The 56,076-nt window shown below is 73.6% G+C and carries 49 protein-coding genes and 3 pseudogenes (1 of these 52 only partly in view); 18 read left to right on the forward strand and 34 right to left on the reverse strand.

All coding sequences use genetic code 11. The annotated features are described in order from the left end of the window. Both ACIQVT_RS33845 and ACIQVT_RS33850 read left to right on the forward strand, forming a co-directional pair. Nucleotides 1–317: pseudogene (locus ACIQVT_RS33845) on the forward strand (hypothetical protein); the annotation flags it as partial. Nucleotides 318–384: 67 nt separating this feature from the next. After that, nucleotides 385–657: a hypothetical protein gene (locus ACIQVT_RS33850; RefSeq protein WP_403763280.1), complete on the forward strand. Its 273-nt coding sequence runs from the start codon at nt 385–387 to the stop codon at nt 655–657. Nucleotides 658–663: 6 nt separating this feature from the next. Here the strand turns inward: ACIQVT_RS33850 and ACIQVT_RS33855 are convergent, their stop codons facing one another. Beyond that, nucleotides 664–2,172 (reverse strand): protein kinase, encoded by a 1,509-nt coding sequence (locus ACIQVT_RS33855; RefSeq protein WP_403763283.1) that lies wholly within the window; start codon nt 2,170–2,172, stop codon nt 664–666. 314 nt (nt 2,173–2,486) lie between these two features. On the opposite strand from ACIQVT_RS33855, the gene ACIQVT_RS33860 reads away from it, so the two are divergent. From ACIQVT_RS33860 to rbsD, 5 genes are all read left to right on the forward strand, one after another. Beyond that, nucleotides 2,487–3,566: a LacI family DNA-binding transcriptional regulator gene (locus ACIQVT_RS33860; RefSeq protein ID WP_403763286.1), complete on the forward strand. Its 1,080-nt coding sequence runs from the start codon at nt 2,487–2,489 to the stop codon at nt 3,564–3,566. Next, entirely contained in the window at nt 3,563–5,134 is a 1,572-nt protein-coding gene (locus ACIQVT_RS33865; protein ID WP_403763289.1) for a sugar ABC transporter ATP-binding protein, read from the forward strand. The genes ACIQVT_RS33860 and ACIQVT_RS33865 overlap by 4 nt, the downstream gene beginning before the upstream one ends. Continuing rightward, nucleotides 5,124–7,073, forward strand: a complete 1,950-nt coding sequence (locus ACIQVT_RS33870) for a substrate-binding domain-containing protein (RefSeq protein ID WP_403763292.1) — start codon at nt 5,124–5,126, stop codon at nt 7,071–7,073. Before ACIQVT_RS33865 ends, ACIQVT_RS33870 begins: the two co-directional genes overlap by 11 nt. 85 nt (nt 7,074–7,158) lie before the next feature. Beyond that, entirely contained in the window at nt 7,159–8,061 is a 903-nt protein-coding gene (locus tag ACIQVT_RS33875) for a ribokinase (RefSeq protein ID WP_403763295.1), read from the forward strand. Continuing rightward, nucleotides 8,058–8,450, forward strand: a complete 393-nt coding sequence (gene rbsD / locus ACIQVT_RS33880; RefSeq protein ID WP_403763298.1) for a D-ribose pyranase — start codon at nt 8,058–8,060, stop codon at nt 8,448–8,450. Before ACIQVT_RS33875 ends, rbsD begins: the two co-directional genes overlap by 4 nt. 25 nt (nt 8,451–8,475) lie before the next feature. On the opposite strand, the gene ACIQVT_RS33885 is transcribed toward rbsD, so the two are convergent. Continuing rightward, nucleotides 8,476–8,778, reverse strand: a complete 303-nt coding sequence (locus ACIQVT_RS33885; protein WP_403763301.1) for a hypothetical protein — start codon at nt 8,776–8,778, stop codon at nt 8,476–8,478. Beyond that, nucleotides 8,775–9,005 carry a hypothetical protein gene (locus tag ACIQVT_RS33890; RefSeq protein WP_403763304.1) on the reverse strand — a complete coding sequence of 77 codons (231 nt, stop codon included), beginning with the start codon at nt 9,003–9,005 and terminating at the stop codon, nt 8,775–8,777. Before ACIQVT_RS33890 ends, ACIQVT_RS33885 begins: the two co-directional genes overlap by 4 nt. A gap of 127 nt (nt 9,006–9,132) precedes the next feature. Here ACIQVT_RS33890 and ACIQVT_RS33895 point away from each other — a divergent pair, with 127 nt between their 5' ends. After that, nucleotides 9,133–9,957, forward strand: coding sequence for a Scr1 family TA system antitoxin-like transcriptional regulator (locus tag ACIQVT_RS33895; RefSeq protein ID WP_403763307.1), 825 nt, complete (start codon nt 9,133–9,135; stop codon nt 9,955–9,957). Continuing rightward, complete coding sequence (locus tag ACIQVT_RS33900) at nt 9,944–10,171, forward strand: DUF397 domain-containing protein (RefSeq protein WP_403763310.1); 228 nt, start codon at nt 9,944–9,946, stop codon at nt 10,169–10,171. The genes ACIQVT_RS33895 and ACIQVT_RS33900 overlap by 14 nt, the downstream gene beginning before the upstream one ends. A gap of 20 nt (nt 10,172–10,191) precedes the next feature. On the opposite strand, the gene ACIQVT_RS33905 is transcribed toward ACIQVT_RS33900, so the two are convergent. From ACIQVT_RS33905 to ACIQVT_RS33915, 3 genes are read right to left on the reverse strand one after another with little or no spacing between them, the layout of a single operon-like run. Then, nucleotides 10,192–11,031 carry a sugar phosphate isomerase/epimerase family protein gene (locus tag ACIQVT_RS33905; RefSeq protein WP_403763312.1) on the reverse strand — a complete coding sequence of 280 codons (840 nt, stop codon included), beginning with the start codon at nt 11,029–11,031 and terminating at the stop codon, nt 10,192–10,194. After that, entirely contained in the window at nt 11,028–12,179 is a 1,152-nt protein-coding gene (locus ACIQVT_RS33910; RefSeq protein WP_403763315.1) for a dihydrodipicolinate synthase family protein, read from the reverse strand. The genes ACIQVT_RS33905 and ACIQVT_RS33910 overlap by 4 nt, the downstream gene beginning before the upstream one ends. After that, nucleotides 12,176–13,327, reverse strand: coding sequence for a Gfo/Idh/MocA family protein (locus ACIQVT_RS33915; RefSeq protein WP_403763319.1), 1,152 nt, complete (start codon nt 13,325–13,327; stop codon nt 12,176–12,178). The genes ACIQVT_RS33910 and ACIQVT_RS33915 overlap by 4 nt, the downstream gene beginning before the upstream one ends. Before the next feature lie 247 nt (nt 13,328–13,574). On the opposite strand from ACIQVT_RS33915, the gene ACIQVT_RS33920 reads away from it, so the two are divergent. Both ACIQVT_RS33920 and ACIQVT_RS33925 read left to right on the forward strand, forming a co-directional pair. Beyond that, nucleotides 13,575–14,624: a LacI family DNA-binding transcriptional regulator gene (locus ACIQVT_RS33920; protein WP_403763509.1), complete on the forward strand. Its 1,050-nt coding sequence runs from the start codon at nt 13,575–13,577 to the stop codon at nt 14,622–14,624. 115 nt (nt 14,625–14,739) lie between these two features. Next, on the forward strand, nt 14,740–15,342 hold the full coding sequence (locus ACIQVT_RS33925) for a dihydrofolate reductase family protein (protein WP_403763322.1): 603 nt from the start codon (nt 14,740–14,742) through the stop codon (nt 15,340–15,342). A 17-nt stretch (nt 15,343–15,359) separates the two neighbouring features. On the opposite strand, the pseudogene ACIQVT_RS33930 reads toward ACIQVT_RS33925, so the two are convergent. Further along, nucleotides 15,360–16,649: pseudogene (locus ACIQVT_RS33930) on the reverse strand (alkaline phosphatase family protein). Nucleotides 16,650–16,948: 299 nt separating this feature from the next. Between ACIQVT_RS33930 and ACIQVT_RS33935 the strand changes: the two are divergent. Next, nucleotides 16,949–17,749, forward strand: a complete 801-nt coding sequence (locus tag ACIQVT_RS33935; RefSeq protein ID WP_403763512.1) for a sugar phosphate isomerase/epimerase family protein — start codon at nt 16,949–16,951, stop codon at nt 17,747–17,749. Between the two features lie 8 nt (nt 17,750–17,757). On the opposite strand, the gene aroA is transcribed toward ACIQVT_RS33935, so the two are convergent. Next, entirely contained in the window at nt 17,758–18,993 is a 1,236-nt protein-coding gene (gene aroA / locus ACIQVT_RS33940; protein WP_403763325.1) for a 3-phosphoshikimate 1-carboxyvinyltransferase, read from the reverse strand. A 187-nt stretch (nt 18,994–19,180) separates the two neighbouring features. On the opposite strand from aroA, the gene ACIQVT_RS33945 reads away from it, so the two are divergent. Beyond that, a complete protein-coding gene (locus ACIQVT_RS33945) occupies nt 19,181–21,046 on the forward strand; it encodes a glycoside hydrolase family 3 protein (RefSeq protein WP_403763328.1) in 1,866 nt (621 codons plus the stop codon). Nucleotides 21,047–21,058: 12 nt separating this feature from the next. Here ACIQVT_RS33945 and ACIQVT_RS33950 read toward each other — a convergent pair whose 3' ends face one another. The 16 genes from ACIQVT_RS33950 to ACIQVT_RS34025 form a co-directional block, all read right to left on the reverse strand. After that, nucleotides 21,059–22,474 (reverse strand): S28 family serine protease, encoded by a 1,416-nt coding sequence (locus ACIQVT_RS33950; protein ID WP_403763331.1) that lies wholly within the window; start codon nt 22,472–22,474, stop codon nt 21,059–21,061. A 104-nt stretch (nt 22,475–22,578) separates the two neighbouring features. Beyond that, nucleotides 22,579–22,974: a hypothetical protein gene (locus ACIQVT_RS33955; protein WP_403763334.1), complete on the reverse strand. Its 396-nt coding sequence runs from the start codon at nt 22,972–22,974 to the stop codon at nt 22,579–22,581. A 109-nt stretch (nt 22,975–23,083) separates the two neighbouring features. Then, nucleotides 23,084–26,803, reverse strand: a complete 3,720-nt coding sequence (locus ACIQVT_RS33960; RefSeq protein WP_403763337.1) for an ABC transporter ATP-binding protein — start codon at nt 26,801–26,803, stop codon at nt 23,084–23,086. Nucleotides 26,804–26,863: 60 nt separating this feature from the next. Beyond that, nucleotides 26,864–27,169: a putative quinol monooxygenase gene (locus tag ACIQVT_RS33965; RefSeq protein ID WP_403763340.1), complete on the reverse strand. Its 306-nt coding sequence runs from the start codon at nt 27,167–27,169 to the stop codon at nt 26,864–26,866. Further along, nucleotides 27,169–28,134: an NAD-dependent epimerase/dehydratase family protein gene (locus ACIQVT_RS33970; protein ID WP_403763343.1), complete on the reverse strand. Its 966-nt coding sequence runs from the start codon at nt 28,132–28,134 to the stop codon at nt 27,169–27,171. Before ACIQVT_RS33970 ends, ACIQVT_RS33965 begins: the two co-directional genes overlap by 1 nt. After that, entirely contained in the window at nt 28,127–29,368 is a 1,242-nt protein-coding gene (locus ACIQVT_RS33975) for an MFS transporter (protein ID WP_403763346.1), read from the reverse strand. The genes ACIQVT_RS33970 and ACIQVT_RS33975 overlap by 8 nt, the downstream gene beginning before the upstream one ends. Continuing rightward, on the reverse strand, nt 29,365–30,666 hold the full coding sequence (locus tag ACIQVT_RS33980) for a hydrolase (RefSeq protein WP_403763349.1): 1,302 nt from the start codon (nt 30,664–30,666) through the stop codon (nt 29,365–29,367). Before ACIQVT_RS33980 ends, ACIQVT_RS33975 begins: the two co-directional genes overlap by 4 nt. Beyond that, a complete protein-coding gene (locus tag ACIQVT_RS33985) occupies nt 30,663–31,925 on the reverse strand; it encodes an ATP-grasp domain-containing protein (protein ID WP_403763352.1) in 1,263 nt (420 codons plus the stop codon). The genes ACIQVT_RS33980 and ACIQVT_RS33985 overlap by 4 nt, the downstream gene beginning before the upstream one ends. Next, nucleotides 31,913–32,893, reverse strand: coding sequence for a transketolase family protein (locus tag ACIQVT_RS33990; RefSeq protein WP_403763356.1), 981 nt, complete (start codon nt 32,891–32,893; stop codon nt 31,913–31,915). Before ACIQVT_RS33990 ends, ACIQVT_RS33985 begins: the two co-directional genes overlap by 13 nt. Continuing rightward, a complete protein-coding gene (locus ACIQVT_RS33995; protein ID WP_403763359.1) occupies nt 32,890–33,708 on the reverse strand; it encodes a thiamine pyrophosphate-dependent enzyme in 819 nt (272 codons plus the stop codon). The genes ACIQVT_RS33990 and ACIQVT_RS33995 overlap by 4 nt, the downstream gene beginning before the upstream one ends. Further along, nucleotides 33,705–35,561 carry a M20/M25/M40 family metallo-hydrolase gene (locus tag ACIQVT_RS34000; protein ID WP_403763362.1) on the reverse strand — a complete coding sequence of 619 codons (1,857 nt, stop codon included), beginning with the start codon at nt 35,559–35,561 and terminating at the stop codon, nt 33,705–33,707. The genes ACIQVT_RS33995 and ACIQVT_RS34000 overlap by 4 nt, the downstream gene beginning before the upstream one ends. Beyond that, complete coding sequence (gene argC / locus ACIQVT_RS34005; RefSeq protein WP_403763364.1) at nt 35,558–36,628, reverse strand: N-acetyl-gamma-glutamyl-phosphate reductase; 1,071 nt, start codon at nt 36,626–36,628, stop codon at nt 35,558–35,560. Before argC ends, ACIQVT_RS34000 begins: the two co-directional genes overlap by 4 nt. Next, nucleotides 36,621–37,940, reverse strand: coding sequence for a DegT/DnrJ/EryC1/StrS family aminotransferase (locus tag ACIQVT_RS34010; protein WP_403763367.1), 1,320 nt, complete (start codon nt 37,938–37,940; stop codon nt 36,621–36,623). The genes argC and ACIQVT_RS34010 overlap by 8 nt, the downstream gene beginning before the upstream one ends. After that, the gene (locus tag ACIQVT_RS34015) at nt 37,940–38,566 is read right to left on the reverse strand and encodes a degT/DnrJ/EryC1/StrS aminotransferase (protein WP_403763369.1); all 627 of its coding nucleotides are present in this window, start codon (nt 38,564–38,566) and stop codon (nt 37,940–37,942) included. Before ACIQVT_RS34015 ends, ACIQVT_RS34010 begins: the two co-directional genes overlap by 1 nt. Before the next feature lie 41 nt (nt 38,567–38,607). Next, nucleotides 38,608–39,477 (reverse strand): RimK family alpha-L-glutamate ligase, encoded by an 870-nt coding sequence (locus tag ACIQVT_RS34020; protein ID WP_403763372.1) that lies wholly within the window; start codon nt 39,475–39,477, stop codon nt 38,608–38,610. Then, a complete protein-coding gene (locus tag ACIQVT_RS34025; RefSeq protein ID WP_403763375.1) occupies nt 39,474–39,662 on the reverse strand; it encodes a lysine biosynthesis protein LysW in 189 nt (62 codons plus the stop codon). Before ACIQVT_RS34025 ends, ACIQVT_RS34020 begins: the two co-directional genes overlap by 4 nt. 460 nt (nt 39,663–40,122) lie before the next feature. Here ACIQVT_RS34025 and ACIQVT_RS34030 point away from each other — a divergent pair, with 460 nt between their 5' ends. Beyond that, nucleotides 40,123–41,136 (forward strand): LuxR C-terminal-related transcriptional regulator, encoded by a 1,014-nt coding sequence (locus ACIQVT_RS34030; RefSeq protein WP_403763378.1) that lies wholly within the window; start codon nt 40,123–40,125, stop codon nt 41,134–41,136. 19 nt (nt 41,137–41,155) lie between these two features. On the opposite strand, the gene ACIQVT_RS34035 is transcribed toward ACIQVT_RS34030, so the two are convergent. Further along, the gene (locus ACIQVT_RS34035) at nt 41,156–42,184 is read right to left on the reverse strand and encodes an esterase-like activity of phytase family protein (RefSeq protein WP_403763381.1); all 1,029 of its coding nucleotides are present in this window, start codon (nt 42,182–42,184) and stop codon (nt 41,156–41,158) included. Nucleotides 42,185–42,248: 64 nt separating this feature from the next. Further along, nucleotides 42,249–43,169, reverse strand: a complete 921-nt coding sequence (locus ACIQVT_RS34040; RefSeq protein ID WP_403763384.1) for a serine hydrolase — start codon at nt 43,167–43,169, stop codon at nt 42,249–42,251. Between the two features lie 325 nt (nt 43,170–43,494). Between ACIQVT_RS34040 and ACIQVT_RS34045 the strand changes: the two genes are divergently transcribed. Further along, nucleotides 43,495–43,875 carry a hypothetical protein gene (locus ACIQVT_RS34045; protein WP_403763388.1) on the forward strand — a complete coding sequence of 127 codons (381 nt, stop codon included), beginning with the start codon at nt 43,495–43,497 and terminating at the stop codon, nt 43,873–43,875. A 51-nt stretch (nt 43,876–43,926) separates the two neighbouring features. Here the strand turns inward: ACIQVT_RS34045 and ACIQVT_RS34050 are convergent, their stop codons facing one another. The 4 genes and pseudogenes from ACIQVT_RS34050 to speB form a co-directional block, all read right to left on the reverse strand. After that, entirely contained in the window at nt 43,927–44,850 is a 924-nt protein-coding gene (locus ACIQVT_RS34050) for a serine hydrolase (protein WP_403763391.1), read from the reverse strand. A gap of 181 nt (nt 44,851–45,031) precedes the next feature. Continuing rightward, nucleotides 45,032–45,692, reverse strand: a pseudogene (locus ACIQVT_RS34055) (GntR family transcriptional regulator); the annotation flags it as partial. 374 nt (nt 45,693–46,066) lie between these two features. Beyond that, nucleotides 46,067–47,752: a thiamine pyrophosphate-binding protein gene (locus ACIQVT_RS34060; RefSeq protein ID WP_403763394.1), complete on the reverse strand. Its 1,686-nt coding sequence runs from the start codon at nt 47,750–47,752 to the stop codon at nt 46,067–46,069. Beyond that, nucleotides 47,749–48,729, reverse strand: a complete 981-nt coding sequence (gene speB / locus ACIQVT_RS34065; protein ID WP_403763396.1) for an agmatinase — start codon at nt 48,727–48,729, stop codon at nt 47,749–47,751. The genes ACIQVT_RS34060 and speB overlap by 4 nt, the downstream gene beginning before the upstream one ends. A 212-nt stretch (nt 48,730–48,941) precedes the next feature. Here speB and ACIQVT_RS34070 point away from each other — a divergent pair, with 212 nt between their 5' ends. Both ACIQVT_RS34070 and ACIQVT_RS34075 read left to right on the forward strand, forming a co-directional pair. Then, a complete protein-coding gene (locus ACIQVT_RS34070) occupies nt 48,942–50,465 on the forward strand; it encodes a PucR family transcriptional regulator ligand-binding domain-containing protein (RefSeq protein ID WP_403763398.1) in 1,524 nt (507 codons plus the stop codon). Between the two features lie 78 nt (nt 50,466–50,543). Beyond that, nucleotides 50,544–51,335 (forward strand): phosphatase, encoded by a 792-nt coding sequence (locus tag ACIQVT_RS34075; protein ID WP_403763401.1) that lies wholly within the window; start codon nt 50,544–50,546, stop codon nt 51,333–51,335. An 82-nt stretch (nt 51,336–51,417) separates the two neighbouring features. Here ACIQVT_RS34075 and ACIQVT_RS34080 read toward each other — a convergent pair whose 3' ends face one another. The 4 genes from ACIQVT_RS34080 to ACIQVT_RS34095 all read right to left on the reverse strand — a co-directional run bounded on the left by ACIQVT_RS34080 (nt 51,418) and on the right by ACIQVT_RS34095 (nt 55,145). Next, a complete protein-coding gene (locus ACIQVT_RS34080; protein ID WP_403763404.1) occupies nt 51,418–51,852 on the reverse strand; it encodes a hypothetical protein in 435 nt (144 codons plus the stop codon). A gap of 434 nt (nt 51,853–52,286) precedes the next feature. Next, nucleotides 52,287–53,153: an acyl-CoA thioesterase II gene (gene tesB / locus ACIQVT_RS34085; RefSeq protein WP_403763407.1), complete on the reverse strand. Its 867-nt coding sequence runs from the start codon at nt 53,151–53,153 to the stop codon at nt 52,287–52,289. 36 nt (nt 53,154–53,189) lie between these two features. Continuing rightward, nucleotides 53,190–54,347, reverse strand: coding sequence for an acyl-CoA dehydrogenase family protein (locus tag ACIQVT_RS34090; protein WP_403763515.1), 1,158 nt, complete (start codon nt 54,345–54,347; stop codon nt 53,190–53,192). A gap of 201 nt (nt 54,348–54,548) precedes the next feature. Further along, nucleotides 54,549–55,145 (reverse strand): TetR/AcrR family transcriptional regulator, encoded by a 597-nt coding sequence (locus ACIQVT_RS34095; RefSeq protein ID WP_403763410.1) that lies wholly within the window; start codon nt 55,143–55,145, stop codon nt 54,549–54,551. Between the two features lie 98 nt (nt 55,146–55,243). Between ACIQVT_RS34095 and ACIQVT_RS34100 the strand changes: the two genes are divergently transcribed. Next, a protein-coding gene (locus ACIQVT_RS34100) for a carboxyl transferase domain-containing protein (RefSeq protein WP_403763413.1) crosses the window boundary here: on the forward strand, nt 55,244–56,076 show its 5' portion. 784 nt of this gene lie beyond the right edge of the window; the window shows 833 of its 1,617 coding nt (coding positions 1–833); its start codon is at nt 55,244–55,246; its stop codon lies beyond the right edge, outside the window.

Genomic DNA, 56,076 nt, shown 5'->3' on the forward strand with positions numbered 1-56,076 from the left:
GGCAGTCGGGCCGTGACTCAGTCCGGCCACGGCCCTCCGAACGCGCCGACGCGGAGGCTCCGACAATGGCAATCCAGTACTTCTGGCGCCACCCGGCCGAACAGGTGCGCGAGGAAGGACGGGAGCAGGGCCGGGAAGAGGGGCGCATCGAGAGCAGGCAGCAGATGATTTTCCGCATTCTCGAAAAGCGCGGCATCCCAGCACCCGGCCCTGTCCGCGAGCGAGTGAACGCCTGCACGGACCTTGACCAGCTTGAGACCTGGATCGATCGTGCGTGGGAAGCCACCGACGTGGCGGAGCTGTTCAACGGAGAGTGAAGGGCAGTCGGGCCGTGACTCAGTCCGGCCACGGCCCTCCGAACGCGCCGACGCGGAGGCTCCGACAATGGCAATCCAGTACTTCTGGCGCCACCCGCTGGCCGAACAGGTGCGCGAGGAAGGACGGGAGCAGGGCCGGGAAGAGGGGGGGAGCTCGGCCGGGAATTGGGGAGCATCACCGAACGTCGGCAGGCGGTCCACCCTCGAATGGCGCGACATCCCGGTACCCCACCCCGTCCGCGAACGGGTGAACTCCTGCACGGACCTCGACCAGCTCAAGGTCTGGGCCCAGCGCGCCGTACGAGCCACCGACGCGGGGGAGTTGTTCGCCGAGCGGTGAGGGGCGTTACTTCTTCTTCCTCTTCCCCGCCTTCTTCCCCGCCTTCTTCCCCGCCTTCTTCCCGGCCTCCTTCTCAGCCTTCTTCTCCGCCTTCTCCTGGGCCTTCTCCTGCGCCTTCTCCGCCTTGCCGGGCTTATCGGGCTTGCCGGGCCCGCCGAGGTGTTCGCCGGGGGTTCGCGCCGTCTTCGTGACCGGCGGGCCACCCGCGGTGGTGTGTGACGGCGGGATCGGTGAACGGGGCCCGGTCGGGGTGGCGGTCCGCTCGTGGGTCGGCGTCGGCGTGGGGCTCCCGGTGCGCTCGAGCGCGGCGGAGCGGAGCCGTACGGGGGAGGCGTCGCCGGTGGGGGACGTCGGAGTCGTGGGGCCGGGCTCGTCCCGGGCGGGGGAAGTGTCCGGGTGCCCGGTGTCCGTGGCAGGGGTGCCGGCGGCCCGGGTCGTCGCGGGGCCGCCTCCCCGGTGGGTGGAGCCGTCGGAGACGGTGAACGCGGCGGCCATGACGGCGGCGAGCGCGGCCGCGCCACCTGCGACCGCGATCCGCCCCCGCGCGGGCACGGTTCTCCGCCCGGACGCGCCGCCGGACGCGCTCCCGACGAACGGCGCGTGCGGGTGCGTGCGGTCGGATGCTGCCGGTGCCTCCCGGGGGACCATGCTCGTGACGTCGGCCGGGGGCGGCACCGGCCGTGACCCGGCCGTGCCGGCGAGCGCGGCCAGTGTCCTGGCGCAGTCGTCCGCCGTGGGCCGGTCGGGTGCCTCCATCGCGGTCATGTCGCGGAGCAGCGCGGCGAATTCGTCCGGCAGGCGGTCGGGCAGTTCGGGGCTGCGGTGGAGGCGGGCGATGGCGGCCTCCAGGGGGCCTCCGTCGTACTCGAGCCTGCCGGTGACGCATTCGAGGAGGACCAGTCCGAGGGCGTAGACGTCGGCGGGCGGGCCGACGGACCGGCCGAGCACCTGCTCGGGGGAGAGGTAGGCGGCGGTGCCGATGAGGGTGCCGGTGGCGGTGCGGGTGGTGGAGTCGAGCAGCCGGGAGATGCCGAAGTCGGTCAGGTGGGGGTGTCCGTCGGCGTCCAGGATGATGTTCGAGGGTTTCACGTCGCGGTGGACGACCCCCGCCTCGTGCGCGTGGGACAGGGCCCGGGCGAGGCCGGCGCCGAGCGCGGCGGTCTCGTCGGGGGCCAGGGGTCCGGCGGCGATGCGGCCCTTCAGCGTGGGGCCCTCGATCAGCTGCATGACCAGGTAGGGGCGGCCGTTGTGCCGGCCGGCGTCGTAGACGGTGACCAGGCCGGGGTGGTGCAGCCGGGCCAGGATCACCGCCTCGTTGTCGAGGCGGTCCTCCATGTCGAGGTCGGCGTCGGCGCGGAAGACCTTGACCGCGACCGGCCGTTTCAGGCGCAGGTCGAGACCCCGGTGGACGTCGCCCGCGCCACCGGAGCCGATGACCGTGTCCAGGCGGTACCGCCCGGCCAGCACTTCCGCGGAGCACCGGGACAGTGCCAGGGCCGGCTGGCGGAGCCGCATGTCTTCTCCCATTGCTTCGTCGCGTGTCGGGGCGGGCGTCCTCACCGGGAGGACCGGGAGGACGCCGAGCACGCGTACCCACGGGGGACGGGCCTACCCCTGTGACGGTTCTCCGGCCGTCGGCCACGACCAGTGTGCGGGACTCCGCGGGCCGCCCGGTACCGCTGCGCCGGTGACGCTCCGGGGTCCGGAGCGGGACGGGTCACGATTGGGTCTCGGCCGACCCGGGCCCCTTGCCGTCCCGTCGTGTAATCGATTCCAATGCTCCCCGGAGCAGTCGTGTAAACGATTCCACAAGGAGGTGGAGGCGGCTCATGGCGAGCATCAAGGACGTCGCCGCCGCGGCCGGGGTCTCCGTGGCCACGGTGTCGCGGGTGCTGAACGCGCATCCGTCGGTCAGCGCCGACGCACGGGCGCGGGTGCTGGCCGCCGTCGACGCCCTCGGCTACCGGCCCAACGCCGTCGCCCGGTCCCTGCGGACCGACCAGACCCACACCCTCGGGCTGGTGATCAGCGACGTACTGAACCCGTACTTCACCGAGCTGGCCCGGTCCGTCGAGGAGGAGGCCCGCGCCCTCGGCTACAGCGTGATCATCGGCAACGCCGACGAGCGGCCCGACCTCCAGGACCACCACGTGCGCAACCTGCTGGACCGGCGCATCGACGGCCTGCTCGTGTCGCCGACCGACGGCGGCTCGCCGCTGATGCTGGACGCCGTGCGCGCCGGGACCCCGATGGTCTTCGTCGACCGCTGGATCCCGGGCGTGGACGTGCCGGTCGTGCGGGCCGACGGGCGGACGGCCGTACGCGATCTCGTGGCGCACCTGTACGGGCTCGGGCACCGCCGACTCGCGATCATCGCGGGTCCGGCGGCCACCACGACCGGCAGTGAGCGCGTCGAGGCCTTCCGGGCGGCCCTCGCCGAGTACGGCGTCCCGCTCCCGGACGCCTACATCGGTCAGGGCGACTTCCAGGCGGAGAGCGGGCGGCGGGTGACCGAGGGGTTCCTGGACCTCCCCCGGCCGCCGGAGGTGGTGTTCGCCGCCGACAACCTGATGGCGCTCGGCGCGCTGGACGCCGTCCGCGCGCGCGGGCTGCGCGTGCCGGACGACATCGCGCTGGCCGCGTTCGACGACATCCCGTGGTTCGTGCACACCGATCCGCCGGTGACCGCGATCGCGCAGCCGACCGGCGAGCTGGGGCGTGCCGCCGTGCGCGCGCTGGCCGACCGGATCGAGGGGCGCGCCCCGCGCTCCGTCACCCTGCCCGCCCGGCTCGTCGTGCGCCGCTCGTGCGGCGCGCCGGCCCGGCCCCCGCGGTCCCCCGCCCCCTCCTCTACCCCAGTCCCTTCCTCTTCCCCAGTCCCCTCCCCAGTGCGAAGGAGCACGCCGTGAGCGACCCGGACGAGTTGCTGCGCATCGAGGGCATACGCAAGACCTTCCCCGGCGTGGTCGCGCTCGACGGCGTCGACTTCGACCTGCGCCGGGGCGAGGTCCACGTGCTGCTCGGTGAGAACGGCGCCGGCAAGAGCACCCTCATCAAGACGCTCTCCGGTGCCTACACGCCCGACGCGGGACGGATCCACGTCGGCGGCCGGGAGGTGCGCATCCAGGGCGCCCAGGACGCCGAGCGGCTCGGGATCGCCACCATCTACCAGGAGTTCAACCTGGTGCCCGACCTGACCGTCGCGGAGAACATCTTCCTGGGACGGCAGCCGCGCCGCTTCGGGATGATCGACCGCAAGCGGATGGAGGCGGAGGCGGCCGAACTGCTGGAGCGGGTGGGCGTCGACGTCCCGCCCCGGGCGCGCGTGCGGGACCTCGGGGTCGCCCGGCTCCAGATGGTGGAGATCGCCAAGGCGCTCAGCGTCGAGGCGCGGGTCCTGGTCATGGACGAGCCGACCGCCGTACTCACCTCCGAGGAGGTGGAGAAGCTGTTCGCCATCGTGCGCTCGCTGCGCGCGGACGGCGTCGGCATCGTCTTCATCACCCACCACCTGGAGGAGATCGCCGCCCTCGGGGACCGGGTCACCGTGATCCGGGACGGCAGGAGCGTCGGGCAGGTGCCCGCCTCGACGCCCGAGGACGAACTCGTACGGCTGATGGTGGGGCGGTCCATCGAGCAGCAGTACCCGCGGGAGCGGCCCGAGCGGGGCGCCCCGCTGCTGTCGGTCGAGCAACTCACCCGGGACGGCGTCTTCCACGACGTGAGCTTCGAGGTGCGCGCCGGTGAGGTCGTCGGCATCGCCGGACTCGTGGGCGCCGGGCGGACGGAGGTGGCGCGGGCCGTGTTCGGCGCCGATCCGTACGACCACGGGGCGGTCCGGGTGTCGGGCGGCCGGCTCAGGCGGCACGACGTGAACGCGGCGATGGCGGCCGGGATCGGGCTGGTGCCGGAGGACCGCAAGGGCCAGGGGCTGGTGCTGGACGCCTCCGTGGAGGAGAACCTCGGGCTGGTGACGCTGCGCTCAGCGACCCGCGCCGGACTGGTGGACCGGGGGGCGCAGCGCGCGGCGGCCGGGCGGATCGCCGGACAGCTGGGCGTGCGCATGGCCGGGCTCGGTCAGCAGGTGCGCACCCTGTCCGGCGGCAACCAGCAGAAGGTCGTCATCGGCAAGTGGCTGCTGGCCGACACCCGGGTGCTGATCCTCGACGAGCCGACCCGCGGCATCGACGTCGGCGCGAAGGTCGAGATCTACCAGCTGATCAACGAACTGACGGCCGCCGGGGCCGCCGTCCTGATGATCTCCAGCGATCTGCCGGAGGTGCTCGGCATGAGCGACCGGGTGCTGGTCATGGCCCAGGGCCGGATCGCCGGTGAACTCGCGGCCGGTGAGGCCACGCAGGACGCCGTCATGGCGCTCGCCGTCTCCTCCCCCGCCACCGGGACCGGGGCCGCCGGTCCCGGGCCCGTCACCACCCCGAACACCGAGACCCAGAAGGAGGCCACCCGTGGCCACTGACACGCTCAGAAGCACGACGGGCGCGGGTGACGCCCCGGGCGGCCTGCGCCGGCTGCTCCTCGACAACGGCGCCCTGACCGCGCTCATCGTCCTGGTCGTCGCCCTGTCGGCGCTGTCCGGCGACTTCCTGACGACGGACAACCTGCTGAACATCGGTGTCCAGGCGGCCGTGACGGCGATCCTCGCCTTCGGTGTCACCTTCGTGATCGTCTCGGCGGGCATCGACCTCTCCGTCGGCTCGGTCGCCGCGCTGTCGGCGACCGTGCTGGCGTGGAGCGCGACGCAACACGGCGTACCGGTGGTGCTCGCCGTCGTCCTCGCCGTCGCCACCGGTGTCGTCGCCGGACTGGTGAACGGTTTCCTCATCGCCTACGGCAAGCTGCCGCCGTTCATCGCGACGCTGGCCATGCTGTCGGTGGGCCGCGGTCTCGCCCTGGTGATCTCGCAGGGCTCCCCCATCCCCTTCCCCGGCTCGGTGTCCCACCTCGGCGACACGCTCGGCGGCTGGCTGCCGGTGCCGGTACTGGTCATGGTGGTGATGGGGCTGATCGCCGCGCTGGTGCTCGGGCGGACCTACATCGGCCGGTCGATGTACGCGATCGGCGGCAACGAGGAGGCCGCGCGGCTGTCGGGGCTGCGGGTGCGGCGGCAGAAGCTCGCCATCTACGCCCTGTCGGGAGTGTTCGCCGCGGTCGCCGGTGTCGTCCTGGCCTCCCGGCTGTCCTCGGCGCAGCCGCAGGCCGCCGACGGCTACGAACTGGACGCCATCGCCGCCGTCGTCATCGGCGGCGCCTCCCTGGCGGGCGGCACCGGCAAGGCGTCCGGCACGCTGATCGGCGCGCTGATCCTCGCGGTGCTGCGCAACGGCCTGAACCTGCTGTCGGTGTCGGCGTTCTGGCAACAGGTGGTGATCGGTGTCGTCATCGCGCTGGCGGTGCTGCTGGACACCGTGCGCCGCAAGGCCGGGGCGACCCCGGTGGCGGCCGGCACGGGCGGGCCGAAGGGCAGGCAGGCGGCGACGTACGGGCTCGCGGCCGTGGTGACGGTGGCGGTGGTCGGCGCGACCTCCTTCCTGCACGGCGGCTCCTCGCCCTCGACGGCGCCCAGGATGGGCCTGTCGCTGTCGACGCTCAACAACCCCTTCTTCGTGCAGATCCGGACGGGCGCCCAGGCCGAGGCGAAGAAGCTGGGCATCGACCTCACCGTCACCGACGCCCAGAACGACGCCTCCCAACAGGCCAACCAGGTGCAGAACTTCACCAGTTCCCGGCTGGGGGCGGTCATCGTCAACCCGGTGGACTCCGACGCCGCCGGCAACTCGGTGAAGGCCGCCGGCCGCGCGGGCATCCCGGTGATCGCCGTCGACCGGGGCGTCAACAAGGCGTCCGTCGACGCCCTGGTGGCCTCCGACAACGTCGCCGGCGGCGAGCTGGCCGCGAAGACGATCGCCGAGAAGCTCGGCGGCAAGGGCCGGATCGTGATCCTCCAGGGCCAGGCGGGCACCTCCGCGGCCCGGGAGCGCGCGCAGGGCTTCGCCAACGGGCTCAAGGCCTACCCCGGCATCCGGGTGCTGGCCCAGCAGCCCGCCGACTTCGACCGCACCAAGGGCCTGGACGTGATGTCCAACCTGCTCCAGGCCCACCCCGACGTGCAGGGCGTCGTCGCCGCCAACGACGAGATGGCCCTCGGCGCGATCAGGGCGCTCGGCTCCAGGGCCGGCCGGTCCGTGCAGGTCGTCGGCTTCGACGGCACCCCGGACGGGCTGACCGCGGTCAAGGACGGCACGCTGTACGCGTCGGTCGCCCAGCAGCCCGCCCAGCTGGGCCGGACCGCCGTGGACAACGCGCTCCGGGCGGTCCAGGGCAAGAAGGTCCGGCCGATGGTGAAGGTGCCGGTGAAGGTGGTCACCAAGGACAACGTGGCCGGCTTCGGCGGCTGACAAGACGTCGGGGGCGGACGGCGGTACCGGACAGCGCGTCCGGTACCGCCGTCCGCCCGGAGTCATCTCTCAGGGGAGTCCACAGATGTACGACTACGACCTCCTGGTCGTGGGATCGGCCAACGCCGACCTGGTGATCGGTGTCGAGCGGCGGCCGGCCGCCGGCGAGACGGTGCTCGGCGGCGACCTGAGCGTCCACCCGGGCGGCAAGGGCGCCAACCAGGCGGTCGCCGCCGCCCGGCTCGGCGCCGCCACCGCCCTGCTGGCCCGGGTCGGTGACGACGCGCACGGCCGGCTGCTGCTCGACTCCCTGCGCACCGCCGGGGCCGACACGGTGGGTGTCCTGGTGGGCGGCGCGCCGACCGGCGTCGCGCTCATCACCGTCGACCCGTCCGGGGACAACAGCATCGTGGTGTCGCCCGGCGCGAACTCCCGGCTCACGCCGGCGGACGTCCGGGCGGCCACCAGCCTCTTCCACGCGTCACGGGTGGTGTCGGCGCAGCTGGAGATCCCGCTGGAGACGGTCGTGGAGGTGGTGCGCGACCTCGCTCCCGGCAGCCGTTTCGTCCTGAACCCCTCTCCCCCGCGCGCGCTGCCCACGGAGGTACTCGCGGCCTGCGACCCGCTGATCGTCAACGAGCACGAGGCGCGGGTGGTCCTCGGGGACGCCTGCGTGAGCGAGGACCCCGCGGACTGGGCGCGGCTGCTGCTGGCCAAGGGCCCGCGCTCGGTGGTGGTGACGCTGGGCGCGGACGGGGCGCTGGTGTGCGACCGCTCCGGGGTGACACGGGTGCCGTCGGTACGGGTGGACGCCGTGGACACCACCGGCGCGGGCGACGCCTTCACCGCGGCCCTGGCCTGGCGGCTCGGCACCGGGGCCGACCTGGCCGAGGCGGCTGCCTACGCGGCCCGGGTCGGCGCGGCGGCCGTGACCCGGCGGGGCGCGCAGGAGTCGTACCCCACGGCGGCGGAGGTCGAGGCGCTGTGAAGAAGGCGGGCATCCTCAACCGCGGGCTGTCCGGGGCCCTCGCCGAGCTGGGGCACGGGCACGGGGTGCTGGTCTGCGACGCGGGCCTGCCGATCCCGGACGGCCCCCGGGTGGTGGACCTCGCCTTCCGCGCCGGCGTGCCCTCGTTCGCCGAGGTGCTGGACGGCCTGCTGGCCGAGCTGGTGGTGGAGGGCGCGACGGCGGCCCGCGAGACGGAGGCGGCCAACCCGGCGGTGACGCGGCTGCTGGAGTCGCGCTTCCCCGGCGGCCTCACCCTGGTCCCGCACGAACGGCTGAAGGAACTGTCGGCGGACGCCCGGCTGATCGTCCGCACCGGGGAGGCCCGGCCGTACGCCAACGTGCTGCTGCGGTGCGGGGTGTTCTTCTGAAGGGGCTCCCTCCGGACCGCGCCGTTCAGTCCGCCGGGCCCAGGCGCGCGCCCCTGCTCTCCGCGACGCGCTTGACGTCACGCAGGGACTCGCTGAGCCGCCGGGCCAGGTAGCGCAGCTCCTCCCCGGTCAGCCGGTGCTCGGCGAGGAGTGCGGCCGCGTGTTCCAGCAGGGCGCCCGCCATGCCGAGCTGCACGCTCTCGGTCCGGTCCGCGAGCCGGGAGACGTACCCGGTGCCGTCGCCCAGGAGGTAGCAGGGCTTGCCCTCCGCGCCGGTCCAGGGAAGCAGGCGCCCGCTCGCCGAGGGGTCGGGCATCGGGTCGTTCATGCGTAGGTCTCCGCGTGATCGAGGTAGGGGCGGACCAGCGGGCTGTCCTCGCCGCGCAACGGGGCCTCACCCCTGCGGTACGCGGTGGGGCCGCCGACGTACCGGCACGAGTACGGGTACGCGTAACCGCCCGGGGGCGGTGCGGTCGGCCCGCGGCGCCGTCGCCCGCGGGCGGGCAGCAGCGACCGCAACAGCGGCTCCACCAGCCGGGCCAGGAAATGCGTCATGACGCCTGCCTTCTCACCTGTGACGACTGCGTTCTGTCGCCAATCGCTCACAGCGTGGGGTCGGCGGTGGCTACGCTGCCAGGGGCGGGGAGTTGACATCGCGCCCGTCAACAAGGGAGTTGGCCGCATGAGCGAGGACCACAGGCCGCGTACGCCGCGCGAGAAGTACGGGGAGGAGTTGCGGCTGCGCCGGACGGCGGCCCGGCTCACGCAGGAGAAACTGGGCGACCAGGTGGTCTGCTCACCCACGCTGATCAGTCACTACGAGGCGGGCAGACGCCTGCCCAAGCCCGACGACGCCCGACGGATCGACCAGGCACTGGGGACGGACGGGTTCTTCGCCCGGTGGCTGGAGGATCTGGAGACGAAGTACACCGACCACTTCGCGGTCGTTGCCGAACTGGAGCGACAGGCCTCGATCATCCAGCAGTTCGCCCTCACGCTGGTTCCGGGGATCTTGCAGACCGACGACTACGCGAGCGCCCTCTTCCGCGCCTACAGGCCGAACTACACGGCCGCGGAACTTGACGAGTTCATCGTCATCCGAACGAACCGCCGCCGCGTTCTGGACGGACCCGCACGGCCCGTCGTCTGGACGCTGCTGGACGAGGGCGTCCTCCGACGCCGTGTCGGCGGACCGCAGGTCATGGCGGAACAGCTCCGGCGCATCGCCGACATGGCCGAGGCGGGGCAGTTGCGCCTGCACGTCCTGCCGTACGAGGTCGGCGCGCACGCCCTCTTGCAGAGCCTGCTCACGCTGATGGCCTTCGAGGACTCGGCGCCGGTGGCCTACGTCGAGGGCTTCGTGACGGGGAACCTGCTGGACGATCCGGCCCTGGTGACCGCCGGCCAGACGGCCTACGCTCTGGCCCTGAGCGACGCTTCGTCGCAGCGGGAGTCACTGGCCCTGGTCAGGGCAGCAGCGGAGGAACACGCACATGGTCAGCAGTGAGGACACCGTCGTCGACTCGGCCACGCTCACCGGGTGGTACAAGTCGAGCCACAGCGGCGGCGACCAAGGGGAGTGCCTCGAAGTCGCCCGTGGTCATGCCACCGTGCCCGTCCGCGACAGCAAGGCGGGGCCCGCCGGTCCCGCCCTGCTCTTCTCCCCGGACGGCTGGGCGTGCTTCGTGACCGCCGTGAAGCGAGGTCGGTTCCAGGCCTGACGTCTGGCGCGTCCCGGGTCTCAGCCGACGTGGGTGGCGAACCGGGCCGCCGTCTCCGCCAGTACCTCCCGGCCGTCCCGGGCCCACAGGCCGTCGTTGAAGAGTTCGACCTCGACGGGGCCGGTGTAGCCGGCGGCGTCCACGTGGCGCAGCCATGCGCGCAGGTCGATCGCGCCGTCACCGAGCTGGCCCCGGCCGTCGAGGACGCCCTCGGGGAGCGGGGTGGTCCAGTCGGCGAGCTGGAAGGCGTGGATGCGGCCCGCCGCGCCCGCGCGGGCGATCTGCGCGGGGGCCTGGTCGTCCCACCACACGTGGTACGTGTCCACGGTGACGCCGACCTGGTGCGCGGGGAAGCGTTCGGCGAGGTCGAGGGCCTGGGCGAGGGTGGAGACGACACAGCGGTCGGCGGCGTACATCGGGTGCAGGGGCTCGATGGCGAGCCGCACCCCGTGGTCCTCGGCGTACGGGCCGAGGACCGCCAGGGCGTCGGCGATCCGCTCCCGGGCGCCGGGCAGGTCCCGGGAGCCCGGCGGCAGTCCGCCGCAGACCAGCACCAGGGTGTCGGTGCCGAGGGTGGCGGCCTCCTCCACCGCCCGGCGGTTGTCGGCCAGGGCCGTCGCGCGGGCCGTCGGATCGGTCGCGGTGAGGAAGCCGCCCCGGCACAGGGTGGTCACCGTCAGGCCGGCGTCGCGCACCAGCCGGGCCGCCGCCTCGACGCCGTACGCCTGGACGGGTTCGCGCCACAGGCCCACCTGGGTGATGCCCGACTCCGCGCAGGCGGCGGCGAGTTCGGGGAGGGAAAGCTGCTTCACGGTCATCTGGTTGATCGAGAGGCGCGCCGGGGCGTGCGTCGTGCTCATTGGTCCACCCCGTAGAGGGAGAGGAGGGTCTTCATGCGTTCCTCGGCGAGGTCCGGGTCGGGGAACAGGCCGAGTCGGTCGGCGAGTTCGTAGGCGCGGGCCAGGTGCGGGAGGGAGCGGGCCGACTGGAGGCCGCCGACCATGGTGAAGTGGGACTGGTGGCCGGCGAGCCAGGCCAGGAGGACGACGCCCGTCTTGTAGAAGCGGGTGGGGGGTTCGAACAGGTGCCGGGAGAGGGCGACCGTGGGGTCGAGCAGGGCGCGGAAGCCGGCCACGTCCCCGGTGTCCAGGACCCGGAGCGCCCGCGCCGCCAGCGGGCCCAGCGGGTCGAAGACGCCCAGCAGGGCGTGGCTGAAGCCCAGGTCGTCGCCCGCGATCAGCTCGGGGTAGTGGAAGTCGTCGCCGGTGTAGCAGCGCACCCCCCGCGGCAGCCTGCGCCTGAGGTCGGTCTCGCGTGCCGCGTCGAGCAGGGACACCTTGACGCCGTCGACCTTGTCGGGGTGGGCCGCGATCACCGCCAGGAAGGTGTCGGTGGCCGCGTCGAGGTCCGTCGTGCCCCAGTAGCCCTCCAGTGCCGGGTCGAACATCGGGCCCAGCCAGTGCAGGACGACGGGTTCGGTGGCCTGGCGCAGCAGGTGGCCGTAGACCTCCAGGTAGTCCTCGGGGCCGGTGGCGGTCGCGGCCAGTGCCCTGGACGCCATGAGGACGGCCCGGGCGCCCGCGTCCTCGACGACGGCGAGCTGTTCCTCGTACGCCGCGCGGACGCCGGCGAGGGTGCCGCCGGTGATCTGGTCGGTGCCGGCACCGCAGGCGATGCGGCCGCCGACCGCCTTCGCCTCCGCCGCCGACCGGCGGATCAGCTCGGCCGCGCCCGCCCAGTCCAGGCCCATGCCGCGCTGGGCGGTGTCCATGGCCTCGGCGACACCGAGGCCGTGGGACCACAGGTGGCGGCGGAAGGCGAGGGTGGCGTCCCAGTCGACGGCGGCGGGCGCGCCGGGCGAGACGTCCGCGTACGGGTCGGCGACGACGTGGGCCGCGGAGAAGACCGTACGGGAGGTGAAGGGGGTGCCGGGGGTGACGGCGAGGGGCTCGGCGCGCGGCTCGTAGGCCCGGGGGCGGCCCTGGGCGCCGGGGAGGCGGATGGTCACAGGGAGATCTCCGGTACCTCGATGCGGCGGCCCTCGGCGGACGACCTCAGGCCCAGTTCGGCGAGCTGGACGCCGCGGGCGCCGGCCAGCAGGTCCCAGCGGTAGGGGGCGTCGGCGTAGACGTGCCGGAGGAACAGCTCCCACTGGGCTTTGAAGCCGTTGTCGAACACGGTGTTGTCGGGGACCTCCTGCCACTGGTCGCGGAAGGCCTCGGTGGTGGGGACGTCCGGGTCCCAGACGGGTTTGGGGGTGGCGCCGCGGTGCTGCGCGCGGCAGGTGCGCAGGCCGGCCACGGCCGAGCCCTCGGTGCCGTCGACCTGGAACTCGACCAGTTCGTCGCGGTGGACGCGGACCGCCCAGGAGGAGTTGATCTGGGCGACGGCGCCGCCCTCCAGCTCGAAGACGCCGTAGGCGGCGTCGTCGGCGGTGGCGTCGTACGGCTTGCCCCGTTCGTCCCAGCGCTGCGGGATGTGGGTGGTGGCGAGGGCCTGGACGGACCGCACGCGGCCGAACAGCTCGTGCAGGACGTACTCCCAGTGCGGGAACATGTCGACGACGATGCCGCCGCCGTCCTCGGCGCGGTAGTTCCAGGAGGGGCGCTGGGCGGGCTGCCAGTCGCCCTCGAAGACCCAGTAGCCGAACTCGCCGCGCACGGAGAGGATCCGGCCGAAGAAGCCGCCGTCGACGAGCCGCTTCAGTTTCCGCAGGCCCGGCAGGAAGATCTTGTCCTGGACGACGCCGTGCCGGACGCCCCGGGCGTGGGCGAGGCGGGCGAGGGCGAGGGCGCCGTCCAGGCCGGTGGCGGTGGGCTTCTCGGTGTAGACGTGCTTGCCCGCGGTGATCGCCTTCCCGAGGGCCTCCTCGCGGGCGGAGGTGACCTGGGCGTCGAAGTAGAGGTCGACGGAGGGGTCGGCGAGGACGGCGTCGACGTCGGTGGAGACCTCGGTGAGGCCGTGCCGGTCGGCGATCTCCCGCAGGGCGTGCTCGCGGCGGCCGACCAGGACGGGCTCGGGCCAGAGCACGGTGCCGTCGCCGAGGTCGAGGCCGCCCTGTTCGCGCAGGGCGAGGATCGACCGGACGAGGTGCTGGCGGTAACCCATGCGTCCGGTGACGCCGTTCATGGCGATACGCACCGTCTTGCGTGTCACGTCGGTCCCCTCCGTGGGCGTCGTACGCCCCGTCCAGTTCGGCGAACGCCTGCCCACCCGCCCAGCAAGCGCTTTCTACACAGCGAAGCTAGCTCCCTGGGCGGGGTCCGTACAAGACCGTGTCCGCTTCGAGTTGTTCGAGGAGGCGAACAAACGGTGCGCTGGGCCTTAGGGTCTGCTCGGAACCAGGACATCCGGCTGGATGTCTACGAGGGCGTACGACGACATGCGCGACCGGAGGACGACGATGACGGTGACCCTGGCGGACGTGGCGGCCCGCGCCCAGGTCTCCCCAGCGACGGTGTCGCGCGTGCTGAACGGCAACTACCCGGTGGCCGCCTCCACGCGCGAGCGGGTGCTGCGAGCCGTGGACGAGCTGGACTACGTCCTCAACGGCCCCGCCAGCGCGCTCGCCGCCGCCACCTCCGACCTCGTCGGCATCCTCGTCAACGACATCGCCGACCCCTTCTTCGGGATCATGGCCGGCGCGATCCAGGCCGAGATCGGCGGACCCGGCGGGCGGGCCGGCGGCGAGCGGCTCGCCGTCGTCTGCAACACGGGCGGCTCCCCGGAACGCGAACTCACCTACCTCACCCTGCTCCAGCGCCAGCGCGCCGCGGCCGTCGTGCTGACCGGCGGCGCCGTGGAGAAGGCGCCGCACGCCGCGGCGGTCGCGGCGAAACTGCGCAAGCTGGCGGACGCCGGGACCCGGGTGGTGCTCTGCGGGCGCCCGCCGGCACCCGACACCCGGACCGTCGCGCTGACCTTCGACAACCGGGGCGGCGCCCGCGCGCTCACCGACCACCTCGTCGGCCTGGGCCACCGCCGGCTCGGCTACATCGCCGGCCCCGCCGAGCGCACCACCACCCGGCACCGTCTGGAGGGCCACCGCGCGGCCCTCGCGGCGGCCGGCATCGAGGACGACCCGCGGTGGACGGTGCACGGCCGCTACGACCGCCGGTCCGGGTACGAGGCCACGCTGGAGCTGCTGCGCCGCGACCCGTCCCTGACTGCCGTCGTGGCCGCGAACGACTCCGTCGCCCTCGGCGCGTGCGCCGCCCTGCGCGAGTCGGGCCTGCGCATCCCCGGGGACGTCTCGGTCGCCGGCTTCGACGACCTGCCGTTCAGCGTCGACACGCTGCCCTCCCTGACCACGGTCCGCCTCCCGCTCGCCGAGGCGGGCGCCCGGGCGGGCCGTATCGCCACGGGCCGCGAGGAACCCCCGCCCGGCGGGATCGCCTCGGTACGGGGCGAACTGATGGTCCGGGGGTCGACGGGGGTGCCCCGGACGACGTGAGCGGCACGCGCCGCGGTGGCGTCGCCGGTGACGGCGGCCCGCGCGACGATGAGTTTCGGGGGCAGGGCCGGTCTGCACCCATGTACCGACCGGAGAACAGGAACGGGAGCATCCCATGCGTATCGTCGTCACCGAGTTCATCAGCCTGGACGGGGTCGTGCAGGCCCCCGGCGGGCCGCAGGAGGACACCGACGGGGGGTTCGCGCACGGCGGCTGGTCGCACCCGTTCTTCGACCCGGAGGTGCTCGGCGGGACCTTCGCCGCGGGCCTGGAGAAGGCCGAGGCGCTGCTGTACGGGCGGCGGACCTATCTGACGATGGCCGCCGCCTGGCCGGAGCGGGCCGGGGACCCCTTCGCCGACCGGCTGAACTCCCTGCGCAAGTACGTCGTCTCGGACACCCTCGGCGACGAGGAGCTGACCTGGGAGAACACCGTGCGCGTGCCGGGTGCGCGGGCGCTGGACCAGGTGCGGGAGCTGCGGGCCGCCGACGGCGGTGACGTGGCGATGATGGGCAGTCCGACGCTGGTGCGGGCGCTGGTCCAGGCCGATCTGGTGGACGAGCTCCAGCTCGTGGTCATGCCGGTGATGCTCGGCGGCGGCAAGTCGGTCTTCCCGGCGGACGGGGCGCTGCGGACCTGGGAGCTGGTGTCGTCGGTCACCGCGAAGACCGGCGCCCAGGTCAACGTGTTGCGGCCGGTGCGGGGGCCGCGGGACTGAGCCGCGGCCCCCGGGCCTCACACCTGGGGCCGGCGGCCGTGTTCCTGGCGCGGGAAGGTCTGGTCGGCGCCGGGCAGCACCGGCTTGGGCAGCGTGGCCACCTCGTCCTTCGCCCGCTCCAACTGCTCGGCCGTGTCGGCCGGCAGGCGGGGCGGGCGCGGGCGGGCGTGGGAGAAGGGGAAGGCGCTGGTGAGGTCGCCGAAGGTGGCGCGCCGCCAGTCGCTGACGTTGGGCTCGGCGACGCCCGTGAAGCGCTCCAGGAACTGGAGGGCGGAGGTGTGGTCGAAGGTCTCCGTGGCGACCCAGCCGCCGACGGTCCAGGGCGAGACGATGATCGCGGGGACCCGGAAGCCGGCGCCGACCGGGAGGCCGCCGATGAACTCGTCCTTCGTCCCGGCGGGGGGCGTGGGCGGCGGCACGTGGTCGAACAGGCCGTCGTTCTCGTCGTAGTCGAGGATGAACGCCGTCTTGCGCCACACCTTCGGGTCGGCGGCGATCGCCTCGATCTTGGAGGCGACGAAGTCGGCGCCGGCGGCGGGCAGGTAGTCGGGGTGCTCCGACTGGTGGCTGGTCGGCATAAGCCGTGGTCGTCGTCCTGCTGGTACACCTCCCAGCTGACCCCGGCCGCCTGGAGGCGCTCCGCGTACGTCGTCCAGCGGTACGGCCGCGGGGCCTTGTTGCTGATGACGGGGCCGCCCAGGGTGCCGCCCGGGTCGACGGAACCGGTCGTCCACATCAGGCGGTTGGGCCAGGTGGGGCCGAACACCGAGCAGAAGTAGTGGTCGCAGACGGTGAAGGTCTCGGCGAGCGCGAACCGGAACGGGATGTCCTCGCGCGTGTAGTAGCCCATGACGTACGGCCCGTCGGCGCCGTCCGCCTTGCGGTGGGCCGGCAGCCAGCGGTCCATCCGGCCGCCGTTCCACGCCTCGTGCTGCACCGACCAGGCGTGGCTGGTGGACGGGATGGCCTGGGCGCTGGAGGTGTGGGTATCAAGGTGGAAGGGCAGCAGGTAGCCCCTCGGGTTCTGGGGGTCGGGCCTAGAAGACGCTGCGGCCGTCGTCGAGCGTCAGGGCCTCCGGGTCGGCGAAGCCGCGCACCCCGGAGAGCGTGCCGAAGTAGTGGTCGAAGGACCGGTTCTCCTGCATGAGCAGGACGACGTGTTCGATGTCGCGCAGGGAGCTGTGCTGCCGGGGCGGCCCGGCGGCGACCGCCTTCTGCACGCTCGGCGGGAGGAGGGAGAGGGCCGCGGCGCCGCCCAGCGTGCCGGCGGCCGATCCCAGGAGTCCGCGTCGCGTCAACTCGGCCATGAATGGCCCTTCTTGAGCGCTCTCACGGAGTGGACCGCTGGCCACTGCGCGACTGGGGCGGTCCGCCGCGGCAGGGGGCGTGGGTGAACACGGGAACAACAGGCACCCCGGCACTTGGCCAAGTCGTGACCGGCGCGCCGGGGATGCCACCGGCCCGTCGCCGGGCCGTCACCGGCGGCGCGGTCCCTTCACGGGGCGCGGCCGGACGGGGTCAGGACACGCCCGTGGCGGCGGTCCGGGCCGCCCCGAACGGTGGCGTGAAGCATGAGCCGGGGGGCTGGGGGGTACGTTCCGTGACCATGAAGCTGGCGTTCTCCACTCTCGGTGTCCCCGGTCTGCCCGTCCCCGAAGTCCTGGCGCTCGCGGGCGCCCACGGCTACCACGGGGTCGAACTGCGCGCCCATCCGGAGGAACCGGTCCACCCGGGTCTCTCCCCGGCTGCCCGCGCCGAGGTGGCGGCCCTGTTCCGGGACGCCGGGATCGAGGTGCTGGGCATCGCCGGGTACGCCCGCGTGGCCGCGCCCGGCGACGACGGGCCCGTGCTGGAGGAGATCCGCGGGCTGCTGCACCTGGCCCACGACCTCGGCGCGCCCTACGTCCGCGTCCTGCCCGGCGCCGACCCGGAGCAGCCCGCCGAGGAGGCCGACGCGGTCGCCGCCCGGCGGCTCGGCACCGCCGCGGAGGACGCCGCCGCGCTCGGCGTCCGCATCCTGCTGGAGACCCACGACTCGCACCCCACCGGGGCCGACGCGATCCGGATCCTCGGGCCGGTCGGGCACCGGCAGGTGGGCGCGGTGTGGGACGTGCTGCACACCTGGCTGGGCGGTGAGGAGCCGGCCGAGACCTACGCGGCACTCGCCCCGCACCTGGGGTACGTGCAGGTGAAGGACGTCGCCTCGGCCGAGGACACCGCCCCGCTGCCGCTCGGCGCGGGCGTGCTGCCGCTCACCGAGTGCCTGGACGTCCTCGCCCGGCAGGGCTGGGACGGCTGGCTGTGCTGGGAGTACGAGAAGCGCTGGTACGAGGAGGCAGCCCCGCTCGCCGGTCTGCTCGACGCGGGCCGCGACCACCTGACCCGGCTGCTCGGCGAGGCGGTGTAGGGCGGGGCTCAGCCGGCGGCGGGCAGCGCCGCGAACGCGTCGTGGAAGCCGGGGAACGTCTTGCGCACGCAGCCGGGGTCGTCGAACGTCAGGCCCGGGGTGCGCAGGGCGGTCACGGCGAACGACATGACGACGCGGTGGTCGCCGAAGGACCTGATCCGGACGCCGGACGCGGGCGTGCCGGGCCGGATCTCGATGTGGCCGGGCCCGGTCGTCACACCGATACCGAGCCGCCGCAGGTTGTCCGCGCAGGCCTCCAGGCGGTCGCACTCCTTCACCCGGGTGTTGGCGACGTCCTCGATGCGGACCGGTCCCGACGCGAACGGCGCGACGGCGGCCAGCGTCGGCATGGTGTCGGAGATGTCCCGCATGTTCACCGTGATCCCGCGCAGCTCCCCCGTGCCGCGGACGGTCGTGCTTCCCTTCGCCACCCGCACGTCGGCGCCCATCCGGCGCAGCACCTCCACGAAGCGCAGGTCCCCCTGGAGCGCGTCCGTGCCGAGGCCGGGCACGGTGATCTCGCGTCCCGGGGTGACGGCCGCCGCGGCGAAGAAGTAGCTCGCGGTGGAGGCGTCGGGTTCGACGGCGTAGGTGGTGGCCCGATAGCCGCCGGGCCCGACGTCGTACACCGTGCCGTCCCGGACGATGTCGGCGCCGAACGCCCGCATCATCGCGAGGGTGATCTCCACGTACGGCGCGGACACCAGGTCGGTCACCCGGATGCGCAGGCCGGTGCGGGTCAGCGGGCCCAGCAGGAGCAGCGCGGTGAGGTACTGCGAGGACTGCCCGGCGTCCAACGCGACCTCGCCGCCCTCCACGCCGGCCGCGTGCACGGTGAGCGGGTGGTGGCCCTCGGCGCCCTCGTGCCGTACGTCGACGCCGAGGTCGCGCAGGGCGCGGGTGAGCGGGCCGAGGGGGCGGCGGCGCATCTGCGGGGAGGCGTCGAAGCGGTAGGTGCCGTGTCCGGCGGCGGCCAGGACCGGCAGGAAACGGGCGGTGGTGGCGCCGTCGCGGCAGAAGACGTCGGCCTCGGCGCGCGCCGGTCCCTGCGGGCGGCCGTCGATCTGCCAGCTGTCGGGGGTGCGTCCGACGCGGTAGCCGAGCCGGGTCAGGCCTTCGGAGAAGCCCTCGGTGTCGTCGGAGCGCAGCGGCCGGACCAGTGTGCTGACGCCGTCGGCGGCCGCGGCGAGGAAGAGCGCGCGTGCGGTGATGGACTTGGAACCGGGGATGTCGACTGCGGGCATGGCCGCATGATGACGGCTCGCCCGGGGCCGGGTCACGTGATGTCCAGGAGCTGGACGCGCCCGCCGGAATGCGGCGGCGACGGCCCCGCCGTGGTTACTGTGCAGTCCCTTGACGGAAAGAAACTTCCCGGATATTGCTGACTCCTCGGAAGTTTCCTTCAGCGGTTCTCCTTCGGAGGGAGCGCACGTGCACGACATCAGCACGGGAAGCACGGGAAGCACCGGAAGCGGCGGCGCACGGCCGTCCAGACGCGCCGTCCTCGCCGCCACCGCGGGAGTCACCGCCGGTCTCACCGCGGGCCGCACCCTCCCGGCGGCCGCCCGGGACGCCGCCCCCGCCGCCGTGAGCGACCGCCGGCTGCGTGCCCTGATCTCCCGGATGACGCTTGAGGAGAAGGTCGGCCAGCTGTTCGTGATGCGGGTCTACGGCCACTCCGCCACCGCCCCCGACAAGGCCGACGTCGACGCCAACCTCCAGGAGATCGGCGTCCGCACCGCCGCCGAGCTGATCGCCGCCTACCGCGTCGGCGGCATCATCTACTTCACCTGGGCCCACAACACCCGTGACCCGCACCAGATCGCGGACCTGTCCGACGGCATCCAGCGGGCCTGTCTGGCGCAGCCGCGCGGAGTGCCGGCGCTCATCGCCACCGACCAGGAGCACGGCGCGGTCTGCCGGATCGGCGCCCCGGCCACCCTGTTCCCGGGCGCGATGGCGGTCGGCGCGGGCGGCTCCCGCGCCGACGCCCGGGCGCTCGGCCGGATCTCCGGCGCCGAGCTGCGCGCGATGGGCGTCAACCAGGACTACTCCCCCGACGCCGACGTGAACGTCAACCCGGCCAACCCGGTCATCGGCGTGCGTTCCTTCGGCGCCGACCCGGAGGCGGTGGCCGCCCTGGTCGCCGCCGAGGTGAGCGGTTATCAGGCGGCCGGGGTCGCGGCGACCGCCAAGCACTTCCCGGGCCACGGGGACACGGCCGTCGACAGCCACTACGGCTTCCCGGTCATCACGCACAGCCGGGAGCTGTGGGAGCGGCTGGACGCGGTGCCGTTCCGGGCCGCGGTCCGGGCGGGCATCGACTCGGTCATGACCGCGCACATCCAGTTCCCGGCCCTGGACGACTCCGGGGACCCGGCGACGCTGTCCCGGCCGATCGTCACCGGCATCCTGCGCGGCGAACTCGGTTACGACGGCGTGGTGATCACCGACTCGCTGGGCATGGAGGGCGTGCGCACCAAGTACGGCGACGACCGGGTGCCGGTGCTCGCGCTGAAGGCCGGCGTCGACCAGCTGCTCAACCCGCCGTCGCTGGACGTGGCGTGGCACGCGGTGCTGGCGGCCGTGCGCGGCGGCGAGCTGACCGAGGCCCGCCTGGACGAATCGATCCTGCGCATCCTGCGCCTGAAGGCCCGGCTCGGGCTGTTCGAGAACCCCTACGCCGACCCGGCCGGTGTCGGCCGCACGGTGGGCACCCGCGCGCACCTCGCCGCCGCCGACCGCATCGCCGAGCGCACCACCACGCTGCTGGTCAACGAGGGCGGCACCCTGCCGTTCGACCGGCGCCGGGAGCACCGCGTGCTGGTCGTCGGCGCCGACCCGGCCTCCCCGACCGGGACCACCGGCCCGCCCACCGGCGTCCTGGCGACCGCCCTGACCGGGCTGGGCTTCGCCGCGACGGCCCTGTCCACCGGCACCACGCCCTCCGCCGACACCGTCACCGCGGCGGTCACGGCCGCGCGGGACGCGGACGCCGTGGTGGTGTGCACCTACAACGTGACGGCGTCCAGCGCCCAGCGCACCCTGGTGGACCGGCTGCTGGCGACCGGGCGGCCGGTGGCCGTGGTGGCGGTCCGCAACCCGTACGACGTCGCGCAGTTCCCGTCCGTCCGGGCCTGCCTGGCCACGTACTGCTGGACGGACGTCGAACTGCGCGCCGCCGCACGGGTCATCGCCGGCCGGGTGGCACCGCGCGGGAGGCTGCCGGTGCCCGTGCAGCGGGCCGACGACCCGGCCCGGGTGCTGTACCCGGTCGGGCACGGGCTGACGTACTGACGGCGGGGCCGCTCACAGCCGCGGCGCGGGCTCGCGCTCCGGGTCCCGGGCGTCGAGCCGGGCGTCGTACCGGGCGAGCGGCCTGGCCCGGTCCACGGCGGCCGGCGGGAGGCCCGCCCAGTCCAGGACGCGGGCGGTGGCCAGCTCCTTCTCGGCGGGGACGAGGCCGGCCACGTTCGCGCCGTGGTTCAGGCCGGGCGCGGTGAGGACGTACGCGTCGCGGGCGCCCCTGCCGAGCCGGAACCGCTCCGCGCCCCAGGGGTCGTTCTCGCCGTAGACGAAGAGCATGTGCGTGGCGTGGTGCCGGACCCAGGTGTCCACGTCGCGCATCGCCCGCGGCCGGAAGCGCATCGGGATCGAACGGGGCACGAGGTTGCGCGGCGGCTGGTAGCCGTAGCGGACCAGGTGCTTGCCGAGGTACGGGAAGTGGATGGTCGGCGCGCCGAGCTGGGTGCCCGCCTGGTAGTAGTACGGCGTGTACGTCTCGAGGCCCTGGTCGGTGTAGGCGGAGAACCCGGAGATGGTGTCGACGGAGTCCCAGATCGCGTCGTCGCTCGCGGTGGCCGCGTCGGCGGGGACGGTGGCGCAGTCCTTCAGCAGGCTGTACTGCCAGAAGCCCCACACGTAGTCCAGGACGACGGCCTCGTACGCCCGGTCCAGGCTGCCGATGGTGGTGAAGGTGTAGCCGTGGTCGGCGGCGTACCGGGCGTACCGGCGCTCCAGCGGCTCGCGGCGCACCAGCGCCTCCCGCTGGACGGCGTCCAGCCGGTCCCGGCACTCCTCGGTGCCGACGTGGGCGAAGAAGCGGTCGTACGCCGAGTCCTCGTCGTTCACCACGTCGTTCGGGGCGACGTACGCCACGACGCCGTCCATGTCGCGCGGGTAGAACCGCTCGTAGTAGGTGGCCGTCATGCCACCCTTGGAGCCGCCCGTGGCCAGCCAGTTGGCGGAGTAGACCGGCTTGAGCGCCTGGTACAGGCGGTGCTGGTCGCTCGCCGCCTGCCAGATGTCGAGCTTGGACCAGTCGGCCGGCTCGGGCCGGGACGGCGTGAAGAAGCGGTACTCCAGCGAGACCTGGTTGCCGTCGACGATCTGGGTGGGCTCGCGGCGCGAGGGGGTCGTGGAGACGTTGTAGCCGCTGGTGTAGAAGACCGTGGGACGGCTGGTGTCCCGGTGCAGGACGGTGATCCGCTGTTGGAAGGTGCCCCGGTCCGGGTGGCGGTGGTCGACCGGCTGGGTGTACTCCAGGACGAAGTAGCGGTAGCCGGGGTACGGCTTCTCCTGGACCAGGCTCATGCCGGGTATCGACAGCAGCCGGTCCTTGATGTCGGTGGGCACGGGCTCGGCGGCGGTGGCCGCCCCGGCCGCTGTGCTCAGGGTGCCCAGGAGCACCGTGAGCGCCAGCAGCCATCTGAGCGCCTTGCGCATGCGTACTCTCCCCTGTGAGACAGCTGTGCGCCGGAAGCTATCCCAGCAACTGCGGTCGCACCAGAGGGGCTTGCGCCGGCCGGCTCAGGCGGCCGGCGAGGCGGTCAGCACAGGATCCAGCCGGAGCTGATGGTGTACCGGTCCACCGAGCCCTTGATCCGGACGCAGCGGTGGCCGGCGTGCACGGTCACCGGACCGGCGTGCTCGCGGTAGCGGCCCCGGTCGACGACCGGCAGGTTGCCGCGCGCCTGCACGCTGACCGACATCGTCCGGGGGGAGCCGGTGCGTCTGGGGACGGTGACGGCGCAGACGTAGCCGTCCCCCCGGTAGATGTGGGTGACGCCGGTCCGGAACGGCAGGGTCCGCACCTCGTGCCCGGCGCAGCCACCGGTGGCCGAGGCCGCCTGCGCGGCCCCCGTCACCGAGAGGGTGAGCGCCGCCGACACGGCCAGCAAGGCCGCGCCGGACGCCAGTCGCCGGCGTATCGCACCACTTTCCACTCGTCGTCCTCCCCGTACCGCGGTTCACACTCCCGCCTCCGTACTGATGTACGGACGCACAGGTGTGCTGGATGGTTGCACGACCGTCAGCGGGACGCGTGGCCGGGGCTCAGCGCGCCACGCCGACCGGCTCCTCCGGCTCCGACCGGCCGACGAAGGTCCGCCACAGCTCGGCGTACCGGCCTCCGCGGGCCAGCAGCTCCTCGTGGGTGCCGTCCTCGGCGACCCGGCCGCGGTCCATCACCACCACCCGGTCGGCGCGGGCCGCGGTGGTCAGGCGGTGGGCGACGACCAGGGTGGTACGGCGGCCGGCGACGCGGTCGGTGGCGCGGTTGACCTGCGCCTCGGTGGCCAGGTCGAGGGCGGCCGTGGCCTCGTCCAGGAGCAGGACGTCGGGGTCGACCAGTTCGGCGCGGGCCAGGGCGATCAGCTGGCGCTGGCCCGCGGAGAGGTTCCGGCCGCGTTCGGCCACCTCGTGCAGGTAACCGCCCTCCAGGGTGGCGATCATCTCGTGGGCGCCGACCGCGCGGGCCGCGGCCTCCACCTCGGCGTCGGTGGCGCCGGGCCGGCCGTAGGCGATGGCGTCGCGGACGGTGCCCGGGAAGAGGTAGGCCTCCTGCGGGACGACGCCCAGCCGGTGCCGGTACGAGGTCAGATCCAGGTCGCGCAGGTCCGTGCCGTCGGCCGTGACCCGGCCGGCGGTCGGGTCGTAGAACCGCGCGACCAGCTTGACCACGGTCGACTTGCCGGCACCGGTCTCGCCGACGAACGCGACGGTCTGCCCGGCCGGGATGCGCAGGTCGATGCCGGACAGCGCCTCCTCGTCGTCGCCGTACGCGAAGTGGACGCCCTCGAAGACGATCTCGCCGCGCAGCGACAGCACCTCCAGCGGCTCGCCGGCGGCCTCGGTGGACGTCGGCTCGCGCAGCAGTTCCTGGATGCGGCCGAGGGAGACCGTGGCCTGCTGGTAGCCGTCGAAGACCTGGGACAGCTGCTGGACGGGGGTGAAGAACAGGTCGATGTAGAGCAGGTAGGCGACCAGGGCTCCGGTGGTGAGGGTTGCCTCCTCGATCCGGCCGGCGCCCGCGATCAGCACGGCCGCCGCGGCGACGGAGGACAGCAGCTGCACGAACGGGAAGTAGACGGAGATCAGCCGCTGGCCGCGGACGCGGGCGCGCCGGTAGTCGTCGCTGCGCGCGGCGAACCGGCGGGCGCCGTCCCGCTCCCGCCGGAAGGCCTGCACGATCCGCAGCCCGGCCACGGTCTCCTGGAGGTCGGCGTTGACCGTCGAGACACGCTCGCGGGCCAGTTCGTACGCCTTCACGCTCGCCCGGCGGAAGAAGAAGGTGGCCACGAGCAGCGGGGGCAGGGTCGCGAAGACGACCAGGGCGAGGCGCACGTCGAGGACCAGCAGGGCGACCATGATGCCGAAGAAGGTGACGACCGAGACGAACGCGGTCACCAGGCCGGTCTGGAGGAACGTCGACAGGGCGTCCACGTCGGTCGTCATCCGGGTCATGATCCGGCCGGTCAGCTCGCGCTCGTAGTAGTCCAGGCCGAGCCGCTGGAGCTGCGCGAAGATCTTCAGCCGCAGGGTGTACAGCACCCGCTCGCCGGTGCGGCCGGTCATCCGGATCTCGCCGGTCTGCGCGAACCACTGGACGAGCACCGTCAGCAGGCCGAGCAGGGCCGCCGACCAGACCGCGCCGAGCGCCGCCTTCGTCACGCCCGAGTCGATGCCGTGCCGGATCAGCACCGGAAGCAGCAGGCCCGCGCCCGCGTCCACGGCGACCAGCAGCAGGCTGGCCAGCAGCGGCAGCCGGAAACCGCGCAGCAGGCGGCGCAGCCCGTAGGAGTCCTCGGGCAGGACGGCGCGGCCCTCGTCGATGTCGGGGGTGTCGGTGGCCGGGGGCAGCGCCTCGACCTGGGCGATGAGCTCAGGGGTGGCCGGGGTGCCGGACAGGGCGTGGTCGCGGGGCGCCCGGTCGCCGGTCCACAGCCGGGGGGTGACGCCCCGCTCGGCGTCGAACTCGGCGTCCAGCTCGTCGCGGACGGAGGTGTCCTCGCGCGGCCCGGCCGGCACGGCGTGGCCCGGGGAGACCTGGCCCAGCTCGTCGGGGTCGGTGAGCAGGCGGCGGTAGAGCGCCGAGCGCCGCTGGAGCTCCTCGTGGGTGCCGAGGTCGGCGAGCCGGCCGCCGTCGAGGACGGCGATGCGGTCGGCGAGGTTGAGGGTGGAGCGGCGGTGGGCGATCAGCAGGGTGGTCCGGCCCTCCATCACCTGCGCCAGCGCCTCGTGGATCTCGTGCTCCACGCGGGCGTCGACGGCGGAGGTGGCGTCGTCGAGGACGAGCAGGCGGGGGTCGCTGAGCAGGGCGCGGGCGAGGGCGACGCGCTGGCGCTGGCCGCCGGAGAGGGTGAGGCCGTGCTCGCCGACGGTCGTCTCGTAGCCGTCGGGCAGCTCGGCGATGAAACGATCCGCCTGGGCGGCGCGGGCGGCGGCCTCGACCTCCTCCCGGGTGGCGTCCGGACGGCCGTACGCGATGTTGTTCCGGACCGTGTCGGAGAAGAGGAACGAATCCTCCGGGACCAGGCCGATCGCGGCCCGCAGCGAGTCCAGGGTCAGCTCGCGGACGTCGTGGCCGCCGATCAGGACCGCGCCGTGGGTGACGTCGTAGAACCGCGGCAGGAGCAGGGAGAGGGTGGACTTGCCGGAGCCGGAGGAGCCGACGACGGCCAGGGTCTCGCCGGGGCGTATCTCGAAGCTGAGCCCCTTCAGGACGGGCGCTCCGGTGCCGTACGCGAAGGACACGTCGTCGAACTCGACGGCGGCCGGCGCGTCGGCGGGCAGCGTCCGGGTGCCGTCCTTCATGCCGGGCTCGGTGTCGATCAGCTCCAGGACGCGCTCGGTGCCGGCGCGGGCCTGCTGGCCGACCGTGAGGACCATCGCGAGCATGCGGACCGGGCCGACGAGCTGGGCGAGGTAGGTGGAGAAGGCGACGAACGTGCCGAGCGTGATGTGGCCGCGCACGGCGAGCCAGCCGCCGAGGGCCAGCATGGCGACCTGGCCGAGCGCCGGGACGGCCTGGAGCGCGGGGGTGTACCTGCTGTTCAGGCGGATGGTGCGCAGCCGTCCGGCGAACAGCCGCCGGCCGACCTCGCGCAGCTTGCCGGTCTCCTGCTCCTCCTGCCCGAAACCCTTCACGACCCGCACGCCGCTCACCGAGCCGTCGACGACGCCCGCCACCGCGGCTGCCTGCGCCTGCGCGTACCAGGTGGCCGGGTGCAGCCTGCTGCGGCTGCGCCGGGCGATCCAGCCGAGGGCCGGGGCGACGGCCAGGGCGATCAGGGTCAGCGGCAGCGACAGCCACGCCATGATCACCAGGGACATCAGGAAGAGCAGGACGTTCCCGATGGTCATCGGGAGCATGAAGAGCAGGCCCTGGATCAGCTGGAGGTCGCTGGTGGCGCGGCCGACGACCTGCCCGGTGGACAGCTCGTCCTGGCGGCGGCCGTCCAGCCGGGTGATCGTGGCGTACATCTCGGTGCGCAGGTCGTGCTGGACGTCCAGGGCGAGCCGGCCGCCGTAGAAGCGGCGCACGTAGGTGAGGGCGTACACGAGCACGGCCGCGCCGACCAGGGCGCCGGCCCAGGGGGCCATGTCCCGGGTGTGGTCGCCGATCACGTCGTCGATGATGACCTTGGTGACCAGCGGGACGAGGGCCATGACGGCCATGCCGGCGAGGGAGGAGCCGAGGGCCAGGACGACGTCCTTCGGATACCGCCAGGCATAGCCCGCCAGCCTTCGTGCCCATCCCCGTCGCGGTGCCACACCGGTGCCTTCCGTCGGACCTGATCTACCGCAAGGCTGCAACGCCGGCGGATGCGGATTTCATCCCTCCGCAACAATCGGGGGCACCGGACGGACGGGGTGCACCTCGCGTTCGACGCGCGGCAGCAGCTCCGGGACGTAGATCTCCCGGATGGCCTCGCCGGAGCCGTGCGCCTCCCAGTGGGCGCGGTCCGCCCACCGCTCCACCAGCACGAACCGGGCCGGGTCCGCCTGGGACGCGTACGCCTCCCAGGCGACGCAGCCGGCCTCGGCCAGGCACAGCGGGCGCATCCGGGCCAGCGCGCCGGCGACCGCCGGTATGTCGCCGGCCTCGCGGACCCGCACGATCACCACCAGGTCGAACATCAGCGCCCCCCGGTGGCGCCGGCGCCGGACCGCTCCGCCACGGTCCGGGCCAGCTCGGGCAGCCACTCGGCGGCCGGCGTGAACCGGTGGCCCAGCGCCGCCGCGCGGCCGGTCGCCATGCCGAAGTCGGCCGGGCAGGAGAACGGGGACAGGTCCGGGTCACCGGCCGCGTCCGCCTTCTCCACCACCCGGGCCGTGCGCCCGGTGACCGCCTCCACCGCACGGCACACGTCGTGGACGTCGACGGGATCGGGCGAGGCCACGTTGACCGCGCCGGTGACACCGGAGACGGCCGCGGAGGCGAGGAAGGCGGCCACCTCCCCGGCGAGGGCCAGGGAGGTACGGCCGGGGCGGGCGTGGGCCACGACGGGCCGCCCCTCCCGGATGCGGTCCACGTGGAAGCGGAACCGGCCGGTGAAGTCGTCCTCGGCGGCCAGCACGTGCGCCACCCGGGCCAGCACCACCGGCACCCGCGCCCGGTCCACGAGCACGGCCTCGGCCTGCCGCTTGCCCTCGCCGTAGTTGGCGTCCAGGTAGGCGGGGTCGGCCCAGGGCAGCGCGGTGTCGTAGGCGTAGCGCGCCGGGTCCAGCTCCTCCTCGCGGGCGAAGGCACTCATGGGCGGGGCGGGCGGCCGCCAGCGGAAGGTGTCCGCGTTGTACACCTCCATGCTGCTGGTCAGCACGATCTTCCCGGCGCGGCCGGCGAAGGCCGCGCAGGTCTCGGCGGCGGCCAGGGGCGTGTAGCACATCTGGTGCACGACGGCGTCGAACCGCTCCCCGGCGACGGCGGCGGTCAGCGCGCCGGGGCTGTTCACGTCGGCGCGCAGCCGCCGCACCGCGTCCCCGAAGGGGTCGGGGGTACGGCCGCGGTTGACCACCGTGACCCGGTGCCCCGCGTCCAGCAGCCGCCGCACCAGCAGCTTGCCCACGAACCGGGTGCCGCCGACGACGCAGACGTCAGGCATCCGCCGCCACCGCCTCCAGCGGGTCCGGCGCGGCGGGGACGTCCCGGCCGCCGGCGGGCTCCCGGTCGGCCAGGCACACCAGCGCGCAGCCGGCCGCCACCACGGCGGCGACGTACCAGTTCGCGCCGGGCACGCCGAGCGAGCGGGACAGGTCGAACAGGACGCCTGCGAGCAACGAGCCGGCCATGTTCCCGGCGCTGCGGAAGAAGTGCATGGCGCCCATGGCCTTGGCGAGCCGGTCCTCGGGGACCTTGTGGGCGACCCACATGTCGAACGACGGCACGAACAGGATGTCACCGAGCACGACGGTCAGGCAGCCGGCGAACACCCAGCCGGCGCCGCGCCCGGCACCGAAGGCCAGGAAGGCCAGGGTCATGCCGGTCAGGCCGATCGCCATGACCGTGCCGGGGTTCAGCCGCTTGATGAGGGTCTTGAACAGCGGGTACTGGAGCACGAGCACGGTCAGGCCGGTGACCCAGAACGGCGCGGAGGGCGCCCAGCCGGGCACGTAGGTCTCCATGTGCAGCGGGATGCCGACGATGAAGCCGATCGACAGGAACCAGAACACGGCCGACAGCAGGAAGTAGCGGGTGGCGCCGCGCACCTCGATGCCCTTGAACACCGCCGTGCTGAACAGCGGGGGACGTTCGGCCGCGGCCGCCGCGGTGCCGGCCGGGGGCCGGAACCCGTCACGCGGGATGAACGCCGAGGAGGCGAGGCAGAAGCCGATGAAGATCGCGAACACCACGGAGAACAGGACGCGCAGGTCGACCCCGGCCAGCGCGCCGCCGAGCAGCGCGCCGCCGAGCAGGCCGACCTGCGCGGCCATCTGGAACGTCGACAGCGCCTTGGGCCGCTCGTCGTCCGGGTAGGACACGAGGACGTTCTTCAGGCCGGGGAAGGCGGTGCCGGAGCCGAAGCCGATGAACAGCGCGAGCACGCTGTAGGCGACCACGCCGCTGCCGAAGCCCATCAGGAACAGGGCCGTCGCCTCCAGGGCGGTGCCGGCGAACACGGCGCCGCGGATGCCGACGCGGGCGGCGACACCCTCGTAGAAGAAGGTGGCGAGGAGGCGTCCCACATAGGTCATGCACATCACCACACCGGCCCACAGGCCGCTGTCGGTGTCCCCGAGGGAGGCGACGAAGAGGGGGAACCAGATGTAGTTGCCGATGTGGGCGAGGAAGATGCCGGCGTTGATGCCGATCAACGCCCGCCTGCGTTCAGTGGTCACGGCGTGGCCTTTCCGTTCGGTGCGGTGGCGCGCAGGCCCGCGATGGCGCGCGCGAGGGCGGGGCGGTCCACCGGCACACCGCGGACGACGGTGGCCAGCGGCAGCGCGGTCAGGGGCGCGCCGGGGGCGTGGAGGTTGTAGGTGGCGTCGGCGCCGGGGGCGAGCGGCCCGGCCGGGGAGGCCCCGCCGCGCAGCTCGTCGAAGTAACGGCGGCCGCCGAAGGTGGCGTGGTGGCGTAGCGCCCCGTCGAGCGCGGGGTCGTCGCCGCGCAGGAGGGCGAGTTCGCTGAGCAGCGAGTAACCGTGGAAGGCGCCGGTGTTGCCGGAGTCGGTGCCGACCAGCAGGCTGCCGTCGCGCAGGGCGGCGAGCGCGTTGCGGCGCATGTCGGCCAGGGCGGCGGTACGGCTCTCCTGGCAGCCGAACCCGATGCCGTACGGCTTCTCGATGCCCCGGACGAAGTCCAGGTTGGCCGGATCCTGGGTGAGCGCGAAGCTCTCCCTGCCGTACTCGGCGAGGAACTCCTCGCCCGTCATGACCATCGGGCGCAGACCGGCCAGCGTGGAGACGAACCGGGCGCCCGCCAGCTCCGCCCGTTCGGCCGCGCCCAGGGTGCGGTCGCGCACGGTGTGGGCGAAGAGCCGGAAGCCGCACGCGTAGGCCCAGCGGGTCTCCTGGAGGGTGTTGCAGTCGATGACCGCGGGGATGCCGCGCTCGGCCGCCGTCCGGGCGGTGAACCGCAGCACCTCCTCCGACAGCCGGGAGAACTTCACCGGGCTGCCCGGCTGTTCGGTGCCGTCGGTGAACATCACCTTGAGGAAGGTGCCGCCGCGCGCGGCGTTGGCCCGCAGCGCCTGCTCCAGGTCGGCCTCGACGCCGATCATGTACACCGGCGCCGGGAACTCGACGCCGTGTCCGGTGCGTCCGGCGGTGTCGGTCAGCGCGGTGACCGCGTACCCGCAGTGGACGATCTCCGGGTACGGCCACGGCGAGGCGGCGGCCCCCTCCCGCCAGGCGTCGGCGACCAGGGGGAAGCCGAACATGTCCACCACGTGGGTCACCCCGTGGTAGAGGTACTGCAAGGCCACGATCCGCGGATCGTCGGCGGTGTCGTCCCAGTTGGCGGGCAGCGAGACGTGGGCGTGGGTCTCGGTCAGGCCGGGCCACAGCTCCGGCTCCCCGCCGCGGCGGGGGCCGGTGGGCTCGATCCGGGCGAGGACGCCGTCCTCGACCGTGACGTCGAAGACGGCGTCGGGGTCGAGGCCGGGGACGGCGACGCCGGTGAGTGCCCGCCCGCTCACCGGGCCACCTCGACCCGCATCCCGAGGTCGATCAGGTCCAGGGCCTCCTCGCAGCGCTTGTTGACCTCGGTGCGGTCGGCTCCGGTGAAGATGACGTGCCCGATCCAGTCGAAGTTGGAGCGGGACAGCCGGGTGACGGCGGTGCCGGGCTTCTTGTAGGCGAGGGCGTGGTGGTAGCCGGGCAGGGCGGTCAGCGCGTCGAATCCGATCCGCTCGACCGTGCCGGCGACCGGGGCGCCGAACCAGTGGCCGCCGGCCGTGGTGTCGCCGGGGAAGGGCAGCTCGGGGCGCTCGCCCAGGGCCTGCCGGATGACCTCCAGGTAGGGGTCGACACCGGAGCTGAGCTGCATCAGGGTCGGCACGATCCCGCCGATGAGGCGGCCGTTGACCTCGCACAGCACCGGGCCGTCCGGGCCGAGCAGGTACTCGGTGTGGATGAAGCCGAAGTCCACGCCGAGTCCGGCCAGGACGCGGGTGGTCATGGCGAACAGCTCGTCCTGGAGGGGGTGCCCGGTGAAGTAGGTGGCGCCCATCTCGATGAAGTGGGGGAAGCCGCTCAGCGGCCGATCGGTCAGGCCGAGGTTGACGATCTCGCCGCCGCCCAGCACACAGGACTCCACCGAGATCAGCTCGCCGGTGACGAACTCCTCGATCAGCACGTCCGGGATGCGCGTCACGCCGCGCCCGTAGTCGGCGACGTCCCGCAGCTCGGCGAGGTAGCCGCGCAGGTCCTCCTCGTCCTTCAGGTGCAGCACGTGCAGGCTGGCGGTGCCGTCGGACGGCTTGACCACGCAGGGGAAGCCGATCTCGCGGACGGCGGCCTCGACGGCCGCCGGGTCGTCGGCGTCGGCGACGTGCGCGAAGCGCGGCTGGCGGATGCCGGTGCCGTCCAGGGTGAGGCGGGTGAGGTGCTTGTGACGGGCGTTGCGGGCGCCGTCGACGCTCATGCCGGGCAGGCCGAGCGCCTCGGCGACGGCCGCGGTGTGGACGGTGTGGTACTCGCTGTACGTGGTCACCCCGTGGACCGGGTTCTCCGCGTGCAGCCGGCGGGCCAGCGCCGTCAGCTCCTCGATGGAGAACGCCTCCTCGCTGTGGACCACGTGGCAGTTGGGGTGCGCGTAGGCGGCCTCGGCCAGCGGGGAGGCGCCGAGGTAGAAGCCGGGGTCGACCGAGACGAGCGTGACGTCGTGGCCCAGCTCCAGGGCGTTGGCGATGCCGGCGATGCCGTTGGGGTTGCATTCGATCATCAGGATGTGCATGCCAGGCTCCTTGGGTGGTGGGTGGCGTGGGGGGCGGCGGCGCGGGTCAGCGCGTCCAGGACGGCGGCCAGGTCGAGGCCGACGGCGGCCATGACCTCGGGGTGGTCGCCGCCGTGCGAGGGCCAGCGGCGGTCCGCGGCGACGGAGGTGACCTCGCAGCGGGGCAGCAGCAGGGCCAGCGCCTCGGCGACGCCGCCCTGGCCGCGGTGTTCCTCGACGACGACGAACCGGCGGTGCCGGCGCGCCAGTTCCGCCGCGGAACGGGTGAGGTGCTCGTGGTCGGCGTACACCAGGTGCGCGTGCGCGGTGCCCGGTGTCCGGGTCCTGGCCTCGACGGCCAGGCGGGTGCCCTCCTCGCCCACCGACACCAGGCAGACGGCGTCCGGTCCGGCCGTGGACTCCCAGTTCACGTCCGGGAGTTCCGCTCCGGCGGGCAGCGGGAGGGAGGCGTAGCGGGCGTTGCGCCCGGTGCGGATGTAGTGCGGGCGCCCGGAGCGGGCCGCGGCCCGGACCACCGCGCGCATCTCGGCCTCGCCGTGGGGCGCGGCGACGGTGACGCCCGGGATGGCGCGCAGCACCGCGAGGTCCTCCAGGCAGTGGTGGGTGGTGCCGAACCAGGCGCCGGAGACACCCGCGTACGGCGCCACCACGGTGACCCCGGCGTTCAGGTAGCCGAGGGTCAGCTTCAGGCTCTCGGCGGCGCGCAGCGCGGCGAACGGCGCGAAGGTGCTGACGAACGGGCGGTAGCCGCCCGCGGCGAGGCCCGCCGCCATGTCGACCATGGCGCCCTCGGCGATCCCGAGGTTGAAGAAACGGCCGGGGTGGGCCGCCTGGAACGGGTGGCCCTTGCCGCCCAGGTCCGCCTCCAGGCAGAGGATCGCGGGATCGTCGACGGCGAGCCGGGTCAGCTCGTCGCGGTAGGCGTCCCGGCCGGGGAGCGGGGCGGGGGCGTCGGTCACGGCGGTCATCGGATGGCTCGCTTCCACTTGGCGGCGCGGGCGGCGTCGATGGTCACGTAGTGGGAGCCCGCCCGGCCCTCCACGGCCGGCACGCCCTTGCCCTTGACGGTCCGGGCGAGGACGGCCAGCGGCCGGTGCTCGGCCCGGCGGTCGCCGGCGAGGACCTCGGTCAGTGCCGCGTGGTCGTGCCCGTCGACCTCGGCCACGTCGAACCCGAAGGCGGCGAACCGCTCGGCGAGCCGGGGCAGCGGCGAGATGTCCGCCACCAGGCCGTCGTTCTGGCCGCCGTTGACGTCCACGACGAGGACCAGGTTGCCCAGCCGCTGCGCGGCGGCGACCTGGCAGGTCTCCCAGACCAGGCCCTCCTGGAGCTCGCCGTCGCCGGCCACGGCGATGCCGAGGCCGCCCTGCCCGCCGATCCGCCGGGCCAGTGCCCAGCCGGCGGCGTAGGGCACGCCGTGGCCGAGGCTGCCGGTCGGGAACCGGACGCCCGGCACCCCGGGCCCGGGGTGCCCGGTGTAGGGCTCGCCGGCCCGGCCGTAGCGCGGCGCCGGGTCGTCCGGCAGGACGCCGCTGACGTGCAGCGCCGCGTACAGTCCGGCGGCGGCGTGGCCCTTGCTGAGCACGACCTCCGTGCCGTCGCCGGCGGCGGCCCGGTCCAGGGCCACGAGGAGGATGTCCAGCACGGACAGGCTGCCGCCGAGGTGGCAGCCGCGCGGACCCGCCGCCATGTCGACGACGAGCCGGCGGGCCGCCACGGCGCGTTCGGCGAGGGTGGCGAGATCGGCCCGGGAGGTGACGGGCCGCTCGGTCACGGCGGTCATCGACGGCTCCCCTCGGGCAGCGAGAACCACCGGTTGACCGCGTCGGCGAGCAGTGAGCGGGCGGTGCGGTACTCCATGGCGCCGATGCGCTCCTCGTCGGTGTGGTCCAGGGCGGAGTCGCCCGGCCCGTACGCCACCATCGGCACGTCGTGCCAGGTCGTGGCCAGGGTGTTCATGTCGGAGGTGCCCTTCTTCACCACGAACCGGGGCCGGATGCCGGCGTCGGCGAAGGCCCGGGTGAAGACCTTCACCAGCGGCCCGGAGCGACCGCCGGCGTAGCCGGGCGTGGCCCGCAGCACCTCGACGGTGACGTCGTCGCCGGTGTGGGCGAGCGCGGCGGCCCGCAGCGCGTCCAGGTCGGCGCCGGGCGGGACACGGAAGTTGAGGACGCCGGTGCCCCGGCTCCGCTGCCGGCCTGTCTCGCTGCCGACCTCGATGACGGCGCTGAGCGCGTCCGGCGCGGCGGCCAGGACGTCGGCCCGGATGGCGGCCAAGGCGTCGATGAGGCGGTCCGGCGCGGACACCGCGTCCATGCCGGCCGAGTGACCGGTGGTCACGGCGGCCGTCACCCTCAGCTTGAACAGCCCGAAGTAGCCGAGGGTCAGCTTGTGCGCGCCACTGGGCTCGCCGATGACGACCGCGTCCGCCGGGTAGTGGTCACGGGCGTGGAAGGCGCCCTTGGAGGAGGAGATCTCCTCCTCGACCGCGCCGACCACGACGAGCCGGCCGTCCTCGGGGATGTCGGCGTGCGCGAGAACCTCCAGGAACGCGGCGAGGCTGGCCTTGGCGTCGACGCTGCCCCGCCCCCACAGCTCCTGTCCGCGCCAGGCGGCGGGCCACCGGTGCGGGACGGTGTCGAGGTGGCCGAGGAGCAGCAGCCGGCGGGGGCCGCGGCCGCGGGCGGCGACCAGGTTGCCGACCGCGTCGACGTGGGCCTCCATGCCGCGCTCCCGGCACCATTCGGCGAGGTAGGCGGCGAGTTCGCCCTCGTCGCCCGAGACCGACGGGACACCGACGACCCGGGTGAGCAGGGTGAGGTCGGCGGTGGGCTGCCGGGTGCGCCAGAAACGGGTCCAGCCGGCGAGGTCGCCCATGACGTGCGGGCCGGTGATGGCCACGTCCGCGCTGCCGCCCTCCAGGGCGATCTCGGCGGCCCGGACCTTCTGCCGCATCCTGCCCCCGGCGTAGCGCGCCGCGTCGCCGGGATAGGCGTCGGACAGCGTCGAGGCCGGGTCGGCCGGGTCGGTGAGCAGCCCGGCGGTGCCGGTGACCAGGCGCAGGTGGTCGGCGTCCAGGGCGAGGGCGAGGACGGCGGCCAGCACGTCGGCGTCGACGTTGAGCGGGGCGCCGCCCGCCGCGTCGGCGACCGGCGGGGACAGGCAGACGACGTCGTACGCCTCCAGCAGGGCCGTCAGCCGGGCGGTGTCCGCCTCGGTGGGCAGGCCCGCCCGGTGGTCGCGGACCACGACGGACCGGCCCTCGGCGGTGCGGACCTTCAGCGGGCGGTTGGCCCGGCCGGTGACCAGCCGGCCGCGGGAGGCGACGGCCGTGAAGGCGTCCAGTCCGAGCTGCCTGAGGCCCTGCTCGACGGCGGGCAGGGTGACCCGCTCGTAGGCGTCGACCAGGTGGGCCATCTCCTCGGGCGGGCAGTAGCGCACCTCGTCACCGTTCGCGAGCCGCAGCCGGGGCATCGGGCGGCCGATGGCGGTGTAGTGCCGTTCGATGCCGGTGGCGCCGCCGGCGATCAGCAGCACCCGGGCACCGCGGGCCACCAGGTCCGCGATCTCCTTCAGCACGGTGCCGCGGTCGAGGGTGGCGCTGCCCGCCTTGACGACGTAGAGGGGGCGGGTCATGGCGACACCGCCGTGGTGGGCAGCCCGGCCGCCTCGGGGAAGCCGGAGATCAGGTTCATGGCCTGCACGGCCTGCCCGGCGGCACCCTTGATCAGGTTGTCGAGGGCGGCCACGGTGACGCACTGGCCGTCCCGGACGGCGATGGCGACCTCGGCGACGTTCGAGCCGACGACGGCCTTGAGCATCGGGAAGTCCTGCGGTGCCTTGGGCGCCGGACGCACCCGGACGAACGGCCTGCCGACGTACGCCTTGGCGTAGGCGCGCTTGACGTCCAGCGCGGTCACCCCGTCGCGCAGCTCGCTGTAGGCGGTGATCATGATGCCGCGGGCCACGTCGAGACTGTGCGTGGAGAAGCGCAGGTCGACGGCGGTGCCGGTGAAGTCGGCGAGGGCCTGCCGGATCTCCGGGCCGTGCCGGTGGCCGTGCAGCTTGTGCACGCGGAAGTTGCCGGTGCGTTCCGCCGGGGGTTCGCCGCCGCCGCGTCCGCCGCCGGTGGAGCCGGTCTTGGCGTCGACGACGACCCGGTCGGTGACCAGCGGCTCGTCCTGGGCGAACAGCGGGTACAGGGCGTAGACCGTGGTGACGGCCATGCACCCGGGCAGGTTGACGAAGCGGCCCTCGGGGACGGCGGGGCTCAGCTCGGGGACGTAGTAGGCGAAGTCCTCCAGCGGCGGGTGGACGGCGGTGGCCGGGTAGTGCCGGCGGATGTCGCCGGTGTCCCGCAGCCGGAAGTCGCCGCCGAGGTTCAGCACCCGCTTCGCGTGCCCGGCGATCAGCGGCAGCCGCTCGGGCAGGGTGCCGGTCGGCAGGCAGCCGAAGGCGATGTCGACGGGGTCGACCTCCGCCAGTTCGGCGAGCGGGCGGAAGGTGAGGCCGGCCGCCCGCGGGTGGTTGCGCAGCCAGGGGTGGACGCTGCCGACGGCGGCGCCCGCGGCGCGCTCTGCCGACAGGAACGCCAGCTCGACGTGGGGGTGTTCGAGCAGCAGGCGGATCACCTCGCCGCCGGTGTAGCCGCTGGCGCCGATGACGGCGACGCGGATCGTCTGGTGCGGGGCCGTGTCAGCCAAGGCGGGCCGCCTTCTCGTACGGGCGCCGGTACGCGCGCGTCTCGACGAGCTTGCGGATCGCGTCGGGCCGGCGGGCCACCTTCCGGAAGGCGTCGGCGTAGCGCAGGATGCGCTCGTACTCGACCGGGGAGCGCAGCTCGCGGCAGAGCACCAGGGTGGAGTCGAGCATGCCCAGCGTGACGGGGAAGTCCTGCGGGCGGTGATCGCGCACGGCGGCCGGGTTGAGCGTGAACGGATAGCCCCCGCCGAAGCCGTCCCGGTGCCGGAAGGGCAGGTGGCACGGGATCGGGGTGTTCTGCCACTCGCGGGCCGGCACGCCCTCGGCGACGAGCAGTTCGTGCGCCGCCTCCTTCACCGCGAACACCGGCAGGTCGTCCAGTCCGACCGCCTCGGGGCGCAGGGTGATCCGGTACATGTTGTAGGCGTGGACGTGGCCGTCGGGCACGTGCGGCGCCGCGAACAGGCCGGTGCCGTCCAGGGCCTCGCCGAGCAGGGCGGCGTTGCGGGCGCGGATCCGGTCGTAGTACGGCAGGCGGCGCAGCTGGCTGCTGCCGAAGGCGGCGGCGACCCAGGACATGCCGTAGTCGATGCCGTGCCGCTCCAGGTAGGCGGTGGCGCGCTCGTACGCCTCCCCGGTGGCGAAGAAGGCGATGCCGCCCTCGCCGCCGAGCGGGAAGTTCTTGTCGGCCATCAGGCTCTGGCCCGCCGCGTCGCCGAGGGAGCCGGCGACCCGGTCGCCGATCCTCGCGGAGTGGGCGTGCGAGGCGTCCTCCACCAGGGCGATGCCGTGGCGGTCCGCGAGGGCGCGCAGGGCCGGCACGTCGGCGGGCAGGCCGTGGACGTGCACCGGCATCAGGGCGCGGGTGCGGTCGGTGACCGCGGCGGCCGCCGCCGCGGGGTCCATGCAGTAGGTGACCGGGTCGATGTCGACGAAGACCGGGACGGCGTGGGCGGCGACGACGGCCTGGGCGGTGGCGATGAAGGTGAACGCCGGGACGATCACCTCGTCGCCGGGCCGGACGCCCGCGCCCACCAGGGCCATGTGCAGGCTGGAGGTGCCGCTGGCGGTGGGCAGGGCGTGGGCGGCGCCGACGTACGCCCGGTAGGCCTCGGCGAAGTCGGCGACGACCTTCTCCGGGGCCTGCCGCTGGGCGAGCATCAGACCGAAGACGTCTTCCTTGGTGATGACCGGGAAGAGCGTGCGGCGCAGCGCCTTGGGGATCATCTCGTCCCCGCCGAGGGCGGCGAGTTCCTCCTCGACGGCGGCGGCGTCGGGAAGCGGCAGCGGGGCCGCGGGAAAATCGGTGATCATCAGTGGGCTCCGGAGGCGGCGGGTCGGGCCGCCTGGGTCAGGGCCATCCGCGCGCAGGCGGCCACGAGCGGGCTGAGCCGGTAGTTGAACTGGACGCCGGGGACCAGGGAGAGGTCGGCCTCCTCCTGCGTCCACATGGTCCGCAGGTCGTGGGCGCCGAAGATCTTCAGCCGTTCGGCGCGGGCCCAGATCAGCTCGTCGTCGGTGAGCACGGCGGCGGCCGGCCCGAAACCGAGCCCGGTGAGGTCCACCACCAGCGCGGGGGCGGTGGCGCCGGCGGCCAGCTCGGGCAGGCGGTCGGCGTTGTCCGGGCCGAGGGACACGTGGTCGTACGTCACCGGGCCGCCGTCGGCCGTGACGGTGACGCCGAGCCAGGCGAGGAACGCCCGGCCGGCGTCGTCGATGTCGGGGACGACGGCGGTGCCGCCGTGCCCGATGCCCTGACCGGCCAGGGCGGCGTGCAGGGCGCCGGTGCGGCTGTTGAGGAGGACGGCCCTGGCGCGCCCGGTCCGCTTGGTCAGCAGCCGTTCCAGACCGGGCAGTTCCCGGTCGCTCTTCTCGATGCTCATGACCACGCCCGAGGTGAGGACGCGGGTGAGCACCGTGGCGGTGTCGAACAGTTCCATGGGTGTCGGTTCTTCTCCGGTCTTGTGCGGGCCGGTCCGGGTCACAGGGCCGCGGCGGCGAGCTGTTCCGCGACGTACGCGGCGAGCAGGCCGGCGACGTCCACGCCGTGCCGGGCGGAGGAGCGGGCGAACTCGGGATTGGCGTTGACCTCGAGGACGAGCAGGTTCCCGGTGGCCCGGTCCTCGACCAGGTCCACGCCGTAGAAGCCGGGGCCGAGGACGTCGACGACCTGCCCGCAGAGCTTCTCGATCTCGGGGGTGACCTCGGTGCGCCGGACCTCGGCGCCCAGGTGGGTGTTGGTGCGCCAGTCGTCCGAGACGCGCTGGATCGCCACCACGGGGCTGCGCCCGACGACCACCACCCGCAGGTCGTGGCCCGGCTTGTCGACGTACTCCTGGACGACGACGGGGAACAGCTTGCCCGAGGCGTCCGCGGACTCCCGGCCGCCGGCCCACGCCTCGACGCACTCGGCGTTGGCCATCTTGGTGACCCCGCGTCCCCACGAGCCGCTGACCGGCTTGACGACGGCGGGCAGGCCCAGCTCGGTGACGCGTGCGCGGACCTGGTCGTAGCTGAAGGCGTGCCGGGTGGCGGGGTGGGGGATGCCGTGCCGGGCGAACAGCAGGGCCTGGAGGCCCTTGTCGTTGCAGGTCTCGATGGCCGCCGCCCGGTTCAGGGTGGTGACGCCGGCGTGTTCCAGCCGGCGCGAGACGCTGATCGCCTCGCGGTGGGAGAGGTTCCTGATCAGGGCGAGGGCGGCCGGGCCGGCCTCCCCCGCCACGACCGCGGAGAGGTCCTCCAGGAGCAGCGGACGGGCCGCGAGCCCCTGGGCGCGCAGCGCCCCGAGGAGGAGTTTCTCCTCGGGACGCAGCATCGTGACCGAGAGCAGGACCTGGTCGGCGACCGTCACTCGCCCCAGTCCTCTTCCACCTCGGGAGCGAGGTCGAGGCGTACCACGGCACCGGACTTCTCGACCACCTCGTGTTCCTGCCCGCAGGCGGCGCACTCGGTGATCTCACCCTTCTCCCAGTCCTCCTGGACCTGGAATTCGGTATCGCACACGAGGCACTTCGGGGCCATTACAGCAAGGCTCATTCGTTGTCTCCTCACAATTTCGACATGCGGACATGGCCGTACGGCGTTTTCCTACGTATTTCTTACGACCGTCGCGCACGCCGGTCGGCCCCCCGGCCGGCACGCGCTGACAATCGGTCGTCCGCTGAGCGGATATGACGTGACGTCAGCCGACGTCGCCGTCGCTCATCCCCAGCTGTCGTCGCTCATGTGCGTGACCGCGCCGGCGGCCGCCGTTCCGGCGTCGCGGCCGGCACCGAGAAGGCCGGCGGAGAATGCGAGGGCCGCGGTGAACACCGCGACGGCGCCTGTGAATCTGCGGACCAACTGAGAGCGCTTCATTTCCAGTCCCCCCTGGATACGTGCGGGCGGCCATTCAAGTGATCGCCGCCCTGCACAGAAAGAATGCCGCGCCGGGGAAGTTGCCGGAAGCGATACCAGGCCTCATGATCATGCATTGCAGAAGTGCGAAGGGGGCGTCGTGTGCAGCAAAACGGACATAGGTGAGGGTGGCGGCCAAACAGAGCTCTGCCCGGAGGGCGCGGAGTTCTACCGGAGCGCCGTACGGTCCGGGAGGGCCGCGCGGGAGCGCGTCCCGGAGTGTCTGCTCACGCTCGGCCTGCTGACGCCCGCGGTGGGTGACGAGCGGACGCTGGTCCCCGTGCCGCCCGAGGTGGCCACCGCCGCCCTGACCCGGCCCCTGGAACAGGGCATCCTCGACCACCAGCGGGCCCTGACGGCCGTCCGTACGACGATGTCACAGGTGGAGGGCGTCTACCGGGACCTGCGCCGCAACGACGCCGACGTGGTGCAGCGGCTCACCGGAGAATCGCTGATCACCGCGGCGGTGGACGAGGCCGCCCGGTCCGCCGTCCGCGAGGTGCTGACCGCGCACCCCGGCGGCGGCAGACCCGAGCACATGCTCGTCCGGTCCCTGCCGCTCGCCCTCGAGGCCCAGCGCAGGGGCGTGCTCCAACGCCGGCTCTACCAGCACACGGTGCGGGCCCACGGCCCGACGCTCGACTACATCAAGGCCGTCACCGCCGTCGGTGTGCAGGTGCGCACCGTGGACGAGGTCTTCGACCGTTTACTCATCTACGACCGCGAAGTGGCGTTCATCCCCGACATGGAGAAGGAACACCGCGACCACGCCCTGCGGGTCACCGACCCCGGACTGGTGCACTTCCTCGTCTCGGTCTTCGAGCACGCCTGGGAGCGGGGCGACCCGATCGTCTACGGGCAGGACCAGCAGCGCCCCCGACTGCTCACCGACGAGACCCGGCTGCGGGTGCTGCGCCTCATGGTCGACGGCTACACGGACGCCGCCATCGCCGGCCGGCTCGGCATGAGCACCCGCAGCGTGGCCACCCACCTGAAGAAGGTGTCCGACCTGCTCGGCAGCAAGAGCCGGGCCCAGCTCGCCTATCTGACCGCCCAGAGCGGCCTCCTGGACGAGCCGGAGCCCGGCACGGGCGACGGCCGGGACGGGTCCTGACCGCCGGGCGGCTCCCGGGTCAGGTCGTGCGCACCCGCAGGAAGTACAGGCGGGTGGTCTGGGCGGCGTTCTGGTTGTCGTCGCTGACCAGCAGGACCCGCAGGCGGCCCGCGCGGTCCCGGCCGGTGACCGTCATGCCCTCGATGTTGTCGAGCAGCGGGTTGGGCTGCGGCTGCCGGGCCGTCGCGCCCAGGGACGGGCAGTCGGCGATGTCGGCCAGCAGCGTCTTGGCGGCCGGGCGGACACCGTCCTGCCCGGTCAGGTGCTCGACGCTGCGGGTGTCCGTGGCGTGGCGCGGGTCGGCCAGGTAGAGGCGGACAGTGTTGCCCACGCCGGGGGTGAAGCCGCGTTCCAGGACGAGGAGGCGCCCGCCGGGGATCGCCTGGACCTCGGGGACGCCCAGGCCGGCGTCGGTGCGGTAGGCGTACTGGGCGGCGAGCCGGAACCGGCCGTCCGCGGCGCGCCGCCAGGTCTGGAAGCGGACGGTGCCGGCGGCGTCGCCGGACAGCGCGGACTCCATGGAGGCCACCAGGGTGCGGCCGCCGGGCAGCAGCGTCAGGCCCTCGAAGGTCTGGTTGGCGGTGGCGCGGCCGGCCGGGGCGGTGCGCAGGGAGGGCGGCACCGGGAGCCGGTCGAGGATCCGCCCGTCGCGGGTGTAGCGGCGCACGGACGGCTCGGTCTCGGAGGTGATCAGCCGGGTGCCGTCGCGGTCGACCACCAGGCCCTCGGAGTCGAGGTCGGCGCCCGTCTCGTCGGCGAGGTGGACGGCCGACTCGGGCCGCAGGGTGCGGGCGTCCAGGCGGAGCAGGACCGAGCGGTCCTCCAGCGCCGCGAGCGAACCGTCCCGGTCCACGGCGAGGGCGGAGAGGTTGCCGACGAAGGTGCCGTCGTACGTCGTCTTGTCGAGCGCGTCGGAGAAGCGGTCGAGCTGGACACGCGGTGAACAGGCGTGGCCGGACGGTGTGCCGGCGGCGGCCGGCCCGCCGGAGAGGCAGGCGGCCACCGCCAGTGCGGCGGTCAGGCTGGTGAGTAAGGTTCTCGGGCGCATGCCGGTCACCGTAGGCCGGATCGGTGTCCGGCGGGAGACCGCCCCGTGAAACCGCGGCCCCGGATCAGCCCCGAGGCGGTACGGCGACGAACGCCTCGCTCGGCCGGCCGGTCGGGGTGTAGCGGGTGACACCGGGGGCGGCCGGGACCAGGTCCTTGTGGATGGCCCGGGACACGTTCTGGATGGTGGCGACGCCGTAGTCCATCGTGCTGTCGTCCTGCGTCAGCACGGTGATCATGTAGTCGTGGCCGGCGCCGTTGAAGGTGCCCAGGCTGTGCACCCGCCAGCCGTGCGTGGAGCGCTCCAGCCAGCCGTTCTTGACGTGCACGGAGACCGACGACGGCGCACCGGCCGGGGTGCCCCAGCGCTGGTCCGCGACGACCTGACCCATCAACTTCAGGACGTAGGCACGGGAGTTGTCGCTCAGCACGCTGTTCCTGGCGGTGACCAGCTTGAGCAGCTTCTGCTCGTCCGTCAGGTTCTCCTGGGTCAGCCCCCAGTAACCGTCCGCGCCCGGCACGGTCTTCGTCATCCCGGCGGCGGTCAGGAAGCCCTGGATCTTCGCCACGCCCAGTTGCTTCCACAGCTTGCTCGTCGCGTCGTTGTCCGACTCGGTGATCATCGCGGTGGCGAGCGTGGACTCGGTGTCGGTCAGGTACCGGTTCTGCTTCTTGGCGTCCCACAGCAGCGCGGCCAGCACGGTCACCTTGACACTGCTGGCCGAGTCGAAGGCCGTGCCGGCGTTCAGCGTGCAGGTGGTGTCCGTGGCACGGTCGTACAGCCCGACGGCGACGGTGCCCTCGCGGCCGGCCAGGGCGGTCGTGATGTCCTTGGTCAGCTTGTCGGCCAGCCCCGCCTTCGCGGAGGAGCAGCTGACGGCGGGCGTCGGCGCCGCCGCGGCCGGGAGGGCGGTGGTGCCGGCGAGCAGCGTGGCACCGAGGGCGGTCGCGAGCGCCCCGGCTCGGCCGGATATCCGGTGGGTCATGAAGAGCTTTCCCCCTTGAACGTCGTTCTGGGCGTCCTGCGGTCGTAGCGCCGGCCGCGACACGCGCCGACGGCTGCACGCATGTTCGCAGGCACGGCAGTTCGGCGACGCGGGGGGCCGGGCATCGGGACGGGAGCCCGTCGGCGAACCGGACGAACAAGGGCGACACCGCCGCTCGGGCGGCCAGTTCCGGCCATCCGGCGCGCCCGCGTGCACTCGTGCGCCCCCGCCGTACCTCTTCCCCCACCGCCACCGGCACCGCGAGGCTCGGCGCCACGGCCGCCGCCCCGCTCCGGGGCGCGGCACGATCAGGGAGGGGAAGACGATGGGGACCACACGAGGCAGACGTCGCGCCGTGACGGGAGCCGTCCTCGCACTGCTGGCGGGGCTCGGCGCCGTCGCGGCCGCGCAGACCCCGGCGGCGGCGGCCACCGGGGACGTGCTGATCGTCCAGAAGGGCAGCACGGGCAACCTGGTGACGCTTCAGACCTTCGTGTTCCTGCCGGGCATGACCGAGCAGGCGGACGGCGTCCAGGCCGGAGCCACCCAGTTCGCGGTCACCAACCTCACCGACCGGGCGCTGACCCTGACCGAGCGGACCCCGGCGGGCGCGGTCGTCCACGCCGACACGGTCGCCGCCGGCAGGTCCGGCACGTTCGCCGTGACGGGCGGCGACACGGTGGCGCTGACCGTACCGGCCGGCTAGGCCCCGGCCCGGCCCGGCCCGCCGACCCTCCCGGGGCCGGCGGGCCGTGCCTCAGCCCTGCGGCGGTACGGCGACGAACGCCTCGCTCGGCCGGCCGGTCGGGGTGTAGCGGGTGACACCGGAGGTGGCCGGGACCAGGTCCTTGTGGATGGCCCTGGACACGTTCTGGATGGTGGTGACGCCGTAGTCCATCGTGCTGTCGTCCTGCGTCAGTACGGTGATCATGTAGTCGTGGCCGGCGCCGTTGAAGGTGCCCAGGCTGTGCACCCGCCAACCGTGCGTGGAGCGCTGGAGCCAGCCGTTCTTGACGTGCACGGCCACGGACGACGGCGCACCGGCGGGAGTGCCCCAGCGCTGCGAGGAGACGACCTGGCCCATCAGCTTCAGGATGTAGGAGCGGGAGTTGTCGCTCAGCACGCTGTTCTTGGCGGTGACCAGCTTGAGCAGCTTCTGCTCGTCGGTGACGTTCTCCTGGGTCAGACCCCAGTATCCGCCCGACCCCGGGACGGTCTTGGTCATCCCGGCGGCAGTCAGGAAGCCCTTGATCTTCGTCGTGCCGAGCTGCTTCCACAGCTTGCTGGTCGCGGTGTTGTCCGACTTCGTGATCATCGCCTTGGCGAGCGACTGCTCCGTGGTCGTCAGGTACCGGTTGTGCTTCTTGGCGTCCCACAGCAGCGCGGCCAGCACGGTGACCTTGACGCTGCTGGCCGAGTCGTAGGCACTGGTGGCGCGCAGCGTGCAGGTGGTCTTGGTGCCGCGCTCGTACAGGCCCACGGCGACGGTGCCCTTGCGGTTCGCCACCGCGGCCGTGATGTCCTTCTTCAGCTTGTCGGCCAGCCCCGCCTTGGCGGACGTGCAGGTGACGGCGGGCGTGGCGGCGGCGGCCGGGGTGGCGGCGGTGACGGCCGACACCAGCAGCGCGGCACCGGCGGCGGCCGCGACCACACCGGCCCGGCCGGATATCCGGTAAGTCATGGAAAAAGTCCCCCTCGAACATCGAACAGGCGTCCTTCACGACGCCGTCGAGCGCACCCATGCGCTGTCGAGGAAGACTCACCGGCGGGGCGGACGGTTGTACACCAGTTCTGGGGGCGGATGTTCGAAGGTCCGGCGACACGGGGCCGGCCTGCCGAAGGGAGCCGAGGTCGTCCGCGCCTCAGGCTTCGAAGTCGTACTCCAGCACGTGGGCGGACGAGTCCAGCACCATCTCGTCGACCTCGACGGCCAGCCCTTCGGAGTCGAAGGCGGTCCGCGCGATCAGTACGACGGGCACTCCCACGGTCAGCGCCAGCCGCTCAGCCTCGTCCCGCGCCGGCATCCGGGACCGGATCTCCTCCCGGAAGCGGACAGGGCCGTGCCCCAGCTCGGCCAGCCTGGCGTACGTGCCTCCCGGCCCCGTCTCCGGCCGGATGACCGGCGTGCCGGCGACGAGGGCAGCCGGGAGGTAGGACGTGGACAGGAGCACCGGCTTACCGTCGAGCACGAAGCGGCGCCGACGCACGCAGGCCGACGCGTCGTCACCGAGTCCCAGCACGGCAGCCACGGCGGCCGGCGCCGGCTCCTCCGTCACCTCGACCGAGTCGACCACCAGCTCCCGGTCCCCGATGTCGGCGGACCAGACGGATCGTCCCTCACCCCACTGCGCGCGGGCGAGCCGCTCGATCCCCCTGCGCCGCACGGGCCTGAAATCCCGGGCGAACACCCCGGCCCCCTCGCGCGCCTCGGCGATGCCCTCCGCCTGGAGAAACCCCCAGCGCCTTCCGTGCCGTCATCCGGGCGACGCCGTGTTCAGCCATGAGGTCGTTCTCCGTAGGCACCGGGCCCCGTGTCGGACGGCAACGCCTGCCCACCGCCCGAAGGTTCCGGCATGTCCGAGGCCAACTGGTGGATACCCACGGCCCGCGCAGCGCCCGACGCGCCCGCGCCCTCCCGCGCACCCCACTGACCGAGTGGAAGATCGACGGCGAAGTCACCGACATCGCTGAGCTGTTGCTCTCGGAACTGGTCGGCTCCGCGTGGAGGTCGCCGACACCGACCGCACCCGCCCGCCGGCGAGAACGGCGGCTGACGACGACGAGCACGGTCGTGGCCTCGCCGTCATCGGCGCCCTGGCCGTGCGCTGGGGCTGCTGCCCGCGTCGGCACGGCATCGGTCAGGCGGTCCGGGCCGAGCTGCTGTTGCCGGGTGCCGGTCAGCCCAGATGCGTCGGGGCGAACATCCTCAGTACCGCCGGGAGTACGACCACCGACGGGCCGGGGGCCGCCAAGGCCTTCGTCAGGTCCCGCTCCAGGGTTTCCGGGGTCGTGCGGACGGCCGGGACGCCGAAGGACTCGGCGAGGGTCACGAAGTCCGGGCCGGTCAGGTCCGTCGCCGTCGTCCGGCCGAAGGCCTGCGTCATGTACTCGCGCAGGATGCCGTAGCCGCCGTCGTCGACGATCAGCCAGGTGACCGGGAGGTCGTGCTGGCGGGCCGTGGCCAGTTCCGCGACGGAGTACAGGGCGCCGCCGTCGCCGGACACCGCCAGGACCGGGCGGGTCGGGTCGGCGGTCGCCGCGCCGAGCGCCGCCGGGAAGGCGTACCCGAGGCCGCCGGCACCCTGGGCCGAGTGCATGGTGTTGGGGCCCTGGGCGTCGAAGGCGGACCAGGCCCAGTAGGCCAGGACGGTCATGTCCCAGAAGGACGGGGAGTCGGCGGGCAGGGCGGCGCGGACGGCGGCCAGCACGTCCTGTTCCAGGGTGAGTTCCTGGGATGCGATACGGTCCGCGACCCTCGTGAGGAGGTCCCGCACCCGGCCCGGCGCCGACGGGTCCGTCCGCTCCCGCACCGTCTCCAGCAGGGCCTGGAGGGCCGGGCGGGCGTCGGCGTGGATGCCCAGGGCCGGGTGGTTGGACTCCAGTTTGCCGGCGTCCGCCTCGATCTGGATGACTCGGCCGCGGGGCCTGAACGTGTGGTAGTTCGAGGAGAGTTCACCGAGGCCGGAGCCGACCACGAGGAGCACGTCCGCGTCCTCCAGGAAGTCCGTGGTGTGCCGGTCCTCCAGCCAGGAGCGCAGGGACAGCGGGTGCTCCCAGGGGAAGGCGCCCTTGCCGCCGAACGTCGTCACCACGGGCGCGTCCAGCTTCTCGGCCAGCAGGCGCAGCTTGCCCGACGCGTCGGACCGTACGACCCCGCCGCCCGCGACGATCACCGGGCGCTCCGCGTGCGACAGCAGGTCGGCGGCCACCGCCGTCAGTTCGGGGCGCGGGGCGAGGTCCTCGGGGGTCGCGTCCATCGCCGTCACCACGGGCAGGGACGTCTCCGCGAGCAGCACGTCCTGCGGGATCTCCACCCACACCGGTCCGTGCGGGACCGTGAGCGCCGACTTCCAGGCCGCCGCGACGGCGGAGGGGATCTGGGACTGGGTGCGGACGGTGTGGACCGACTTGACGACACCCCGGAACGAGGCCGCCTGGTCGGGGAGTTCGTGGAGGTAACCGTGCCGGCCGCCGCCCAGGCCCGCCGTCGGGATCTGGCTGCTGATCGCCAGGACGGGGGCGGAGGCGGCGGCCGCCTCCTGGAGGGCGGCGAGCGAGGTCAGGGCGCCCGGGCCGGTCGACAGCAGCAGCGGGGCCGCCTCGCCGGTGATCCTGCCGTAGGCGTCCGCCGCGAAACCCGCGTTGTTCTCCATCCGCAGGCCGACGTAGTGGAGCCGGGAGCGGCCCAACGCGTCGAACATGCCGAGGGCGTGCTGGCCGGGCAGGCCGAACACGGTGGTCGCGCCGAGCCCGGCCAGCGTCTCCACGACCAGGTCCCCGCCGATGCGGCCGGCGGGCGGGTCCAGCGCGGCCCGCGTCTGGGCGGGCGTCGGGCGGAGCACCTGGTCGTGGTCGTGGGTCACTTGGCCGCCGCGTCCTTCCGGGCCGCCGCGATCTGGCGGCTCATGATGGTGGTGAGTTCGTACGCCGTGTGGGAGGCGGCGACCGAGGTGATCTCGGCGTGGTCGTACGCCGGCGCCACCTCGACGACGTCCGCCGAGACCAGGTTGCAGGAGGCCAGGCCGCGCAGGATCTCCAGCAGCTCGCGGGAGGTCATGCCGCCCGCCTCCGGGGTGCCGGTGCCGGGCGCGTGGGCCGGGTCGAGGCAGTCGATGTCGATGGAGATGTACAGCGGGCGGTCGCCGATGCGCTGGCGGAGCTGGTCGGCGATCTCGTCGGCGCCGCGGCGGTAGACGTCGGCGGAGGTGACGATGCCGAAGCCCATCTTCTCGTCGTCGGTGAGGTCCTGCTTGCCGTAGAGCGGGCCGCGGGTGCCGACGTGGGACAGGGCCTCGGTGTCGAGGATGCCCTCCTCGACGGCGCGGCGGAAGGGGGTGCCGTGGGTGTACTCGGCGCCGAAGTAGGTGTCCCACGTGTCGAGGTGGGCGTCGAAGTGGAGCAGGGCGACCGGGCCGTGCTTCTTCGCGACCGAGCGGAGCAGCGGCAGGGCGATGGTGTGGTCGCCCCCGAGGGTCATCAGGCGGGCGCCGGTGCCGAGCAGCTCGTCCGCGGCGGCCTCGACGGTCTCCACGGCCTCGTTGATGTTGAACGGGTTGACGGCGATGTCACCGCCGTCCGCGACCTGGGCGAGGGCGAACGGGGAGGCGTCCTGCGCCGGGTTGTACGGGCGCAGCAGCCGGGACGCCTCGCGGATGGCGTTGCCGCCGAAGCGGGCGCCCGGCCGGTACGAGACGCCGGAGTCGAACGGCACGCCCACGACGGCGACGTCGGCGGTGCCGACCTCGTCGAGGCGGGGCAGCCGGGCGAAGGTGGCGGGGCCGGCGTAGCGCGGGACGCGGGAGGAGTCCACGGGGCCGCGGGGCGTCTCGTTGCTGCTCATGGTCGAATGCCTTCTTTCCTGCGCTTCGTCACGCATGTACTGCTTTCCCACGACTCTACTGGTGAGCCGGGCCAGGTTCGGACGCGAGTTCGTAAGGGGTGCGCCCCGAGGGGGTGAGCTGCCGTTCCCCGTCGACCCTAGGTGGCCGGGACGCGGCTGCGAAGAGTACGTTTCCTCCACAGGGGCGGAGCGGAATGGAGGAAACGCACACCATGCCGGAGACGACCACCCCGGCGGTCCCGCCGACCCCACCCGTGCCGCTCGCCGCCCTGCTGGCCCGGGAGGACCTCGGCCTGCGGCAGATCGCGGGCCCCGCGGACCCGGGCACCGCCGTCCACTGGGCGCACACCTCGGAGATGGCCGACCCGTACCCCTACCTGCTGGGCGGCGAGCTGCTGCTGACCGCCGGGGTGCACATCCCGGAGGCGGCGGACCGGGAGGCGTACTTCGACGCCTACGTCTCCCGGATCGTGGCCGCGGGCGGCGCGGCCCTCGGCTTCGGCGTGGCTCCGGTGCACGACACGGTGCCCCGCGCCCTGGCGGCGGCCTGCGACCGGCACGGCCTTCCGCTGCTGGAGGTCCCGCCGCAGACCACCTTCTCCGGTGTGGCCCGCGCGGTGTGGCAGCTGATGGCGCAGGCGCGGCTGGCCGAGCTGCGCCGGGTCACGGAGGCCCAGCAGAGCCTCGCCGCCGCTGCCTCGCGTCCCGACCCGGTGCCGTCGGTGCTGCGCCGGCTGGCCCAGCGGCTGGGCGGGCACGCCGTTCTGTACGGTCCCGACGCCGCCGCGATCGCGGCGGCGGGCCGCGAGCCGGCGCGGGGCGTGCCCGAGGCCCTGGCGGAACTGACCGGCGTGGTCAGACCGCCGGCGGGCGGCACGCCGGGCGGTGCACCCGGGCCGCTGCCCGCCTCCGCCACCGGCACCCTCGGCGCCGCCCACCTCGCCGTCTACCCCCTCGGCTCCGGTGAGGGGTTCGTGCTCGGGGTGGCCACGCCCCGCCGGGAGCCCGGCGACCACACCATCGCCTCCGTGGCCGCCGTCCTGCTGTCCCTGCTGACCGGTGAGCACCGCAGCGGCACCGGCGCCGCCCGGTCCGCCGCGCTGGTACGGCTGCTGCTGGGCGCCCCGCCCGAGGAGGTGGCGCCACTGCTGGGTGCCGGCGAATGGCTGGTCGTGCACGCCCGCCCGGACCCGCGGACCCCGCCCGGGCCGGAACGCGGCTGCCCGCACGACGCCGTCTCCGCCTCCGCCCTCGGCGCCGCCCTCGGGTCCCCGTTGGTCGACGCCGGCCCGGACGTCGTCCGCGTCCTGGTGCCGGCCGGCCGGGAACCGCGGCCGCAGCCCGGCTGGACGCTCGGGGTCAGCGCCGCCGTGCCCCCGGGCGACTGGCCGGCCGCGGACACCCAGGCCGCGCACGCCCTGGCCCGGGCCCGCGCCACCCGGGCCCGCCTGGTCCGGCACGGCGCCCGCCCGGCCCTGACCGATCTGGTGCCCCCGGACCAGGCGCGGGCGCACGCCCGGACGCTGCTCGCACCGCTCGCCGGGCAGCCGGCGCTCGCCGAGACCCTGCGCGGCTGGCTGTCGCTGCACGGCAGTTGGGACCGTACGGCGGTGGCGCTGGGCGTGCACCGCAACACCGTGCGGCAGCGGATCGCCCGCTGCGCGGCCCTGCTGGCGGCCGACCTGGACGACCCGGACGTACGGATGGAACTGTGGTTCGCGCTGCGCCGGGAGTGACGGACGCGGCGGCGTGACGCCCGTCCCAGCGGGCGATACGCGAGGACGGGCGCGGGGTGCTGCCCCACAATGGGAGCCATGCCGATATCCGGGACACCCAGCCGCGCCCAGCTCGTCGACCACCTGGTGAGGACCCGTATCGCGGGGGACGTCGCCACGCCCCGTGAGAACAACCTCTCCCACTACCGCCAGCTCGCCAACGGCGTCCGCGGTTTCTGGTTCGGTCTGGAGCTGGGCGACCGCTGGACGGACGAGCAGGACGTGCTCGCGGTGATGGCCGAGCGGGTGGGCGTCAACGACGACCCGGAGTACCGGTACGGGCAGGACACCATCGACCCCGAGCTGACCGTGGACGCGCTGGAGCGCATGGCGGGGCGGCTGCGCAAGGCTGCCGAGGGGCGCCAGCGGGTGTTGTTCGCGACCGGGCACCCGGGCGGCCTGCTGGACGTGCACCGGGCCACCGCCGCCGCGCTGCGGGCCGCCGGCTGCGAGATCGTCGTCATCCCGGAGGGGCTGCGGACGGACGAGGGATACGTCATGCAGTTCGCCGACGTGGCGGTGCTGGAGCACGGGGCGACGCTGTGGCACACGCACTCCGGGGAGCCGATGCGGGCGATCCTCACCGGACTCGACCGGGAGGGGCGCGCGATGCCGGACCTGGTGGTCGCCGACCACGGCTGGGCCGGGTTCGCGGCACAGCGCGGGCTGGACGCCGTCGGGTACGCCGACTGCAACGACCCGGCGCTGTTCCTCGCCGAGGCCGAGGGGACGCTCCAGGTCGCCGTACCGCTGGACGACCACGTGGTCAGCCCCCGCCACTACGACCCGATGACGGCTTATCTGCTGACCCAGGCGGGACTTCAGGCCTGAGGTGCTCATGTGCCGACGTGCCGCGGCGTGCGGTCCGGCCGAGAACCGGAAGCCGCACGCCGCGCGGGTCGGACAGGGTCAGTCAGCGGTTGCCGTGACCGCCATTGCCGTGGTCACCGCCGTAGCCGTTGCCATGACCGCCATCGCCGTGGTCACCGCCGTAGCCGTTGCCGTGGTCACCGCCGTAGCCGTTGTCATGGTCGCCGTGGCCGTAGCCGTAGCCATAGCCGTAGTCGTCATTGTCGTTGTGGTGACGCCGACCGCCGTAGTCGTCGTTGTTCCACCAGTTGTTGTCGTGGTCCCGGTTGTTGTGGCCCCAGTTGTTGTGGCCCCAGTTGTTGTTGCCCCAGTTGTCGTGGCCCCGGTTGTCGTTGTCGAAGTGACGGCTGTAGCTGCCACTGTCGTGGTGGTCCGACGACGCCGACGCGGTGCCCGCCCCGGCGATTGCGGCTCCGCCGGCCAGCAGCAGACCGGCCGCCGACGTCGCGACGAGACGCCTCGTGCGTAGTGATCGCATAGGAGATACCTTCCGTTCCCATCGTCTCTCGCGGCTCCCCGCGGGGAGCGTCACGAGGTGGATGGCCGGCGCCGTCATGACGAAGGGGAAGTGGCGGCGCGGTCTTCGGATGTCACCGCTGCGTCATGAGCGGCACGACGCTTCGCCGGCGCCTGCGCCCACCCGTGCGTCGTGGCGCCTTCGGGTGCCGCGGCTGAGGTACGGGACGCACCCACACCTCGCCGGCCGAGCATGCCGTTCACTGCGGCTTTCACTCATAGAGCCTAGTCCCGCATGCGTCGTACGTCACCTTGGGCAACATATGTCGCGTCATCCGGTGTGCGGACCGGCGGTCCCCGCCGCGGAGTCGTGCCAGTCCCCCACGACACAAGGGGACGGGCGGGTTCCCCGGACCGGGGTTCCCGCCCGCCTCGCCGTGTGCGGCCCGGGCCTGCTCAGCGCGGGACGCGGACGACGCCCTCCTGGATGACCGTGACGGCGAGCCGCCCGTCCTGGGTGTGGATGCGGGCCTGGCCGAGGCCGCGGCCGCCGTGGGCGGACGGCGACTCCTGGTCGTACAGCAGCCACTCGTCGGCGCGGAAGGGCCGGTGGAACCACATCGCGTGGTCCAGGGACGCCCCGACGACGTCGCCGACGGCCCAGCCGCCGCGGCCGTGCGCGAGCAGCACGGAGTCGAGCAGGGTCATGTCGGAGACGTAGGTGGCGAGCACGACGTGCAGGAGCGGGTCGTCGCCCAGCTTGCCGTTGGTGCGGAACCACACCTGGGAGTGCGGGTCGCGCGGTTCGCCGTACCTGCCGTACGGCGGCTCGTCCACGTATCTGAGGTCGATCGCCTCGCGGGCCTCCAGGAAGCGCTCCACCACCTCGGGCGCGAGGTGGTCGTAGCGGCGCAGCCGCTCCTGGGAGGTGGGCAGGGTCGCCGGGTCGGGCGCGGGCGGCATGGCCGCCTGGTGCTCCAGGCCGTCCTCGTGCACCTGGAAGGAGGCCGACAGGTGGAAGATCGGCTTGCCGTGCTGGACGGCGACCACCCGGCGGGTGGTGAAGGACCGGCCGTCGCGGATGCGGTCCACGGTGTAGACGATGGGCGCGCCGGGATCGCCGGGGCGCAGGAAGTACGCGTGCAGGGAGTGGGCGGGCCGGTCGGCGGGGACCGTGCGCCCGGCGGCGACCAACGCCTGGGCCGCGACCTGCCCGCCGAAGACCCGAGGGACTACGGCGGAGCGGGACCGGCCGCGGAAGATGTCCTCCTCGATCTGCTCGAGGTCGAGCAGATCGAGGAGGTCCTGGAGTGCCTGACTCATGGGATTCGGTCGTACGGGCCGGCGGGCGCCGGGACCTTACAGACCCATGTCCTTCGCGATGATCGTCTTCATGATCTCGCTGGTGCCGCCGTAGATGCGGTTGACCCGGTTGTCCGCGTACAGGCGGGCGATCGGGTACTCGTTCATGTAGCCGTAGCCGCCGTGCAGCTGGAGGCAGCGGTCGATCACGCGGTGGGCGACCTCGGTGCAGAACAGCTTGGCGGAGGCGGCCTCGGCGGGGGTCAGCTCCCCGGCGTCCAGGGCCTCCGTGGCGCGGTCGGCGACGGCCTCGGCGGCGTCGACCTCGGCCTGGCAGGCGGCCAGCTCGAACTTGGTGTTCTGGAAGTGGGCGACCGGCTTGCCGAAGACGGTGCGCTCCTGCACGTACTGCTTGGCGAACCGGACGGCGGCCTTGGCCTGGGCGTAGGCGCCGAAGGCGATGCCCCAGCGCTCGGAGGCCAGGTTGTGGCCGAGGTAGTAGAAGCCCTTGTTCTCCTCGCCGAGGAGGTCCTCGACCGGCACCTTCACGTCGACGAAGGCCAGCTCGGCGGTGTCGGAGGTCTTCAGGCCGAGCTTGTCGAGCTTGCGGCCGACGGAGTAGCCCTCGGACTTGGTGTCCACGGCGAACAGGGAGATGCCGTGGCGGCGGTCCTCCGCGGTGGGCGCGGCGGTACGGGCGCAGACGATCACCCGGTCGGCGTGCACGCCGCCGGTGATGAAGGTCTTGGCGCCGTTGAGGACGTAGTGCGTGCCGTCCTCGGAGAGCTTGGCGGTGGACTTCATGCCCGCGAGGTCGGAACCGGTGCCCGGCTCCGTCATCGCGATGGCCCACATCTCCTCGCCGGTGACGAACTTCGGCAGGTAGCGCTTCTTCTGCTCGTCGGTGGCGAGCATCTTGATGTAGGGCAGGGCGAGCAGCACGTGCACGCCGGAGCCGCCGAACTGGACGCCCGCGCGCGCGGTCTCCTCGTAGAGGACGGCCTCGAACTTGTGGCTGTCCAGACCCGCGCCGCCGAACTCCTCGGGCACGTTGATGCCGAAGATGCCCAGCTCGCCGAGCTTGTGGTAGAAGTCGCGCGGCGCCTGGCCGGCGGCGAACCACTCGTCGTACACCGGGACGACCTCGGCCTCGATGAAGGCACGAAGGGTCTCCCGGAACGCCTCGTGATCCTCGTTGAACACCGTACGGCGCACGCCGCCACCGCCCTTCTTCGCGCCTGGTCCGGCGCCGCTCTCGCGTACCTGGCTGCTCGCCTCGGGCGTCCCCGGCTGGGTCACCACCCGATGGCTAAGCGCTTGCTCACTCAACCGTACCGGCCGGTAGGAAACCTCGTCCAGGGGTTCGGCCGTAATGCTCGTCACGCGGCCGCCGGCGCGCCGGTCACGCGGGCCCGGTCACTCCCCGCCCGCCGCGGCGAACGCCCCCCGCGCCATGCGGTGCAGCAGGGCCGCCGTCGCGCCCCGGCCGGGCAGCGTGCCCGCGCGGCCCAGGTGCGGGGTGGAGTTGAGCAGGCCGAAGACCGAGTGGACGGCCGAGCGGGCGGACGGCTCGGTCAGCCCCGGATGGGCCTCGCGGACCACCTGGACCCACAGCTCCACGTACTGCCGCTGGAGCTGGCGCACCAGCTTGCGGTCGCTGTCGCGCAGCCGGTCCAGCTCGCGGTCGTGCAGGGTGATCAGCGGGCGGTCGTCCAGGGCGAAGTCGATGTGGCCCTCGACGAGCGAGTCGAGGACCCGGCTCGCGGGCACCCCGTCGGCCTCCGCCAGCCGCCGCCTGGCGCCGGTCAGCAGCTGGCCGCTGATGCCGACGAGCAGCTCGGCGAGCATCGCGTCCTTGCCCGGGAAGTGCCGGTAGAGGCCGGGTCCGCTGATGCCGACGGCGGCGCCTATCTCGTCGACCCCGACACCGTGGAAGCCACGCTCGGCGAAGAGCCGCGCGGCCTCCTTGAGGATCTGCTCCCGGCGGGTCGAGGCGTCGGTTCTGGTGACCATGCCGTCAATTCTAGACAGCGACGTTAGCGGTCGTTAACCTGAAGGAAATGGTTAACGCTCATTAACAGGTTCGACCACCGGGTGAGGGGAACCGCAGGATGCAGGAGGCACCGGAGCTTCGGAGCGCGGCCGACCCCGCGTCGGAGGCCTGGCGGGCCAACGAGGAGGGCCACCGGGCGCTGGTGGAGGAGCTGCGCGCCAAGCTGGCCGCGGCGGCGCTCGGCGGCGGCGAGAAGGCACGGGCGCGGCACACCGCGCGCGGCAAGCTGCTGCCCAGGGACCGGGTGGACACGCTGCTCGACCCGGGCTCGCCCTTCCTGGAGCTGGCCCCGCTGGCGGCCGACGGGCTCTACGACGGGCAGGCCCCGGCGGCCGGCGTGATCGCCGGCATCGGCCGGGTCGCCGGCCGGGCGTGCGTGATCGTGGCCAACGACGCCACGGTCAAGGGCGGCACGTACTACCCGATGACGGTGAAGAAGCACCTGCGCGCCCAGGAGGTGGCCCTCGACAACCGGCTGCCCTGCGTCTACCTGGTCGACTCCGGCGGCGCCTTCCTGCCGATGCAGGACGAGGTCTTCCCCGACCGGGACCACTTCGGGCGGATCTTCTACAACCAGGCGCGGATGTCGGGCGCGGGTATCCCGCAGATCGCGGCCGTCCTCGGCTCCTGCACCGCCGGCGGCGCGTACGTCCCGGCGATGAGCGACGAGGCGGTCATCGTCCGCGGCCAGGGCACGATCTTCCTGGGCGGCCCGCCGCTGGTGAAGGCGGCCACCGGCGAGGTCGTGACGGCCGAGGAACTGGGCGGCGGCGAGGTGCACTCCCGTGTCTCCGGCGTCACCGACCACCTCGCCGAGGACGACGCGCACGCCCTCCGCATCGTCCGGAACATCGTCGCCACCCTGCCCGCCGGGCAGTCGCCGCCCTGGGA

Source organism: Streptomyces sp. NPDC100445 (genome assembly GCF_044759735.1).
Classification (GTDB): domain Bacteria; phylum Actinomycetota; class Actinomycetes; order Streptomycetales; family Streptomycetaceae; genus Streptomyces.

Excerpts from the sequence above, each read along its gene's own strand:
- ACIQVT_RS33925 (WP_403763322.1), top strand. The coding sequence starts at position 14,740 with ATGCGTATCGTCGTCACCGAGTTCATCAGCCTGGACGGGGTCGTGCAG.
- ACIQVT_RS33990 (WP_403763356.1), bottom strand. The coding sequence starts at position 32,893 with ATGACCGCCGTGACCGACGCCCCCGCCCCGCTCCCCGGCCGGGACGCC.
- ACIQVT_RS33860 (WP_403763286.1), top strand. The coding sequence starts at position 2,487 with ATGGCGAGCATCAAGGACGTCGCCGCCGCGGCCGGGGTCTCCGTGGCC.
- ACIQVT_RS33995 (WP_403763359.1), bottom strand. The coding sequence starts at position 33,708 with ATGACCGCCGTGACCGAGCGGCCCGTCACCTCCCGGGCCGATCTCGCC.
- ACIQVT_RS33935 (WP_403763512.1), top strand. The coding sequence starts at position 16,949 with ATGAAGCTGGCGTTCTCCACTCTCGGTGTCCCCGGTCTGCCCGTCCCC.
- ACIQVT_RS34010 (WP_403763367.1), bottom strand. The coding sequence starts at position 37,940 with ATGATCACCGATTTTCCCGCGGCCCCGCTGCCGCTTCCCGACGCCGCC.
- ACIQVT_RS33965 (WP_403763340.1), bottom strand. The coding sequence starts at position 27,169 with ATGTTCGACCTGGTGGTGATCGTGCGGGTCCGCGAGGCCGGCGACATA.
- tesB (WP_403763407.1), bottom strand. The coding sequence starts at position 53,153 with ATGAGTCAGGCACTCCAGGACCTCCTCGATCTGCTCGACCTCGAGCAG.
- ACIQVT_RS33950 (WP_403763331.1), bottom strand. The coding sequence starts at position 22,474 with ATGCGCAAGGCGCTCAGATGGCTGCTGGCGCTCACGGTGCTCCTGGGC.
- ACIQVT_RS34070 (WP_403763398.1), top strand. The coding sequence starts at position 48,942 with ATGCCGGAGACGACCACCCCGGCGGTCCCGCCGACCCCACCCGTGCCG.
- ACIQVT_RS33855 (WP_403763283.1), bottom strand. The coding sequence starts at position 2,172 with ATGCGGCTCCGCCAGCCGGCCCTGGCACTGTCCCGGTGCTCCGCGGAA.
- ACIQVT_RS33985 (WP_403763352.1), bottom strand. The coding sequence starts at position 31,925 with ATGCACATCCTGATGATCGAATGCAACCCCAACGGCATCGCCGGCATC.
- ACIQVT_RS33885 (WP_403763301.1), bottom strand. The coding sequence starts at position 8,778 with ATGAACGACCCGATGCCCGACCCCTCGGCGAGCGGGCGCCTGCTTCCC.
- ACIQVT_RS34075 (WP_403763401.1), top strand. The coding sequence starts at position 50,544 with ATGCCGATATCCGGGACACCCAGCCGCGCCCAGCTCGTCGACCACCTG.
- ACIQVT_RS34040 (WP_403763384.1), bottom strand. The coding sequence starts at position 43,169 with ATGACCCACCGGATATCCGGCCGAGCCGGGGCGCTCGCGACCGCCCTC.
- ACIQVT_RS33890 (WP_403763304.1), bottom strand. The coding sequence starts at position 9,005 with ATGACGCATTTCCTGGCCCGGCTGGTGGAGCCGCTGTTGCGGTCGCTG.
- ACIQVT_RS34015 (WP_403763369.1), bottom strand. The coding sequence starts at position 38,566 with ATGGAACTGTTCGACACCGCCACGGTGCTCACCCGCGTCCTCACCTCG.
- ACIQVT_RS34045 (WP_403763388.1), top strand. The coding sequence starts at position 43,495 with ATGGGGACCACACGAGGCAGACGTCGCGCCGTGACGGGAGCCGTCCTC.
- ACIQVT_RS33920 (WP_403763509.1), top strand. The coding sequence starts at position 13,575 with ATGACGGTGACCCTGGCGGACGTGGCGGCCCGCGCCCAGGTCTCCCCA.
- ACIQVT_RS33850 (WP_403763280.1), top strand. The coding sequence starts at position 385 with ATGGCAATCCAGTACTTCTGGCGCCACCCGCTGGCCGAACAGGTGCGC.
- ACIQVT_RS34025 (WP_403763375.1), bottom strand. The coding sequence starts at position 39,662 with ATGAGCCTTGCTGTAATGGCCCCGAAGTGCCTCGTGTGCGATACCGAA.
- ACIQVT_RS33875 (WP_403763295.1), top strand. The coding sequence starts at position 7,159 with ATGTACGACTACGACCTCCTGGTCGTGGGATCGGCCAACGCCGACCTG.
- ACIQVT_RS33970 (WP_403763343.1), bottom strand. The coding sequence starts at position 28,134 with ATGCCTGACGTCTGCGTCGTCGGCGGCACCCGGTTCGTGGGCAAGCTG.
- ACIQVT_RS34050 (WP_403763391.1), bottom strand. The coding sequence starts at position 44,850 with ATGACTTACCGGATATCCGGCCGGGCCGGTGTGGTCGCGGCCGCCGCC.
- aroA (WP_403763325.1), bottom strand. The coding sequence starts at position 18,993 with ATGCCCGCAGTCGACATCCCCGGTTCCAAGTCCATCACCGCACGCGCG.
- speB (WP_403763396.1), bottom strand. The coding sequence starts at position 48,729 with ATGAGCAGCAACGAGACGCCCCGCGGCCCCGTGGACTCCTCCCGCGTC.
- ACIQVT_RS34080 (WP_403763404.1), bottom strand. The coding sequence starts at position 51,852 with ATGCGATCACTACGCACGAGGCGTCTCGTCGCGACGTCGGCGGCCGGT.
- ACIQVT_RS34000 (WP_403763362.1), bottom strand. The coding sequence starts at position 35,561 with ATGACCCGCCCCCTCTACGTCGTCAAGGCGGGCAGCGCCACCCTCGAC.
- ACIQVT_RS33895 (WP_403763307.1), top strand. The coding sequence starts at position 9,133 with ATGAGCGAGGACCACAGGCCGCGTACGCCGCGCGAGAAGTACGGGGAG.
- ACIQVT_RS33905 (WP_403763312.1), bottom strand. The coding sequence starts at position 11,031 with ATGAGCACGACGCACGCCCCGGCGCGCCTCTCGATCAACCAGATGACC.
- ACIQVT_RS34035 (WP_403763381.1), bottom strand. The coding sequence starts at position 42,184 with ATGCGCCCGAGAACCTTACTCACCAGCCTGACCGCCGCACTGGCGGTG.
- ACIQVT_RS33900 (WP_403763310.1), top strand. The coding sequence starts at position 9,944 with ATGGTCAGCAGTGAGGACACCGTCGTCGACTCGGCCACGCTCACCGGG.
- ACIQVT_RS34095 (WP_403763410.1), bottom strand. The coding sequence starts at position 55,145 with ATGGTCACCAGAACCGACGCCTCGACCCGCCGGGAGCAGATCCTCAAG.